The 55,689-nt window shown below is 65.3% G+C and carries 51 protein-coding genes and 1 tRNA gene (2 of these 52 only partly in view); 19 read left to right on the top strand and 33 right to left on the bottom strand.

The features are described 5' to 3' along the window. From ACSFCA_RS11275 to ACSFCA_RS11265, 3 genes are all read right to left on the bottom strand, one after another. Positions 1 to 1,696, bottom strand: the 5' portion of a protein-coding gene (locus ACSFCA_RS11275; RefSeq protein WP_435459834.1) for a propionate--CoA ligase. Its footprint begins 242 nt before the window's first position; the window shows 1,696 of its 1,938 coding nt (coding positions 1-1,696); it begins with the start codon at positions 1,694 to 1,696; the stop codon falls past the left edge of the window. Positions 1,697 to 1,817: 121 nt separating this feature from the next. Then, a complete protein-coding gene (locus tag ACSFCA_RS11270; protein WP_258349861.1) occupies positions 1,818 to 2,420 on the bottom strand; it encodes an isochorismatase family protein in 603 nt (200 codons plus the stop codon). Positions 2,421 to 2,432: 12 nt separating this feature from the next. Further along, positions 2,433 to 3,104 (bottom strand): TetR/AcrR family transcriptional regulator, encoded by a 672-nt coding sequence (locus ACSFCA_RS11265; RefSeq protein WP_435459571.1) that lies wholly within the window; start codon positions 3,102 to 3,104, stop codon positions 2,433 to 2,435. Between the two features lie 105 nt (positions 3,105 to 3,209). On the opposite strand from ACSFCA_RS11265, the gene ACSFCA_RS11260 reads away from it, so the two are divergent. Further along, positions 3,210 to 4,832, top strand: a complete 1,623-nt coding sequence (locus tag ACSFCA_RS11260; protein ID WP_435459570.1) for a 4-hydroxyphenylacetate 3-hydroxylase family protein — start codon at positions 3,210 to 3,212, stop codon at positions 4,830 to 4,832. Positions 4,833 to 4,842: 10 nt separating this feature from the next. After that, positions 4,843 to 5,640 (top strand): alpha/beta fold hydrolase, encoded by a 798-nt coding sequence (locus ACSFCA_RS11255; protein ID WP_435459569.1) that lies wholly within the window; start codon positions 4,843 to 4,845, stop codon positions 5,638 to 5,640. Between the two features lie 12 nt (positions 5,641 to 5,652). On the opposite strand, the gene ACSFCA_RS11250 is transcribed toward ACSFCA_RS11255, so the two are convergent. Beyond that, positions 5,653 to 6,783 carry a PQQ-dependent sugar dehydrogenase gene (locus ACSFCA_RS11250; protein ID WP_435459568.1) on the bottom strand — a complete coding sequence of 377 codons (1,131 nt, stop codon included), beginning with the start codon at positions 6,781 to 6,783 and terminating at the stop codon, positions 5,653 to 5,655. A gap of 241 nt (positions 6,784 to 7,024) precedes the next feature. On the opposite strand from ACSFCA_RS11250, the gene ACSFCA_RS11245 reads away from it, so the two are divergent. Beyond that, complete coding sequence (locus ACSFCA_RS11245; protein ID WP_093052277.1) at positions 7,025 to 7,600, top strand: C40 family peptidase; 576 nt, start codon at positions 7,025 to 7,027, stop codon at positions 7,598 to 7,600. A gap of 90 nt (positions 7,601 to 7,690) precedes the next feature. On the opposite strand, the gene lpdA is transcribed toward ACSFCA_RS11245, so the two are convergent. Genes lpdA through aceE form a run of 4 tightly spaced genes read right to left on the bottom strand, consistent with a single transcriptional unit; the run spans position 7,691 to position 14,508 of the window. Next, on the bottom strand, positions 7,691 to 9,502 hold the full coding sequence (lpdA, locus tag ACSFCA_RS11240) for a dihydrolipoyl dehydrogenase (protein WP_435459567.1): 1,812 nt from the start codon (positions 9,500 to 9,502) through the stop codon (positions 7,691 to 7,693). Beyond that, complete coding sequence (locus ACSFCA_RS11235; protein ID WP_093176630.1) at positions 9,499 to 10,092, bottom strand: Ntn hydrolase family protein; 594 nt, start codon at positions 10,090 to 10,092, stop codon at positions 9,499 to 9,501. Before ACSFCA_RS11235 ends, lpdA begins: the two co-directional genes overlap by 4 nt. Continuing rightward, positions 10,089 to 11,744 carry a dihydrolipoyllysine-residue acetyltransferase gene (aceF, locus tag ACSFCA_RS11230; protein WP_435459566.1) on the bottom strand — a complete coding sequence of 552 codons (1,656 nt, stop codon included), beginning with the start codon at positions 11,742 to 11,744 and terminating at the stop codon, positions 10,089 to 10,091. The genes ACSFCA_RS11235 and aceF overlap by 4 nt, the downstream gene beginning before the upstream one ends. Before the next feature lie 49 nt (positions 11,745 to 11,793). Beyond that, positions 11,794 to 14,508 (bottom strand): pyruvate dehydrogenase (acetyl-transferring), homodimeric type, encoded by a 2,715-nt coding sequence (gene aceE, locus ACSFCA_RS11225; protein WP_258349869.1) that lies wholly within the window; start codon positions 14,506 to 14,508, stop codon positions 11,794 to 11,796. A 228-nt stretch (positions 14,509 to 14,736) separates the two neighbouring features. Here aceE and ACSFCA_RS11220 point away from each other — a divergent pair, with 228 nt between their 5' ends. From ACSFCA_RS11220 to ACSFCA_RS11200, 5 genes are all read left to right on the top strand, one after another. After that, the gene (locus tag ACSFCA_RS11220) at positions 14,737 to 17,268 is read left to right on the top strand and encodes a PAS domain-containing sensor histidine kinase (protein ID WP_093052292.1); all 2,532 of its coding nucleotides are present in this window, start codon (positions 14,737 to 14,739) and stop codon (positions 17,266 to 17,268) included. Beyond that, positions 17,265 to 17,897 carry a response regulator transcription factor gene (locus tag ACSFCA_RS11215; RefSeq protein ID WP_012747279.1) on the top strand — a complete coding sequence of 211 codons (633 nt, stop codon included), beginning with the start codon at positions 17,265 to 17,267 and terminating at the stop codon, positions 17,895 to 17,897. Before ACSFCA_RS11220 ends, ACSFCA_RS11215 begins: the two co-directional genes overlap by 4 nt. Positions 17,898 to 17,973: 76 nt before the next feature. Continuing rightward, positions 17,974 to 18,825 carry a bifunctional methylenetetrahydrofolate dehydrogenase/methenyltetrahydrofolate cyclohydrolase FolD gene (folD, locus tag ACSFCA_RS11210; protein WP_093078070.1) on the top strand — a complete coding sequence of 284 codons (852 nt, stop codon included), beginning with the start codon at positions 17,974 to 17,976 and terminating at the stop codon, positions 18,823 to 18,825. A gap of 5 nt (positions 18,826 to 18,830) precedes the next feature. Further along, a complete protein-coding gene (locus ACSFCA_RS11205) occupies positions 18,831 to 20,888 on the top strand; it encodes a M3 family metallopeptidase (protein WP_258349871.1) in 2,058 nt (685 codons plus the stop codon). A 30-nt stretch (positions 20,889 to 20,918) separates the two neighbouring features. Continuing rightward, positions 20,919 to 21,560, top strand: coding sequence for a glutaredoxin family protein (locus ACSFCA_RS11200; RefSeq protein WP_258349872.1), 642 nt, complete (start codon positions 20,919 to 20,921; stop codon positions 21,558 to 21,560). Between the two features lie 28 nt (positions 21,561 to 21,588). Here ACSFCA_RS11200 and rpiA read toward each other — a convergent pair whose 3' ends face one another. After that, the gene (gene rpiA, locus ACSFCA_RS11195; protein ID WP_435459565.1) at positions 21,589 to 22,302 is read right to left on the bottom strand and encodes a ribose-5-phosphate isomerase RpiA; all 714 of its coding nucleotides are present in this window, start codon (positions 22,300 to 22,302) and stop codon (positions 21,589 to 21,591) included. A gap of 40 nt (positions 22,303 to 22,342) precedes the next feature. Between rpiA and ACSFCA_RS11190 the strand changes: the two genes are divergently transcribed. Next, positions 22,343 to 23,422, top strand: coding sequence for a quinone-dependent dihydroorotate dehydrogenase (locus ACSFCA_RS11190; protein WP_435459564.1), 1,080 nt, complete (start codon positions 22,343 to 22,345; stop codon positions 23,420 to 23,422). 16 nt (positions 23,423 to 23,438) lie between these two features. Here ACSFCA_RS11190 and ACSFCA_RS11185 read toward each other — a convergent pair whose 3' ends face one another. The 13 genes from ACSFCA_RS11185 to uvrB form a co-directional block, all read right to left on the bottom strand. Continuing rightward, positions 23,439 to 24,158 (bottom strand): phage holin family protein, encoded by a 720-nt coding sequence (locus tag ACSFCA_RS11185; protein WP_435459563.1) that lies wholly within the window; start codon positions 24,156 to 24,158, stop codon positions 23,439 to 23,441. A gap of 54 nt (positions 24,159 to 24,212) precedes the next feature. Continuing rightward, complete coding sequence (locus ACSFCA_RS11180; RefSeq protein WP_093052316.1) at positions 24,213 to 24,509, bottom strand: glycine zipper domain-containing protein; 297 nt, start codon at positions 24,507 to 24,509, stop codon at positions 24,213 to 24,215. A gap of 154 nt (positions 24,510 to 24,663) precedes the next feature. After that, positions 24,664 to 25,767 (bottom strand): NAD(P)/FAD-dependent oxidoreductase, encoded by a 1,104-nt coding sequence (locus ACSFCA_RS11175; protein WP_435459562.1) that lies wholly within the window; start codon positions 25,765 to 25,767, stop codon positions 24,664 to 24,666. A gap of 319 nt (positions 25,768 to 26,086) precedes the next feature. Further along, positions 26,087 to 26,161: transfer RNA gene (locus ACSFCA_RS11170), tRNA-Val, on the bottom strand. A 75-nt stretch (positions 26,162 to 26,236) separates the two neighbouring features. Further along, a complete protein-coding gene (gene dnaQ, locus ACSFCA_RS11165) occupies positions 26,237 to 26,944 on the bottom strand; it encodes a DNA polymerase III subunit epsilon (protein ID WP_258349877.1) in 708 nt (235 codons plus the stop codon). Beyond that, entirely contained in the window at positions 26,944 to 27,282 is a 339-nt protein-coding gene (gene fdx, locus ACSFCA_RS11160) for an ISC system 2Fe-2S type ferredoxin (protein ID WP_093176617.1), read from the bottom strand. The genes dnaQ and fdx overlap by 1 nt, the downstream gene beginning before the upstream one ends. Positions 27,283 to 27,291: 9 nt before the next feature. Next, positions 27,292 to 29,154, bottom strand: coding sequence for a Fe-S protein assembly chaperone HscA (gene hscA, locus ACSFCA_RS11155; RefSeq protein WP_435459561.1), 1,863 nt, complete (start codon positions 29,152 to 29,154; stop codon positions 27,292 to 27,294). Positions 29,155 to 29,244: 90 nt separating this feature from the next. Then, complete coding sequence (gene hscB / locus ACSFCA_RS11150; protein WP_093052332.1) at positions 29,245 to 29,763, bottom strand: Fe-S protein assembly co-chaperone HscB; 519 nt, start codon at positions 29,761 to 29,763, stop codon at positions 29,245 to 29,247. A 63-nt stretch (positions 29,764 to 29,826) separates the two neighbouring features. Continuing rightward, positions 29,827 to 30,150 carry an iron-sulfur cluster assembly protein IscA gene (gene iscA / locus ACSFCA_RS11145; RefSeq protein ID WP_007828190.1) on the bottom strand — a complete coding sequence of 108 codons (324 nt, stop codon included), beginning with the start codon at positions 30,148 to 30,150 and terminating at the stop codon, positions 29,827 to 29,829. Position 30,151: 1 nt separating this feature from the next. Then, positions 30,152 to 30,571: a Fe-S cluster assembly scaffold IscU gene (iscU, locus tag ACSFCA_RS11140; RefSeq protein ID WP_093052335.1), complete on the bottom strand. Its 420-nt coding sequence runs from the start codon at positions 30,569 to 30,571 to the stop codon at positions 30,152 to 30,154. Between the two features lie 50 nt (positions 30,572 to 30,621). Beyond that, positions 30,622 to 31,842: an IscS subfamily cysteine desulfurase gene (locus tag ACSFCA_RS11135; protein ID WP_435459560.1), complete on the bottom strand. Its 1,221-nt coding sequence runs from the start codon at positions 31,840 to 31,842 to the stop codon at positions 30,622 to 30,624. Positions 31,843 to 31,927: 85 nt separating this feature from the next. Further along, positions 31,928 to 32,464, bottom strand: a complete 537-nt coding sequence (gene iscR / locus ACSFCA_RS11130) for a Fe-S cluster assembly transcriptional regulator IscR (protein WP_007828186.1) — start codon at positions 32,462 to 32,464, stop codon at positions 31,928 to 31,930. Between the two features lie 233 nt (positions 32,465 to 32,697). Continuing rightward, positions 32,698 to 34,815, bottom strand: coding sequence for an excinuclease ABC subunit UvrB (gene uvrB / locus ACSFCA_RS11125; protein WP_258349879.1), 2,118 nt, complete (start codon positions 34,813 to 34,815; stop codon positions 32,698 to 32,700). Positions 34,816 to 34,920: 105 nt separating this feature from the next. On the opposite strand from uvrB, the gene ACSFCA_RS11120 reads away from it, so the two are divergent. From ACSFCA_RS11120 to ACSFCA_RS11105, 4 genes are all read left to right on the top strand, one after another. Then, positions 34,921 to 36,117, top strand: coding sequence for an amino acid aminotransferase (locus tag ACSFCA_RS11120; protein WP_258349880.1), 1,197 nt, complete (start codon positions 34,921 to 34,923; stop codon positions 36,115 to 36,117). 156 nt (positions 36,118 to 36,273) lie between these two features. Beyond that, positions 36,274 to 37,704 carry a polyhydroxyalkanoate depolymerase gene (locus tag ACSFCA_RS11115; RefSeq protein WP_435459559.1) on the top strand — a complete coding sequence of 477 codons (1,431 nt, stop codon included), beginning with the start codon at positions 36,274 to 36,276 and terminating at the stop codon, positions 37,702 to 37,704. Positions 37,705 to 37,731: 27 nt separating this feature from the next. Next, positions 37,732 to 38,364, top strand: a complete 633-nt coding sequence (locus tag ACSFCA_RS11110) for an RnfABCDGE type electron transport complex subunit B (RefSeq protein WP_435459558.1) — start codon at positions 37,732 to 37,734, stop codon at positions 38,362 to 38,364. After that, positions 38,361 to 38,999: a LysE family translocator gene (locus ACSFCA_RS11105; protein WP_435459557.1), complete on the top strand. Its 639-nt coding sequence runs from the start codon at positions 38,361 to 38,363 to the stop codon at positions 38,997 to 38,999. The genes ACSFCA_RS11110 and ACSFCA_RS11105 overlap by 4 nt, the downstream gene beginning before the upstream one ends. Here the strand turns inward: ACSFCA_RS11105 and yedA are convergent. After that, positions 38,965 to 39,894 carry a drug/metabolite exporter YedA gene (yedA, locus tag ACSFCA_RS11100; protein WP_435459556.1) on the bottom strand — a complete coding sequence of 310 codons (930 nt, stop codon included), beginning with the start codon at positions 39,892 to 39,894 and terminating at the stop codon, positions 38,965 to 38,967. The genes ACSFCA_RS11105 and yedA overlap by 35 nt on opposite strands. Before the next feature lie 117 nt (positions 39,895 to 40,011). Here yedA and ACSFCA_RS11095 point away from each other — a divergent pair, with 117 nt between their 5' ends. Further along, positions 40,012 to 40,509, top strand: a complete 498-nt coding sequence (locus ACSFCA_RS11095; RefSeq protein ID WP_435459555.1) for an Lrp/AsnC family transcriptional regulator — start codon at positions 40,012 to 40,014, stop codon at positions 40,507 to 40,509. Here ACSFCA_RS11095 and ACSFCA_RS11090 read toward each other — a convergent pair. The 7 genes from ACSFCA_RS11090 to scpA are packed head-to-tail and all read right to left on the bottom strand — an operon-like array spanning position 40,499 to position 49,350. Further along, complete coding sequence (locus ACSFCA_RS11090) at positions 40,499 to 40,990, bottom strand: VOC family protein (protein ID WP_435459554.1); 492 nt, start codon at positions 40,988 to 40,990, stop codon at positions 40,499 to 40,501. The two genes, ACSFCA_RS11095 and ACSFCA_RS11090, sit on opposite strands and share 11 nt — an antisense overlap. Next, a complete protein-coding gene (gene bioB, locus ACSFCA_RS11085; protein WP_435459553.1) occupies positions 40,987 to 42,015 on the bottom strand; it encodes a biotin synthase BioB in 1,029 nt (342 codons plus the stop codon). Before bioB ends, ACSFCA_RS11090 begins: the two co-directional genes overlap by 4 nt. Next, positions 42,015 to 44,063, bottom strand: a complete 2,049-nt coding sequence (gene accC, locus ACSFCA_RS11080; RefSeq protein WP_435459552.1) for an acetyl-CoA carboxylase biotin carboxylase subunit — start codon at positions 44,061 to 44,063, stop codon at positions 42,015 to 42,017. Before accC ends, bioB begins: the two co-directional genes overlap by 1 nt. Positions 44,064 to 44,080: 17 nt before the next feature. After that, positions 44,081 to 45,625, bottom strand: coding sequence for an acyl-CoA carboxylase subunit beta (locus ACSFCA_RS11075; protein WP_093052368.1), 1,545 nt, complete (start codon positions 45,623 to 45,625; stop codon positions 44,081 to 44,083). Between the two features lie 37 nt (positions 45,626 to 45,662). After that, positions 45,663 to 46,712, bottom strand: a complete 1,050-nt coding sequence (gene meaB / locus ACSFCA_RS11070) for a methylmalonyl Co-A mutase-associated GTPase MeaB (protein WP_435459551.1) — start codon at positions 46,710 to 46,712, stop codon at positions 45,663 to 45,665. Further along, positions 46,706 to 47,179 (bottom strand): GNAT family N-acetyltransferase, encoded by a 474-nt coding sequence (locus tag ACSFCA_RS11065; RefSeq protein WP_435459550.1) that lies wholly within the window; start codon positions 47,177 to 47,179, stop codon positions 46,706 to 46,708. Before ACSFCA_RS11065 ends, meaB begins: the two co-directional genes overlap by 7 nt. 8 nt (positions 47,180 to 47,187) lie before the next feature. After that, positions 47,188 to 49,350: a methylmalonyl-CoA mutase gene (scpA, locus tag ACSFCA_RS11060; protein WP_258349890.1), complete on the bottom strand. Its 2,163-nt coding sequence runs from the start codon at positions 49,348 to 49,350 to the stop codon at positions 47,188 to 47,190. Positions 49,351 to 49,478: 128 nt separating this feature from the next. Between scpA and ACSFCA_RS11055 the strand changes: the two genes are divergently transcribed. Then, entirely contained in the window at positions 49,479 to 50,120 is a 642-nt protein-coding gene (locus ACSFCA_RS11055; protein ID WP_435459549.1) for a GntR family transcriptional regulator, read from the top strand. A gap of 6 nt (positions 50,121 to 50,126) precedes the next feature. Here the strand turns inward: ACSFCA_RS11055 and ACSFCA_RS11050 are convergent, their stop codons facing one another. After that, complete coding sequence (locus ACSFCA_RS11050; protein WP_258349891.1) at positions 50,127 to 50,741, bottom strand: TetR/AcrR family transcriptional regulator; 615 nt, start codon at positions 50,739 to 50,741, stop codon at positions 50,127 to 50,129. A 153-nt stretch (positions 50,742 to 50,894) separates the two neighbouring features. Between ACSFCA_RS11050 and ACSFCA_RS11045 the strand changes: the two genes are divergently transcribed. The 4 genes from ACSFCA_RS11045 (at position 50,895) to ACSFCA_RS11030 (ending at position 53,911) form a co-directional block, all read left to right on the top strand. Then, positions 50,895 to 51,557, top strand: a complete 663-nt coding sequence (locus tag ACSFCA_RS11045) for a DUF3313 domain-containing protein (protein ID WP_435459548.1) — start codon at positions 50,895 to 50,897, stop codon at positions 51,555 to 51,557. Positions 51,558 to 51,689: 132 nt separating this feature from the next. Beyond that, positions 51,690 to 52,151, top strand: coding sequence for a hypothetical protein (locus ACSFCA_RS11040; RefSeq protein WP_435459547.1), 462 nt, complete (start codon positions 51,690 to 51,692; stop codon positions 52,149 to 52,151). After that, a complete protein-coding gene (locus ACSFCA_RS11035; RefSeq protein ID WP_375338480.1) occupies positions 52,151 to 53,056 on the top strand; it encodes a DUF2145 domain-containing protein in 906 nt (301 codons plus the stop codon). Before ACSFCA_RS11040 ends, ACSFCA_RS11035 begins: the two co-directional genes overlap by 1 nt. 180 nt (positions 53,057 to 53,236) lie before the next feature. Further along, complete coding sequence (locus ACSFCA_RS11030; protein ID WP_258349895.1) at positions 53,237 to 53,911, top strand: winged helix-turn-helix domain-containing protein; 675 nt, start codon at positions 53,237 to 53,239, stop codon at positions 53,909 to 53,911. A 19-nt stretch (positions 53,912 to 53,930) separates the two neighbouring features. Here the strand turns inward: ACSFCA_RS11030 and ACSFCA_RS11025 are convergent, their stop codons facing one another. Then, a complete protein-coding gene (locus ACSFCA_RS11025) occupies positions 53,931 to 54,710 on the bottom strand; it encodes an IclR family transcriptional regulator (protein ID WP_258349896.1) in 780 nt (259 codons plus the stop codon). Positions 54,711 to 54,876: 166 nt separating this feature from the next. Continuing rightward, a protein-coding gene (gene dusA, locus ACSFCA_RS11020) for a tRNA dihydrouridine(20/20a) synthase DusA (RefSeq protein WP_435459546.1) crosses the window boundary here: on the bottom strand, positions 54,877 to 55,689 show its 3' portion. Its footprint extends 189 nt past the window's final position; 813 of the gene's 1,002 nt are visible here — the last part of the coding sequence; its start codon lies off the right edge, out of view; its stop codon occupies positions 54,877 to 54,879.

The raw sequence follows: 55,689 nt of genomic DNA, 5'->3' as shown, positions 1-55,689 counted from the left end.
TCACGGCGCGGCTGTCCTTCGGCACGACGAAGGCCATGGCTACCTGCCCCTTGAGTGCGTCGGCCACGCCGACCACCGCCACTTCGGCCACGTTGGCGTGGCCCGAGATGCTCTCCTCGATCTCGCGCGTGCCCAGGCGGTGGCCCGCCACGTTGATCACGTCGTCGGTGCGCCCGAGGATGTAGAAATAGCCGTCCTCGTCGCGAATGCCCCAGTCGAAGGTCGAATAGACCATCTTGCCGGGCACGCTTTTCCAGTACGTGTTGACGAAGCGCGCGTCGTCCTTCCACACGGTCTGCATGAAGCCCGGCGGGGTCGGCCCCTCGACCACGACGACGCCCTTCTCGTTCGCGCCGGTCAACTCTTCACCGGTCGATTCGTGCAGGATCCTGACGCGGTAGCCATACATCGGCACGCCCGGGCTGCCGAACTTGCTGGCCTTGGCCTCCACGCCGTTGGCGATCGTGATCATCGGCCAGCCCGATTCGGTCTGCCAGTAGTTGTCGATGATCGGCACGCCCAGGCCTTCGCTGATCCAGCGGGCAGTCGGCTCATCGAGCGGCTCGCCGGCCAGGAACAGCGCGCGCAGCGTCGACAGGTCGTACTTTTTCAGCAGTGCCGGGTCCTGCCTCTTGAGCACGCGCACGGCCGTGGGCGCACTGAACATCACCGTGACCTTGTACTTCTCGACGAGGCGCCACCAGATGCCGCCGTCGGGCTGCCGGTCGATACCCTGCGTGGGCAGGCCCTCGTACATGATCGTCGCCATGCCGGCGATCAGCGGGCCGTAGACGATGTAGCTGTGGCCCACCACCCAGCCGATGTCGCTGGTGGAGAAGTAGGTTTCCCCGGGCCGGCCATCGAAGATGTGCTTCATGCTCGCAGCCAGCGCGACCGCATAGCCGCCCACGTCGCGCTGCACGCCCTTGGGCTTGCCGGTCGTGCCGCTCGTGTAGATGGTGTAGCTGATGTCGGTGGAGGCAAGCCATGTGCAGGTCACGCTGGCGTCGAGGTGTTTGCGGCGCAGCTCGGCGGCAAGATGGTCGCGGCCGGCCGTCAGTTCCATCGGCGCAAGGCCGCGGTCGGTCAGCAGCACCGCCGAAGGCTTGTGCTTCGACAGCCGGATCGCCTCGTCGAGCAACGGCTTGTATGCGATGACCTTGCCGCCGCGCGAGCCGGCATCGGCACTCACGATCACCTTGGGCTCGGCGTCCTCGATGCGCGTGGCCAGCGAGCCGCTCGCGAAGCCGCCGAACACCACGCAGTGGATCGCACCGATGCGCGCGCAGGCCAGCATGGCGAAGGCTGCCTCCGGAATCATCGGCATGTAGATGAGCACGCGGTCGCCCTTGCCCACACCCAGCTCGACCAGGCTGGCCGCGGTGCGCTGCACCTCGGCGTGCAGTTTGGTGAAGCTGTAGCTCTTCTCGACGCCGGTTTCGGTGGAAACGAAGATCAGTGCGGGCTGGTCGCCCCGTGCCGCCAGATGCCGGTCGACGGCGTTGTGGCAGAGGTTGGTCGTACCACCCACGAACCAGCGCGCAAACGGCGGCTGGCTGGCGTCGAGGATCTGTTGCGCGGGCGCCTGCCAGTCGATCAGCTTCGCCTGCTCGGCCCAGAAGGCCTCGGGCGCATCGACGGATTGGCGATAGAACTCTTCGTAGCGGCTCATCTTGATTTGTCTCCTGTTATTTATTCCGTTCCGGCGGCAGCGCCAAAACTGAATTCATAATTATGGAGACCGATCTTGCAGCAAGCTGACGGCCGGAACAATCCGGCCGAGCCCTGCCGCGCAGGCTGCAGGGCCTGCGGTCCGGTTACCGGACGAGCGAAAGCAATTCAGGAAATGCGGGGTGCTCCGCCGTACGCAGCCACTCGAAGCCGACCATCTCGGTCGTCACGAGCTCGGCGCCGGCGCCGGCCAGCCGGTCGAAGGCGGCATCGCGGTTGCGCTCGGTGCGCGAACTGCAGGCATCGGTGACGACCCAGACTTCGAATTCGTCTTCCAGCAGGTCGAGCGCGGTCTGCAGCAGGCAGACATGGGCTTCGCAGCCGGCGATCACGATGCTGTTGCGCTCCTCGGCCGCGGCAGCGGGCTTTTGCAGATGCTTGGGCAGACTGCGTGCGTTGCCCTGCGGCGCCTTGGCTGGCACGCGCAGCCACTCGCCCAGGCCCTCTTCCACGCCGCTGAAGTGCATCTTCGACAGGGTACGCTGGCACAGCGCGCGGATGTCGGGCAGGTTCTCGCCCAGGCTGGATGGGTTGTGCTCTGTGCCGAACACCGGCACCTGGAACAGCCGCGCCATCTTGCCGAGCCGCACTGCGTTCTGCGCGACCGCATCTCCCTCGAAGATCGCCGGCATCAGCCGCGCCTGGTAGTCGACCAGAACGAGTTGGGATTGCGAGGCGTCGAGCAGCATGAACAGTTTCTTTCAGGTATCGGTTGAATTGGGCTGAACCGTACCACCGAAAAGACCGGCTTGGCGCGGGCCGCCATCGACGCGCTGCACGAGTTGCGCAACGTAGGCTTTGAACAGCGCATCGGCCGACTGCCTGAACATGCGGATGCGCCCGGTGTGCTGCATCAGCAGCAGGCCGACGCCGTGCGCGAACAGCGAAGTGTTTTCCTGCAAGGCGGCGTCTGCGTCGAGCCCCATCGCCTGCAGCGCTTCTTCGCACGGGCGCAAGGCCTGGTAGAGGTGGTCGTTCAGTTCGTGGTCTAGCTCGCTGGTCAGGCCGCGCGGGCGCATGCCCTGCACCAGATAGAAGCCCAGGTCGAGTTCGCGCGGGTTCGCGGCGTAGAAGTCGAACCACGCCTGGGCCTTGGCGGCGAGCGTCTGGTCGGGGCTGTCCGGCGCCACGGGGGCATCGGCCACGGCCGCCTGCAAGCGCTGGATCGACTCGCCGAGCAAGGCCGCGTAGATCGCCTCCTTGCTCTCGAAGTACGAATAGATCGCGCCCGGCGTGTAGCCGGCCTTGCGGGCAATTTCGCGAATGCTCGCGCCCTCGATGCCGGCCTCCAGGAAGACCGCGCGAGCGGCGTCGAGCACGAGCGTGCGGCGGGCGTCGGTGAGCGCCTGGCGGCGTTGGAGCTTGGCGTGCATGGGCGGGACTATAGCCCCTGGATTGATCACAGCTCCAATTTTTTAATCGTTGATTGAAAAATTGAACGATGTTTAAATTTGGACAAAATCCAGGAGACAAACACGATGAACGCCCCGCTCCCCAGCGCCACCCTCATGTCCGGCAACGACTACCGCGAGTCGCTGCGTCGCTACAGCCCCAACGTCTTCGTCGATGGCCGCCGCGTCGACAGCGTGGCCGACGAACCGGCGTTCCAGCCCGGCATCAATGCCATCGCCCTCACCTACGACTACGCCCTGAAGAAGGAATACGAGCCACTGATGACCGCCGTGCAGCACACCAGCGGCAAGCGAGTCAACCGGCTGTCCCACATCAACACGGGCGCTGGCAACCTGCTCAACAAGCTCGAAGCCGTGCGGCTGGTGTGCCAGGAAACGGGCTGCGCCCAGCGCTACCTGACGCACGATGCGCTCAACGCCATCGCCCAGGTGTCGGCCCGCATCGACGACGCCCGCGGCAGCACCGAGCACACCGCCCGCTTCCACGACTACCTGCATCGCGTGCAGGACCAAGACCTGACGCTGGGCGTGGCCATGACCGACGCCAAGGGCGACCGCAGCCGCCGGCCGCACGAGCAGGCCAACATCGATAGCTACCTTCACGTGGTGGAGCGCAACGCGCGCGGCATCGTCATATCGGGCACAAAGGCCATCGTGACCGGCGCGCCCTATGTGCACGATCTGCTGGTCATGCCCTGCCGCAACATGGGCAAGGAGGATGCCGATTTCGCCGTCTGCTGCGCCGTGCCGCTGGACGCGCCCGGTCTCACCATCGTCGCCCGGCCAGCCGGCCGGCCCGGCGAAAAGCTCGAGCACGGCGACGCACTTTTCAGCCGCAAGTACGGCCAGAGCACCGGCGTGTGCATGTTCGACAGGGTCTTCGTGCCGTGGGAGCGCGTGTTCTACGCCGGCGAGTGGGAACATTCCGGCCACCTGACCTACAGCTACGCCACGCACCACCGCCACAGCTGCATCGGCGCGCGCGCCGGCTTCGGCGACCTGCTGATCGGCGCCGGCGCACTGATGTGCGAGGCCAACGGCTTCGACCCGGGCAAGGAAAGCCACCTGCGCGAGCAGATGGTCGAGCTCATCACCATCACCGAGAGTTTCTTCGCCTGCGGCGTGGCGGCCAGTGTCTACGGCAAGGCCGACGAGCACTGCGAAGTCTTCATGCCCGATGCGGTATTCAGCAACATCGGCAAGCTGCTGCTGGCCACCAAGATCTACGACATGCACCGCATCGCGCACTACGTGAGTGGCGGCCTGATCGTCACCCTCCCCGGCCCCGACGAAGACCACAACCCCGAGACCGCCGCCCGCCTTTCAGACGTGCTGCGGGCCAACCCGGCCATTCCCTACGAGCAGCGCATCGAAACAGCCCGCTTCATCGAAGACCTGACAGCTGGCTACCAAGGCGGCTGGTACAGCGTGATCAGCCTGCACGGCGGCGGCTCGCCCGCAGCCATGAAGCAAGAGATCTGGCGCAACTACCCGGTCGGCTCCAAGGTCGAGCTGGTAGAACGCATCCTCGAACGCGGCGTCGCGGCCGACGGCTCGGCCGCCGCCGCGCCGCACGACCCGGGCCGCGCCATCACCCGCAACCGCCAGCCCGGCAAATGCTGCGACACCGGCTGCACCACGCCCGGGCAACCCGTGATGGTCGATCTGCCGGCATCGCGGCGCGCCTAGACTCAGGCGGATGAAGATCTTCTCGAAGCGGCTGTGCCTCGCAGCGCTGGGCGTGGGTGCCGCACTGCTCGTCGTGGCCTGCGGCGGCGTGCGCAAGGCCACGGTGCCGATGGCGACCTCGCTCGAAAAAAGCAGCTGTGCGCGCAGCGATGTCGACACGTTGCTGGTGATGCTTCCCGGCGCGTACTCGACGCCCGACGAGTTCGAGCGCGAAGGCTTCGTCCGCGCCGTCCGCGAGAACCGCATCGCGGCGGACGTGATGCTGGTCGACGCGCATCTCGGCTACTACAACAGCAAGACCATCCTCGAGCGACTGAGCGCCGACGTGATGACTCCGGCGCGCAACCAGGGCTACAAGCACATCTGGTTCGTCGGAATTTCCCTCGGCGGCTTCGGCGGGATGCTCTATGCGCAGACGCACCCCGGCGAACTCGCGGGGCTGGTGACGCTCGCGCCCTACCTCGGCGAGCGCACGCTCGGCACCGACATCGCCAATGCCGGCGGCCTTGCCAAGTGGAACGGTCCGCTGGTCGATCCGGCCGAGAGCCCTCCCCGCACGCCCAACGAAACGCAGCTCTGGCAATGGCTGCGCGGCTACGCCGGCTTCACGAACACGGCGAGCGCCCGGCCGCCGCTCTACCTGGGCTATGGCGTCGACGACCGCTTTGCCTTCAGCAACCGGCTGCTCGCGAAAGTGCTGCCGGCCGAGCGCGCATTCACGACCGAGGGCGGCCACGACTGGCCCGAATGGACTCGCCTCTGGCGCCGCATGCTGCCGACCCTGCCTCTGCCGGGTTGCCCGGGCTGAAAGCGCCGCGCCCTAGTTCGGCCGCAAGCGCAGCAGCTTGCCGTCGGCCTCATCGGTCAGCACGTAGAGCAGTCCATCGGGCCCCTGCTTCACGTCGCGGATGCGAGCACGCCCCTCAGCCAGCAGCTTGTGCTCGGCCACTACCTTGCCGCCCTTCAATTCGATGCGGTCGAGATAGCCAAACTTGAGCGAACCCACGAACAGGTTGCCCTTCCAGCCCGCGCCGTACCGGTCGCTGATAAGAAACGCCATGCCGGACGGCGCGATCGACGGCACCCAGTAGTGCAGCGGCTGCTCCATGCCGTCTTTGGCGGTGATGCCGTCGCCGATCTTGCCGCCGCCGTAGTTCTCGCCATAGGTGATCACGGGCCAGCCGTAGTTGCGGCCGGCCTGCGGGATGTTGATTTCGTCGCCGCCCTGCGGGCCGTGCTCGGTCATCCAGAAGCGGCCGTCGGGCGCGAGCGCTGCGCCCTGGCCGTTGCGGTGGCCGTAGCTCCAGATCTCGGGCAACGCACCCGCCTTGCCGACGAAGGGGTTGTCCTTGGGCACTGTGCCGTCCTTGCCGATGCGCACGATCTTGCCAAGGTGGTTGTCGAGCTTCTGCGCATCTTCCTTGCGACTGAAACGGTCGCCGAGCGTAAGAAACAGCGTGCCGTCGCGCGCCTCGACGATGCGACAGCCGAAGTGGTTGCGGCTCGCCACCTTCGGCTGCTGGCTGAAGATGATCTTCAGGTCTTCGAGCTTCGTGCCGTCGGCAGACAGATTGGCGCGGGCCAGCGCCGTGCTGTTGGCCGAACCGCCGGCATCGGGTTCGGAAAAGCAAAAGTACAGCGTGCGGTTTTTCTCGAAGCCCGAATCGGCCAGCACGTCGAGCAGACCGCCCTGACCGCCTGCTGCGATGGGAGGCAAACCCGCAATGGGTGCGCCGATCTTTCCGTCGGCATCGATCAGCCGGAGGCGGCCGGGCCGCTCTGTCACCACGAATCGACCGCCCGGCAGAAAGGCGACGCCCCAAGGGTTTTCCAGGCCCGTAGCCACCGTTTCGGGGCGCATCTGTGCCATCGCATTGACACAAAGACCCAGCGCGGCAACCACTGCAAAGCGGCAAACAAGAGAAAAGGACGGCTGTATCTGCAAGTTCATGACTTTTCCGGGTAGTTGCGGCGATCTTGGCGAGAAATAGCAACCGAATCCAGCTTGACAGCCGGTTCACCCGAAGCCCAAAGGCCCATTCGCGGTCAACCACTTATGAGCAATAAACGTTCACCGTTACATTTTTTCTTCGACCGGATCAAAATTTTTCATGTAAATCAATAACTTACAGATGCATTCGCTAATTCTGATTAAATTGACATAACCGCGCGTCATCAATATCCTACGCGCCATGCGTTTTTTCGTCCTACCCGCGTCCCTCCTATTTGCCGTCGCTGTTCATGCGGCCCCTCAACAGGAAAAGACCGATGACGAGTTGGCACGAATGCTGGCCGACAAAGGCATCATCGGGCAGCTCAAGCAGGTTCGCCAAACCGTCACAGAGCGCACTTCCGATCTGGTGGTGACTGCCATCGGTTTCTTGGGCGTTCCCTATCGCCGCGGCGGCAACACCGCCGAATCGGGTTTCGATTGCAGCGGCTTCGTCCGCGCCATGTACAACCAGACGGTCGGCCACATGCTCCCGCGCCGTGCCGAAGAGCAAGCTGCCGCCACCGAGAAGATCGACGCCAGCCAGCTCAAGCCTGGCGACCTCGTGTTCTTCAACACCATGCGCCGCGCCTTCAGCCATGTCGGCATCTATGTCGGCGAAGGCAAGTTCATCCACTCGCCCCGCTCCGGCGCGCAGGTTCGCGTGGAAGACATGAACGGCAGCTACTGGCAGCGCCGCTTCGACGGCGCCCGCCGCGTGTTGGGTGGACCGACGGACGAAGTGAAGGCTGCAGCCGTCGCCAATACCGGCAACTGAGCCTTCCCCCGAATTCAGAACGAAAAAAATCCCGCCTCGGCGGGATTTTTCATGGGCGCTCGATCAGCAGCGCCCTTCTGTTCTGTCTTGTCAGCTCTTCTTCGCAGGCGGCAGATCGGTACAGGTGCCGTGCGCCACTTCCGCCGCCATGCCGATGCTTTCGCCCAGCGTCGGATGCGGATGGATGGTCTTGCCGATGTCGATCTCGTCCGCACCCATCTCGATGGCCAGCGCGATCTCTCCGATCATGTCGCCAGCGTGCGTGCCGACGATGCCGCCGCCGAGGATGCGATGCGTCTCTGCATCGAACAGCAGCTTGGTGAAGCCTTCGTCGCGGCCGTTGGCAATGGCACGGCCCGAGGCCGTCCACGGGAAGTGCCCCTTCTTGATCTTGATGCCTTCGGCCTTGGCCTGATCTTCGGTGAGGCCCACCCACGCCACTTCAGGGTCGGTGTAGGCCACGCTCGGGATCACGCGGGCATTGAAGGCGGCGCTGGAGAGCTCCTTGTCGCCCTTCTGCTCGCCGGCAATGACTTCAGCTGCCACGTGCGCCTCGTGCACCGCTTTGTGCGCCAGCATGGGCTGACCCACGATGTCGCCGATGGCGAAGATGTGGGGCACGTTGGTGCGCATCTGGATGTCGACCGGAATGAAGCCACGGTCGCTCACGGCCACGCCGGCCTTCTCGGCGCTGATCTTCTTGCCGTTGGGGCTGCGGCCCACGGCCTGCAGCACCAGGTCGTACACCTGCGGCTCCTTCGGTGCCTGCTCGCCCTCGAAGGTGACCTTGATGCCCTCCTTCGTGGCTTCGGCGCCGACCGTCTTGGTCTTGAGCATGATGTTGTCGAAACGCGGCGCGTTCATCTTCTGCCAGACCTTCACGAGGTCGCGGTCGGCGCCCTGCATGAGGCCGTCGAGCATTTCGACCACGTCCAGGCGCGCGCCCAGCGTGGAATACACCGTGCCCATTTCAAGGCCGATGATGCCGCCGCCCAGCACCAGCATGCGCTTGGGGTCGGTGCCCATCTCGAGCGCGCCGGTCGAGTCGACCACGCGCGGGTCTTTTGGCATGAAGGGCAGGCTCACCGACTGCGAACCGGCCGCGATGATCGCGTTACGGAACTTGACGGTCTGCTTGCTGCCCGTGGTGTCCCAGCTGGTACCGGAGGTTTCTTCGACCTCGATGTGGTACGGGTCGATGAAGTTGCCGACGCCGCGCAGCACCGTCACCTTGCGCATCTTGGCCATGGCCGTGAGGCCGCCGGTGAGCTTGCCCACCACCTTGTTCTTGTGGCCGAGCAGCTTGGCGCGGTCGACCGTGGGCGCGGCAAAGCTCACGCCGAGGTCGGCGAAGTGCTTGACCTCGTCCATGACGGAAGCCACGTGCAGCAGCGCCTTCGACGGGATGCAACCGACGTTCAGGCACACGCCACCGAGAGTGGCGTAGCGCTCGATCAGCACGACCTTCAAGCCGAGGTCGGCTGCACGGAAAGCGGCCGAATAACCGCCGGGGCCGGCGCCGAGCACGATCACGTCGCACTCGACATCGACCTTGCCGCCGTAGCTCGACACGGCCACGGCCGCCGAGGCGGGGGCCGCCTTGGGTGCCGGGGCTGCAGCCGCTGGCGCAGGCGCCGCCGCTGCGGGCGCGGGCGCCGCGGCGCCGCTCACCTCCAGCGTCAGCACGACCGAGCCTTCCTTGACCTTGTCGCCCACCTTCACGGCCAGCGCCTTCACCACGCCGGCGGCGGACGACGGAATCTCCATCGAGGCCTTGTCCGATTCGACCGTGATCAGCGACTGCTCGGCCTTGACCGTGTCTCCGACATTGACCAGCACCTCGATCACCGCGACTTCGTCGAAGTCGCCGATATCGGGCACCTTGATTTGTTGTTCGCTCATTTGGACACTTTCAGTTTGAGTGTGAGAACGTCGACCGGTGGGGCCGAATTGCGATCGAATTCGCAGGCGGCGGCAATGCCTGCCTCCGCCACGTCGCGCGAGGTGCGCGACTTGATGTCATAGGCCGCGTGCATGGCGCCGAGTGCAAAGCTGCGTCCCGAGCCTATGGCCCAGAACTCCTTGAACTCGAACACCTCGCGGTAGCTGTAGATGCCGTAGATGCCGCTCTGGTTGGCCATCAGCATCGTGAACTGGCTCGACTCGTAGGGCTCGTGCTCGTCTTCCTTGGTCTGCATGAAGAACGTGTCCTTCAGCACCGGATGCAGCATCGTGAAGGTGCGGAAGATCTCGTGCTTGCTGCCGAACAGCAGTTTCTCGCGCTCCTGCGCGGCCAGCGCGTGCTGCAGCACCAGGAAGTGCGCGGCGGCGCCGGCCACGGCGAACAAGCTCTGCCCCGCCGCGTCCTCGACGGTGAAGATCTTCTGGTTGGCTTCGGCGCGGTGCGAAAGCCGCGTGTCGCCGAAGGTCACCAGAGAATCGGCTGCCATCGTGACCTGGCCGCCTTTGCGGACGGCCACTACGGTGGTCATAGCAGGATTCGACGGTAGTCCGCGAGCACCTGGCCCAGGTAGGCGTTGAAACGCGCAGCCAGGGCGCCGTCGATCACGCGGTGGTCGTACGACAGCGACAGCGGCAGCGTGAGACGCGGCACGAACTGCTTGCCGTCCCACACCGGCTTCATCTGGCCCTTGGAGAGGCCGAGGATGGCCACTTCAGGAGCGTTGATGATGGGCGTGAAGTGCGTGCCACCGATGCCGCCGAGCGAGCTGATCGAGAAGCAGCCGCCCTGCATGTCGGCCGAGCCGAGCTTGCCGTCGCGCGCCTTCTTGGCGAGTTCGCCCATCTCGGCGCTGATCTGCAGGATGCCCTTCTTGTCGGCATCTTTCAGCACCGGCACCACGAGCCCGTTGGGCGTGTCGGCCGCGAAGCCGATGTGGAAGTACTGCTTGTAGACCAGTTGATCGCCGTCGAGGCTGGCGTTGAAGTCGGGGAACTTCTTCAGCGCCGAGACCACCGCCTTGATCACGAAGGCCAGCATCGTGACCTTGACGCCCGACTTCTCGTTCTCCTTGTTGGTGGAGACGCGGAAGGCTTCGAGCTCGGTGATGTCGGCTTCGTCGTTGTTGGTGACGTGCGGAATCATCACCCAGTTGCGATGCAGGTTCGCGCCGCTGAGCTTCTTGATGCGCGACAGGTCCTTGCGCTCGACAGTGCCGAACTTGGTGAAGTCGACCTTGGGCCACGGGATCAGGCCCAGCGCCGCGCCGTCGGCGCCGCCCCCTGCCGGCGCCTTGGCCGCCGAGGCCTTGGTGCTGGCCTGGCCGCTCATCACGGCCTTGGTGAAGCTCTGGACGTCTTCCTGCGTGATGCGACCCTTGGGACCGGAGCCCTTGACCTCTTCGAGCGGCACGCCGAGTTCGCGGGCGAACTTGCGTACCGAGGGCGAGGCGTGCGGCAGGCCGGCGCTGGGCGCGACCGTCGGCTGGTGGGCCGGAGCGGCTGCAGCAGGCGCCGATGCGGCGGCGGCCGCTGCGGGCGCGCTGGCAGTTGCGGTTGCCGGGGCGGCGGCCGCAGCCTGTGCAGGCGCCGGGGCAGCAGCGCCCGCAGTACCTTCGAGCACGGCAATCAGGTCACCGATGTTGACCGTGTCGCCGACCTTGACCTTGAGTTCCTTGAGCACGCCGGCAGCCGACGACGGAATCTCCATCGAGGCTTTGTCCGACTCCACCGTGATCAGCGACTGCTCGACCTTGATCGCGTCGCCCGGCTTCACGAGCACTTCAATGACGGCGACGTCCTTGAAATCGCCGATGTCCGGCACCTTGATCTCGACCGGACCCGAGGCTGCCGGGGCGGCAGCAGGAGCTGCGGCGGCCGGCGCAGGCGCGGCGGCTGCGGGAGCCGCTGCAGGCGCAGGGGCCGGCGCTGCTGCAGCACCCGCTCCCTCGGCCTCGAGCACGAGCACCACCGAGCCCTCCTTCACCTTGCTGCCGACTTCGACCTTCAGTTCCTTGACCACACCGGCCGTGGACGACGGGATTTCCATCGATGCCTTGTCCGATTCGACTGTGATGAGCGACTGCTCGGCCTTGACCGTGTCGCCCACCTTCACGAGCACCTCGATCACCGCGACTTCATCGAAATCGCCGATGTCCGGCACCTTCACTTCCACTGCTGCCATATCGTTGTCTCCCGCCGTAAGGCGCCGTTCGTTCGTTGGTTGTTGATGTTCAAGCGTAAAGCGGGTTGACCTTGTCGACATTGATGCCGTACTTCTTGATCGCTTCCACCACCTTGGCCACCGGCACGGTGCCATCTTCGCTCAGCGCCTTGAGCGCGGCCACCACGATGTAGTGGCGGTTGATCTCGAAGTGCTCGCGCAGCTTGTTGCGGAAGTCGCTTCGGCCGAAGCCGTCGGTGCCAAGCACCTTGTAGGTGCGGCCCTTCGGGATGAAGGGGCGGATCTGCTCGGCATAGGCCTTCATGTAGTCGGTCGATGCGACCACCGGGCCGGCCGAGGCGCCGAGCTGCTCGGCCACGAAGGGCACGCGCGGGGTCTGGTCGGGGTGCAGCAGATTCCAGCGGTCGGCATCCTGGCCGTCGCGGGTGAGCTCGTTGAAGCTCGGGCAGCTCCACACGGAAGCCGACACGCCCCAGTCCTTTTCGAGCAGCTCTTGCGCAGCGAAGCTTTCGCGCAGGATGGTGCCGCTACCCAGCAGTTGCACCGTGGGTGCCTTGGCCTTGAGCGCGGGCCCCTGCTTCGACAGGTACATGCCCTTGATGATCTGCTCTTCGGTACCGGGCTGCAGGCCAGGCATCGCGTAGTTCTCGTTGAGCAGCGTCAGGTAGTAGTAGACGTTGTCCTGCTTCTCGACCATGCGCTTGAGGCCATGGTGCAGGATGACGCCGACTTCGTGCGCGAAGGTCGGGTCGTAGCTCACGCAGTTCGGGATGGTGTTGGCCAGGATGTGGCTGTGACCGTCTTCGTGCTGCAGGCCTTCGCCGTTCAGCGTGGTGCGCCCCGAGGTGCCGCCGAGCAGGAAGCCGCGCGCCTGCATGTCGCCGGCCGCCCAGGCCAGGTCGCCGATGCGCTGGAAGCCGAACATCGAGTAGTACACGTAGAACGGCACCATGATGCGGTTGTTCGTGCTGTACGACGTGGCTGCCGCGATCCAGCTCGACATGCCGCCGGCTTCGTTGATGCCTTCCTGCAGGATCTGGCCGGCCTTGTCTTCCTTGTAGTACATGACCTGGTCTTTATCGACCGGGGTGTACTGCTGACCGTGCGGGTTGTAGATGCCGATCTGGCGGAACAGGCCTTCCATGCCGAAGGTGCGCGCCTCGTCCACCAGGATGGGAACCACGCGCGGGCCCAGCGCCTTGTCGCGCAGCAATTGCGTGAGGAAGCGCACGTAGGCCTGCGTGGTCGAGATCTCGCGGCCCTCGGCTGTGGGCTCCATCACCGCCTTGAAGGTGTCGAGCGACGGCACCGTGAAGCTCTCGTCGGCCTTGACGCGGCGGTGCGGCAGGTAACCGCCCAGGGCCTTGCGGCGCTCGTGCAGGTAACGCATTTCCGGCGTGTCGTCGGCCGGCTTGTAGAACGGCAGCTCGGCAATCTGGCTGTCGGGAATCGGGATGTTGAAGCGGTCGCGGAAGGCCTTGATGTCGTCGTCGCTCAGCTTCTTGGTCTGGTGGACCGTGTTCTTGCCCTCGCCGATCTTGCCCATGCCGAAGCCCTTGACGGTCTTGACGAGCAGCACCGTGGGCTGGCCGGTGTGGTTCTGGGCGGAGTGGAAGGCGGCAAACACCTTCTGCGAGTCGTGACCGCCGCGCTGGAGGTTCCAGACCTCGTCGTCGGTCAGGTGCTCGACCATCTTCAGCGTGCGAGGGTCGCGGCCGAAGAAGTTCTTGCGGACGTAGGCGCCGTCGTTGGCCTTGAACGACTGGTAGTCGCCGTCGTTGCACTCCATCATGATCTTGCGCAGCGCGCCGTCATGGTCCTTCTCGAGCAGAGCGTCCCAGCCCTTGCCCCAGATCAGCTTGACGACGTTCCAGTTGGCGCCGCGGAACTCGCCTTCGAGCTCCTGGATGATCTTGCCGTTGCCGCGCACCGGGCCGTCCAGGCGCTGCAGGTTGCAGTTGATGACGAAGATCAGGTTGTCGAGGTTCTCGCGCGCCGCGAGGCCGATGGCGCCCAGCGATTCGACCTCGTCCATTTCACCGTCGCCGCAGAAAACCCAGACCTTGCGGTTCTCGGTGTTGGCGATGCCGCGTGCATGCAGGTACTTGAGGAAGCGCGCCTGGTAGATCGCCATCAGCGGGCCAAGGCCCATCGAGACGGTGGGGAACTGCCAGAACTCCGGCATCAGCTTGGGATGCGGGTAGCTCGACAAACCCTTGCCGTCCACTTCCTGGCGGAAGTTGAGCAGTTGCTCTTCGGACAGGCGGCCTTCGAGGTAGGCGCGGGCATAGATGCCGGGCGAAACGTGGCCCTGGATGTAGAGCAGGTCGCCGCCGTGGTTTTCGCTCTCGGCGTGCCAGAAGTGGTTGAAACCGGCGCCGAACATGCTTGCCAGCGACGCGAAGGAGCCGATGTGGCCGCCCAGGTCGCCGCCTTCGGCCGGATGGTGGCGGTTGGCCTTGACCACCATCGCCATTGCGTTCCAGCGCATGTAGGCGCGCAGGCGCTGTTCGATCTCGAGATTGCCGGGGCTGCGAGCCTCCTGCGAAGGCTCGATGGTGTTGACATAGCCGGTGTTGGCCGAGAACGGCATGTCGACCGTGTTCTGGCGGGCATGTTCGAGCAGTTGCTCGAGAAGGAAGTGGGCCCGCTCCGGACCCTCGCTCTGGATGACGGAGGACAGTGCATCCATCCATTCACGGGTTTCCTGGGCGTCCGCATCGTTTGCGGCCGAGCCGAACAGGTTCTCGGGATTTGCCGACATGCTTGTCTCTCCTTTTAGGGCTGTGGCGGTAATTTAGTGCGCTATGGGATCAGCGCGGCGGAGTTTCTCATAGAAACATTGAGATTTCAAATAGTGCGTGACGATTTCTTAATGTGATATTTATGACAACGCACTGATCGGGACGACAACCATCCCGCAACCACCACCAAGCCCATCCCACGGCAGCGCCACATCGCTTCCGGGAGGGGCTTCACCTAAACTCGGGTGATGCCTCTTTCCTCCCCGCTGGCCGTTGCCCGCAGTGCCTCGCCCCTGTCCTGGTGGCGCAGGTGGTGGCGCCGGCAGACGCCGGTGCTGCAGGACGCGGTCGCCATGCTCGCGCCGATGGCAGCCGTGCTGTTGTTTCTTGCCGCCATCGTTTCCGCCTTCTGGTACCTGCGCACTGAAGAAGTCGAGCGCGAGCAGGAGTCGGTACGCCGCGACGTCGAATACGCACAGCAGCGCATGCGGCTGCGGCTGCTGGAACGGCAAGAGCAGTTGATGCGCATCGCGCGCGATGCGTCGAACCGCGAGATCGACCCGGTCGAATTCACCAGTCGCGCCGAGTCCCTTGTGAGCCAGTTCCCTGAACTGCAGACCATCACCTGGATCGACGACCGCCGCCGCTTCAAGGCCGGCTATGCAGCACCCAGCGTGCACCCCGCGCAGCAGCACCTGATCGGCGACGTGCTGCGTCCTGGCGACATCGAGAGCAACTATGCGCTGGCGCGCGAGTTGCGCCAGCCGGTGTACTCGCAGCCCGTGGCCGGAGGCGATCCTGCGGCGATGCTGCAGTTGCACATTCCCCTTTTCGACCAGGGCCTGTTCGCAGGCGTGGTGCTGGGCGAGTTCTCGGTCGACGGGCTGCTGCGCTACGGCATGCCGTCCGAGGTTCAGGCGCGCTACGCGGTGTCGCTGCTCGACGCCAAGGGCCATGTGATCGCCGGCAATACCACCAACCTGAAAGACAGCGGCACGCGCCTGCTGCCCTGGAGCGAGCGAACCAACGAGTACGAAGTGCCGGTGTCGCCCGTGGGCAATGCGCTGGTGCTGCGGGCGCAGGCCTATCGCACCTCGCAGGGCGTGGTCGGCAACGGCCTGTTCTGGCTGGTTTGCGCGCTCAGCGTGCTCACGAGCTGGATGCTGATCGGCACCTGGCGCCACACGCGACGACGGCTTCAGGCACAACAGCGGCTGGTGGCCGAGACCAATTTCCGCCGAGCAATGGAAAACTCCATGCTCACGGGCATGCGCGTGCTCGATCTGCAAGGGCGCATCACCTACGTCAACGCCGCCTTCTGCGCCATGACGGGTTGGAGCGAGGAAGAGCTGGTCGGCCAGACCCCGCCCTTTCCCTACTGGCTCGAATCCGACCGCGAGGTGATGAACGAGCGGCTTGAAGAAGAGCTGCACGGCCGCGCCCTCCCCGGCGGCTTCCAGGTGCGCGTGAAGCGCAAGAACGGCAGCGTGTTCAACGCGCGGCTGTACGTGTCACCGCTGATCGACGCTCGCGGCCACCAGACCGGCTGGATGACGTCGATGACCGACATCACCGAACCCACGCGCATCCGCGAGCAGTTGTCCGCCTCCTACGAGCGCTTCACCACCGTGCTGGAAGCGCTCGACGCAGCCGTGTCGGTCGCCCCCATCGGCAGCGAGGAGTTGCTGTTCGCCAACAAGCTGTACCGCCTGTGGTTCGGCTCGGACACCGTGGGGCACCTGGGCATGGTCGCGCAAGCAGGCGTGCCCGCATCGAATGCGCACGATGAAGGCCTCGACGACGTGGACCCGTATGCCGGCCTGCCCATCGACACGCTCACCGCGGCGCAGACCGCCAACAACGAAATCTTCGTGCCCCATCTCGGCAAGTGGCTCGAAGTGCGTTCGCGCTACCTGACCTGGGTCGACGGCCGCCTGGCGCAGCTCGTCATCGCCACCGACATCACGCCGCGCCGCGATGCTGAGGAACAAGCCGCCGCGCAGGCCGACAAGGCCCAGGCCGCCAGCCGCCTCATCACGATGGGCGAAATGGCGTCGAGCGTGGCACACGAGCTCAACCAGCCGCTGACCGCCATCACCAACTACTGCAACGGGATGATGTCGCGCATCAAGGGCCAGTCGATCGACACCGAGGCCCTGCTCGCCGCGCTCGAAAAAACGTCGAAGCAGGCGCAGCGTGCGGGCCAGATCATCCAGCGCATCCGCTCCTTCGTGAAGCGCAGCGAACCCAATCGCACGCCGGCCGACGTGGCCACCATGGTGAGCGAGGCGGTCGAGCTCGCCGGCATCGAGCTGCGCCGGCGCAATGTGCGCCTGAACCACTACGTGGCCGCGCGGCTGCCGGTGGTGCGCGTCGACCCGATCCTCATCGAGCAGGTGATGGTCAATCTGCTGAAGAACGCCGCCGAATCCATCGACATCGCCGACCGCCCGCTGGCACGCCGCAGCGTCGAACTGCGCGTGCTGCCCAAGGTGATCGAGGGCCACAACGCCATCGAGTTCTCGGTGCAGGACACGGGCAAGGGCCTGGCGCCAGAAGTGATGGACCGGCTCTACGAAGCCTTCTTCTCCACCAAGCCCGAGGGTATGGGCATCGGGCTGAATCTGTGCCGCACCATCGTCGAGTCGCATCGCGGCCGGATGCAGGCGGAGAACATCTACAATGGCCCGGATGTGATCGGATGCCGCTTTTCCTTCTGGATTCCGGTGTTGGACGCTATCAGTTCCGTAGCTAGCGACGAGGCAAAGGTACCTGCATGAGTTTGATTCCGAAGAAGGGCACGGTCTATGTCGTCGACGACGACGAAGCCGTACGCGATTCGCTGCAATGGCTGCTCGAAGGCAAGGACTACAGAGTCCGCTGTTTCGATTCCGCCGAATCCTTTCTCTCCCGATACGACCCACGCGAAGTCGCCTGTTTGATCGTCGACATCCGCATGGCCGGCATGACCGGCCTCGAATTGCAGGATCGGCTGATCGAACGGCGCTCCCCGCTGCCGATCGTGGTCATCACCGGTCACGGCGACGTGCCGATGGCGGTCGACAGCATGAAGAAGGGCGCGATGGATTTCATCCAGAAGCCCTTCAACGACGAAGAGCTGGTCACGCTGGTCGAGCGCATGCTCGAACATGCGCGCGGCGCCTTCACGCAGCACCAGCAGTCGGCCAGCCGCGACGCGCTGCTGTCCAAGCTCACGGGCCGCGAGGCTCAGGTGCTCGAACGCATCGTCGCCGGCCGCCTGAACAAGCAGATCGCCGACGACCTGGGCATCAGCATCAAGACGGTCGAGGCGCACCGCGCCAACATCATGGAAAAGCTCAACGCCAACACGGTGGCCGATCTGCTCAAGATCGCGCTCGGACAGGCGGCGCCCGCTGCCAAGGCCTAGAAGCTATCCGGCAGATAGCGACGAATGAATCCCACGCCTGCGCAAGCGGGCGTTTTTACTTGGAAAATCGAAACCGATGACCGCCCAACTGATCGACGGCAACGCCCTCGCCAAAACCATTCGCGCCGAAGTTGCCGGCCGCACCGCCGCACTCAAGGCCCGTGGCGTGAACCCGGCCCTTTCCATCATCCTCGTGGGCGAAGACCCGGCCAGCCAGGTCTACACGAAGCACAAGGTCAACGACAGCGCCCAGACTGGCCTGGAAGCCACGCTCGAGACCTACCCCGCCGACATGAGCGAGGCCGATCTGCTGGCCCGCATTCGCACGCTCAACGACGACCCGAAGGTGCACGGCATCCTGGTTCAGCTGCCGCTGCCCAAGCACATGGACAGCCAGAAGGTCATCGAGACGATTTCGCCCGCCAAAGATGTCGACGGCTTCCACGTCGCCAGCGCCGGCGCACTGATGACCGGCGCCCCCGGCTTCTGGCCCTGCACGCCGCACGGCTGCATGAAGATGCTCGAATCCATCGGCTACGACCTGCGCGGCAAGCACGCCGTGGTCATCGGCCGCAGCAACATCGTCGGCAAGCCGATGGCCATGATGCTGCTGGCCAAGAGCGCCACCGTGACCATCTGCCACAGCGCCACGCAAGACCTGGGCGCCATCACGCGCCAGGCCGACGTGATCGTCGCGGCGGTGGGCAAGCTCAACTTGCTGACCGCCGACATGGTGAAGCCGGGCGCAGTCGTCATAGACGTGGGCATGAACCGCAAGGAAGACGGCAAGCTGGCCGGCGACGTCGATTTCGACGGCGTGAAGGAAGTGGCCGGCTGGATCACGCCCGTGCCCGGTGGCGTCGGCCCCATGACGCGGGCCATGCTGCTCGCCAACACCCTTGAAGCGGCCGAACGCGCCGCCAAGTAACTTTCATGGCCATGACGAACAACCCCCTCCTCGATTTCAATGATCTCCCGCTGTTCGATCGCATCAGGCCCGAGCACGTCGCACCCGCTGTCGACGCGCTGCTGACCGATGCCGAGACCGCGCTGCAGACCGTGACGGCGCCCGGTTTTCCCGCTGACTGGAATGCGATCTCGAAGGTGCTCGACGTGGCCTCCGAACGTTTCAGCCGCGCCTGGAGCGCCGTCGGCCACCTCAACGCCGTGGCCGACACGCCCGAATTGCGCGCCGCCTACAACGAGGCCATGCCGCGCGTGACCGCCTTCTGGACCCGGCTGGGCTCCGACGAGCAGCTGTATGCCAAGTACAAGGCCATCGACGTCGCCACGCTCAACGCCGAGCAGCGCCAGGCGCATCGCAATGCCGTGCGCAACTTCGTGCTGGGCGGTGCCGAACTGCAGGGCGACGCCAAGAAGCGCTTCGCCGAGATCCAGGAGCGCCAGGCCGAGTTGAGCCAGAAGTTCAGCGAGAACGCACTCGACGCAACCGACGCCTTCGCCTACTACGCCGCGCTCGGCGAACTCGAAGGCGTGCCCGAAGACGTGGTGAGCGCAGCGCGCGCAGCCGCCGAAGCCGATGGCAAGGAAGGCTACAAGCTCACGCTGAAGATGCCGTGCTACCTGCCGGTGATGCAGTTCGCCAAGAGCAGCGCGCTGCGCGAGAAGCTCTACCGAGCCTACGTCACGCGCGCCAGCGAGTTCGGCGACGCCGCCTTCGACAACACCGCGCTCATCACCGAAATCCTCGCGCTGCGCGAGGAAGAAGCGAAGCTGCTGGGCTACAAGAACTACGGCGAGCTCTCGGTCGTGCCGAAGATGGCTGAATCACCCGAGCAGGTCGTCAAGTTCCTGCGCGATCTCGCAACCAAGGCCAAGCCCTACGGTGAACGCGACCTGGCCGACCTGCGGGTCTTCGCCGCGGAGCAGTTGAGCATCACCGATCCGCAGCCCTGGGACTGGAGCTACATCGGCGAGAAGCTCAAGGAAGCGCGCTACGCCTTCAGCGAGCAGGAGGTGAAGCAGTACTTCCCCGCTCCGAAGGTCATGGCCGGGCTGTTCAAGATCGTCGAGACGCTGTTCGAGGTGTCGATCCGCCGCGATTCGGCACCCACGTGGCACCCGAGCGTCGAGTTCTATCGCATCGAACGTGCTGGCCAGAAGGTCGGCCAGTTCTATCTCGACCCTTCTGCCCGTGCCGCCAAACGCGGTGGCGCCTGGATGGACGACGTGCGCGCCCGCTGGCTGCGCCCCGACAACGGCGTGCTGCAAACCCCCATCGCGCAACTGGTGTGCAACTTTGCCAGCGGCGTCGACGGCAAGCCGCCGCTGCTCACGCATGACGACGTGACCACCCTCTTCCACGAGTTCGGCCACGGCCTGCACCACATGCTCACACAGGTGAACGAGCGCGACGTCTCGGGCATCAGCGGCGTCGAGTGGGATGCAGTCGAGCTGCCGAGCCAGTTCATGGAAAACTTCTGCTGGGAGTGGGACGTGCTCAAGCACATGACCGCCCACGTCGACACCGGCGAACCGCTGCCCCGCGCGCTGTTCGACAAGATGACCGCTGCAAAGAACTTCCAGAGCGGCCTGCAAACGCTGCGCCAGATCGAGTTCTCGCTGTTCGACATGCTGCTGCACACCGAGTACCACGCGGCCGCCGCCAAGCCCGGCGACGTGATGGCGCTGCTCGGCAAGGTGCGCGCCGAGGTGGCGGTGATGCCCTCGCCGCCGTTCAGCCGCACACCGAATACTTTCAGCCACATCTTCTCGGGCGGCTACGCGGCCGGCTACTACAGCTACAAGTGGGCCGAGGTGCTGAGCGCTGATGCCTACGCGGCCTTCGAGGAAACCGTGGGCGCCGACGGCGAGCCGAACATCGAAACCGGCCGCAAGTACCGCCAGGCCATCCTGGAGGCTGGTGGCAGCCGCAGCGCCATGGATTCGTTCAAGGCTTTCCGGGGCCGCGAGCCCCAGCTTGATGCGCTGCTGCGACACCAGGGCATGGCGGAGCCCCAGCCCGCTTGATGCGGCGCTGAAGCTTGCGATACTCGGGCGATGCATCCGATTTACAAATTCTCACTGCATCGCCTGACCGGCCTGGCCCTTGTGCTCATCGCCACGGGCACCATGGCACAGCAGGTCTATCGCCAGGTCGACAAGAATGGCAAGGTCACTTTCTCGGACCGCGCCCCCACGGCCAGCACCGAGCCGGCCTCGGCCTCGCAAGGCGGCTCCACCACGCCGGCGAATGCGGGCCTGCCCTACGAGCTGCGGCAAGTGGCTCAGCGCTACCCCGTTACGCTGTACAGCAGCGACGAATGCGGGCCGTGCAGCACGGCTCGCTCGCTGCTCATCACGCGGGGCATTCCGTTCGAGGAACGCACCGTCAAGAGCAACGAGGAAATCGAGGCGCTGCAGCGCCTGAGCAGCCAGAGCTCGCTGCCATTGCTGACCATCGGGTCGCAGCAGCTCAAGGGCTTCTCGGATGTCGAATGGTCGCAGTACCTCGACGCAGCCGGCTACCCCAAGAGCAACAGCCTGCCTGCGGGCTACCGCAACGGCCCGGCGCGACCGCTGATCGCGCAGCAGGCAGCACCCGCGCCCCGTGCCGCCGCGGCACCGGCCGCACAGCCCGCGCCACCGCCCCCCGCATCGAGCGAGCCGAGCCCGAGCAACCCCGCCGGCATCAAGTTCTGAGCCAGGCCGCTCGCGCGGCCTTTCGTCTCTAGGCGCCGAACTGCAGCGTCTTCACACCAGTCGAGGTGCCCAGCAGGCACACGTCTGCCTTCTGGTGCGCGAAGACACCCACCGTCACCACGCCCGGCCATTGGCTCACTTCAGACTCGAAGGCCAGCGGATCGGTGATTCGCAGACCCGTCACGTCGACGATGTGCTGGCCGTTGTCCGTGACCAGTGGCAGGCCGTCCTTCTCGCGCACCTGGGCGATGCCGCCCATACCGGCGAACTGGCGCATCACGCGGCGCGCAGCCATCGGGATCACTTCCACCGGCAGCGGAAAGGCGCCCAGCGCCTCGACCAGCTTGGATGCGTCGGCAATGCAGACGAACTTGCGCGACTGGGCCGCGACGATCTTCTCGCGCGTGAGTGCGGCGCCGCCCCCCTTCACCATGAAACCGCGGTGGTCGATTTCGTCCGCGCCGTCGATGTAGACCGCCAGCTCTTCCACCTCGTTGCTGTCGAACACCGGAATGCCCAGGGCGCGCAGGCGTTCGGTCGAGGCGACCGAGCTGGAGACGGCGCCCTTGATCTCGTCCTTGATGCTGGCCAGCGCATCGATGAACTTGTTCACCGTCGAGCCGGTGCCGACGCCGACGATCTCGCCCTTGACCACATAGGCCAGCGCGGCAAGGCCGACCTGGGCCTTGAGTTCGTCCTGAGAAAGTGGGTTGGAGGGGGTTGGGGAGGCGGGTGCGGTCATCGCGGAGAATCCTTGGCTCATTGAAGTCCAGAATTATCCGATGCCCCTGCTGATGCCCTCCTCGCTCTACGGCCTGGCCCGCCCTTTCCTGTTCGGTTTCGACCCCGAGCATGCCCACGAAATCACGCTGGACGGGCTGGCGCGCACCCAGAACACGCCGCTGGCCTGCGCTTACTCGGCGCCGCGCGTCGACGACCCGGTCCAGCTCGCCGGGCTGACCTTTCCGAACCGCGTGGGCCTGGCGGCCGGGCTGGACAAGAACGCCCGCTGCATCGATGCCTTCGCCGCCATGGGCTTCGGCTCCGTCGAGGTCGGCACGGTGACGCCGAAGGCCCAGCCGGGCAATCCCAAGCCGCGCATGTTCCGCCTGCCGCAGCGCGACGCGCTGATCAACCGGCTCGGCTTCAACAACGAAGGGCTCGACGCCTTCCTGGCCAACGTGCAGAAGGCGCGCTTTCGCAAGGGCAGCGGCGGTGCGAAGCAGCCGATGCTGCTGGGCCTGAATATCGGCAAGAACGCCGCCACGCCGATCGAGCGTGCGGTGGACGACTACCTGATCTGCCTCGACGGCGTGTACCCGCATGCCGACTATGTGACGATCAACATCTCGAGCCCCAACACGGCCAACCTGCGCACGCTCCAGAGCGACGAAGCGCTCGATGCGCTGCTCGGCGCGGTGGCCGAGCGGCGCGAAGCTCTGGCCGCGCGCCACAACAAGCGCTCGCCGCTGTTCGTGAAGATCGCGCCCGATCTCGACGAAGCCCAGGTGGCGGTCATTGCCGCCACGCTGAAGCGCCATGGCATGGATGGCGTGATTGCCACCAACACCACGCTCTCGCGCGATGCGGTCAAAGGCCTGCTGCATGCCGAGGAAGCGGGTGGACTGTCGGGTGCACCGGTGCGCGAGGCAAGCAACCGTGTGATCGCTCAATTGCGCGCGGCACTGGGCGCGGGCTTTCCGATCATCGGGGTGGGCGGCATCCTCAGCGGTGCGGATGCCAAGGCCAAGATCGCCGCAGGTGCGGACGTGGTTCAGATCTACACCGGCCTGATCTATCGCGGACCGGCGCTGGTCCGCGAAGCCGCTCAGGCGCTGCTGCGCGATCACAGCAAGGCCTGAGCTTTTTCTTTCCTCTTCAGCGCATGCGCCAGAGTATTGGCGCGATGACCGCAGCCCAGCGCAGCAAGCGCCTCGGCTTGATCACCACCACGGCGGCCGCAGCAACGACGCCGGTGACCACGGGATGCGCACGGGCGATGCGCAGGGCAGCGGCAGCGGCGGATTCATTGGGCGGAGGCGCTTCGCCTTCGCCCGAACCGCCCGCAGGCTGTGCCTCGCGCCCACCCTGCAGCGTCGCGATGCGCTCGCGTTGACGCTCCATGCGCGCCAGCAGTTCTTCGCGCGTGGCCGGCCGCGGGGGGCGCGGCGCTTCTTCGTCCTGCTCCGGATCCTTGCCCAAGCCGAAACTGTCCTGGACCCAGGCCCAGTCGCGCTCGAACTCGTGGCGCGCCGGCACGAAGCTGTTGGACGCATTGCGCAGGGTCAGCAGCAAGCCGACGGCGGCCGCCAGCCAGAGCACGATCCATACGCCTGCCACCGACCACGCAGCGGTGATGCGGTACGGTGTTTCCCAGAAATGAACCACCACCGCCACGGACAGCAAGGCCACCGTGACCGTGGTCAGCCCCAGCACGGCCAGACTGAAGACGAGCATCAGCTTGAGACGCTGCTTCTCGTCCTCCCAGGCCATGCGCAGCAATTGCACCCGGTCTTCGGCCGCCAAGGCGCCTTCGGCCGCGGCAATGCGCAGCCGGCGAATCCGGGCGTTCAGCCCGAACATGGACAGCAGCCTCATGGGCTGGCTCCGGCCATGTCCGGATGAACGATCTTGCTGCCGTGTGCGCTCAGGTCAGCGGCGGCCAAGCAGCAGGCCCACCAGCACGCCGACGGCCAGTGCGGCACCGGCGATCTGCCATGGTTCGTCGTGGGCGTAGGCGTTGGCGGAGGTGGCCGCTTCACGGGCCTTCTTGGCGGCGAGCTTGCTCTTCTCGGCCGCGAGTTCGCGTGCGATGGCCAGCTTGGTGTCGATGCGCTGGCGCAGCGCCTTGATGTGGGGAACCGAATCCAGGTCCTTGCTTGCCAGCACGCCGCGCACGTCGCTTGCAATGTCTTCGGCTGCTGCTTCAAGATTTTGGGATGCACTCATTGGAAACTTTCCTCCGTGATGACACCGGCACCGCGCCGGCGGCTTCGCGCCAGCAAATGGCGTGCTGTCATGTTACAGGCTCAAAAGACCCTCAGGCGCTACAGATGTGCAGACTTTGACGCGAGATGCCACTTCGTGACGCTCAAAGCGAGCTTCACGCATCCGCCAGCAAGCCGGCCACATGGCGCCCGATGGCCAGGCTGCTCGTGAGGCCAGGCGACTCGATGCCGAAGAGATTGACCAGCCCCGGCACCCCGTGCGACGCAGGCCCGTCGATCATGAAGTCGGCCGCCGGCTCGCCCGGGCCCGAGATCTTCGGCCGCATGCCCGCGTAACCTGGAATCAGGGCGCCGTCGGGCAGCGCGGGCCAATACTTGCGCACCTCGGCATAGAAGCCCTCGCCGCGCTTCGGGTCCACCACCAGTTCGTCGGCCGAAGACACCCACTGCACGTCGGGCCCGAACTTGGCCTGGCCACCCAGGTCGATCGTGAGGTGCACGCCCAGCCCGCCCGGCTCGGGCACGGGATAGATCAGACGCCCGAACGGCGCCCGCCCCGACAGGGTGAAGTAGTTGCCCTTGGCGAAGTACTCCCTGGGCACCATCGAGGGCGGCAGGCCCTCGAAGCGCCGAGCCAGCGCAGGGGCGCCGAGACCCGCGGCATTGACCACGCTGCGGCAACGCAACGCAGTGCCATCCTCAGCCGTCAGGACGATGGCACCATCGCCGCATTCGGCACGCGTGATGGGCGATTTCAGTGCCAGCATGCCGCCCGCATTCTCGAGGTCGCCGAGCAGGCTCAGCATGAGCGAGTGGCTATCGACGATGCCGGTGCTCGGCGAATGGAGCGCCGCCACGCAATGCAGTTGCGGCTCCATCGCCATAGCCTGCTGTGCGGTGATCAACGTCAGATCGCCGACGCCGTTCGCAGCCGCCTTCATCCGGATGACTTCGAGCTGGTCTGCCTGCTCGGGCAAGGTCGCCACGATCAGCTTGCCGCAGCGCTGGTGCGGCACGCCACGTTCCGCCGCGTAGGCGTACAGCATTTCCTTTCCCTCGACGCAGAGCTTCGCCTTGAGCGAGCCCTGCGGGTAGTAGATGCCGGCGTGAATGACTTCGCTGTTGCGCGAACTCGTCCCCGTGCCAATGGCACCTTCGGATTCAAGCACCAGCACCTCCCGGCCCGCGAGCGCCAGGGCGCGCGCCACTGCCAGCCCCACCACACCAGCGCCGATGACGGCGCAATCTATTTCGTCCATCGCGCGAGCTTAGCGCGGCTCGCACGCGGATTTCCTTATTGCACGGAGGGCGGCGGCTCCGGATCGGTGGGTTCGTCGGGTGGCGTCTCGGCCCCTTCGTCAGGCTCGACGGGCAGGTTTGGAGTGACGGGGGTCGGAAGATCTGGATGAGTGGCCATGGCGGTGCTCCTTGCCCCTCTGTTCTAGGCCGCTACCACGGGAAGTTCAACAGCCCTTGGCTGCACTTGCCGTCGGTGCAGGCCGACAGTTCAGTCGATGAATGAAGTAGGCGCGACAAACGAAAACGGCACCCGAAGGTGCCGTAAGTCGTTGCTTTGAATGGTGGGCGGTGGAGGTTTCGAACCTCCGACCCCAGCAGTGTGAATGCTGTGCTCTACCCCTGAGCTAACCGCCCGAAACGCTGCTGATTGACTGCAGCGTTCTGAAAACGTATCGCGTTGTGCGAAGCCTCAGATTATGCCATAGCTTTTCAGCCGTTTTCGCGAAACAGCGTGCGACCACCGCTCGATTTGTCGAGTTGCCCCAACACCGCTTCGTGCGCGGTCAGTTCGTGCTCGGCGGCCAGAATCACCGGCAGCTCGAACTGGCTCAGGTCGATGGCCACCACCGTGGTACCCAGTTCAGGCTCGTTCGAAGCCACGTCGATCAACAGCGCATCCTGGCCGCGCGTGAGGTTGATGTAGACGTCGGCCAACAACTGCGCGTCGAGCTTGGCGCCGTGGAAGGTGCGGTTCGAACGGTCGACGCCGAAGCGGTCGCACAGCGCGTCCAGCGAATTGCGCTTGCCCGGGTACACCTGCTTGGCCATGGCCAGCGTGTCGGTCACTTCACTGACGAAGGTGCGCAGCGGCGGCAAGCCGGCACGCTCGAATTCCTTGTTGAGAAAGCCGACGTCGAAGGCCGCGTTGTGAATGATCAGCTCGGCATCGCGCAGGTACTCGACGATGTCGTTGGCCAGGGTGGCGAACTTCGGCTTGTCTCGCAGGAAGTCAGTCGTCAGGCCGTGGACCTTCAGCGCGTCCTCATGGCTCTCGCGCTCAGGGTTGAAGTAGATGTGCAGGTCGTTGCCGGTGAGCTTGCGAGCGAACAGCTCCACACAGCCAAGCTCGATGACCCGGTCGCCGTTCTCCGCGGAGAGGCCGGTGGTTTCGGTATCAAGAACGATCTGGCGCGACATCAGTGGTTTTCCTTGGCGTGATTGATCGAGTACTTCGGAATCTCGATGGTCACATTCTCCTGCGCCAGGATCGATTGGCAACTCAGGCGCGACTGCGGCTCCAGGCCCCAGGCGCGGTCGAGCAGGTCTTCTTCGCCTTCTTCCGCCTCGTTCAGCGAGTTGAAGCCCTCGCGCACGATGACGTGGCAGGTGGTGCAGGCGCAGCTCATCTCGCAGGCATGCTCGATGTTGATGTTGTTGTCGAGCAGCGCCTCGCAGATCGAAGTGCCGGCGGGCGCGGTGATTTCAGCGCCCTGCGGGCAGTACTCGGGATGCGGGTAGATCTTGATCGTGGGCATGTTGTTGTTCTAAAGAGATTCGACCTTGCGGCCGGCAAGTGCGCGCGCAATGCCCGCGTTCATGCGCTGTGCGGCAAAGGCCTCGGTGTCGTCGGCCAGTTTCTTGGTGGCGGCTTCGATGGCCGCGGCTTCGTTGCTGCCCTTGGCGGCTTCGCGCAGCTGCGCCATCGATGCGTCGATGACGGCGCGCTCTTCGTCGCTCAGCAGGTCGCCGTCGGCATCGAGCGCACTCTGCGTGGCCAGCAGCATGCGGTCGGCATCGACGCGCGCCTCGACCAGCGCACGGGCCTGCATGTCCTGCTGCGCCGTGGAAAAGCTCTCCTGCAGCATGGTCGCGATCTGGTCGTCCGACAGGCCGTATGACGGCTTGACCGCCACGCTGGCTTCGACGCCGCTGCCCTGCTCCTTCGCGCTTACGCTCAACAGGCCATCGGCATCGACCGTGAAGGTCACGCGGATGCGCGCCGCACCGGCTGCCATCGGCGGGATGCCGCGTAGCGTGAAGCGCGCAAGGCTGCGGCAGTCAGCCACGAGGTCACGTTCACCCTGCACCACGTGCAGCGCCAATGCGGTCTGCCCGTCCTGGTAGGTCGTGAAGTCCTGCGCCATCGCGGTGGGGATAGTCTGGTTGCGCGGCACGATGCGCTCGACCAAGCCGCCCATGGTCTCGATGCCGAGTGACAGCGGAATCACGTCGAGCAGCAGCAGTTCGCCCGCGCCGTTGTTGCCGGCAAGCTGGTTGGCCTGGATGGCTGCGCCGAGGGCCACGACTTCGTCGGGATTCAGGTTGACCAGCGGCTCGCGGCCGAAGAACTCGGCGACGGCGCCGCGGATCTGCGGCATGCGGGTGGAGCCGCCGACAAGCACGATGCCCTGCAGGTCGTCGGGCTTGAGCTTCGCGTCGCGCAGCGCCTTGCGGACGGCAGCAATGGTGCGATCGGTGAGCGGCCGCGTGGCGGTGTAAAACTGTTCGCGGGTCAGGTCGAACGAAGCGGTCTTGCCTGCCACATCGGCCTTGAACAGGGCCAATTTCGAATCGGTCAGCGCCTCTTTCGCGGCCCGTGCGGCGACCAGCAACGCGGCCTTGTCGGCATCGCTGCCGGCTTGCAGGCCCGTCTGCGCGAGCACGAAGTCGGCCAGCGCGTGGTCGTAGTCGTCGCCGCCAAGGGCTGAGTCGCCACCCGTGGCGATCACCTCGAACACGCCTTGCGTAAGCCGCAGGATCGAAATGTCGAAGGTGCCGCCGCCCAGGTCGTAGACCGCATAGACGCCTTCGCTCGCGTTGTCCAGGCCATACGCGATGGCGGCCGCCGTGGGCTCGCTGATCAGGCGCAGCACGTTGAGGCCGGCGAGTTGTGCGGCGTCCTTGGTTGCCTGGCGCTGGCCTTCATCGAAGTACGCCGGCACTGTGATGACGGCGCCGTAGAGCTCGTCGTCGAAGGTGTCCTCGGCACGAAAGCGCAGCGTGGCCAGGATCTCGGCGCTGATCTCGACTGGCGACTTCTCACCCGCCAGGGTCTGCACCTGCACCATGCCGCCATCGCTGCTGCCGATGCGGTACGACATCGCTTCACGGTTCGCGATGTCGGCCAGGCCGCGGCCCATGAGCCGCTTCACCGAAGTGATCGTGTTGGTCGGGTCCTGGGCGCGCGCCGCCAGTGCATCGAAGCCGATCTGGCGACGGTCGTTTTCAAGGTAGCGCACGGCCGAAGGCAGCAGCACGCGGCCCTGGTCGTCGGGCAGGCATTCGGCCACGCCGTTGCGCACCGCGGCCACCAGCGAATGGGTGGTGCCGAGGTCGATGCCCACGGCAATGCGGCGCTGATGCGGGTCGGGCGCCTGGCCGGGCTCGGAAATCTGAAGAAGAGCCATCAGGCCTCCCGCCGGGCCGCCCCAAGGGGGGCTTGCGCCCCCTCGGGGGGCAGCGAATACACGAAGTGATGAGCGTGGGGGTTCATGTCTCTATTGTCCCAACTGATCGAATTTGGCTTCGACGTCCTGTCCGAAGCGCTCAATGAACATGAGGGCTCTCACTTGCTGCGCCGCGGCGGGGTAGTCGCCTTTTTCGTCGATCAGCCAGTCGAGCGACGACAGCGCACGGGCGCGAGCGGCTTCAACCTCGGCCTGGAGTTTCTCGAGTGAAGCAGCATCTTCGACATCGTCGAGCGCCTCGCGCCACTCCATCTGCTGCATCAGGAATTCCGGCGGCATCGCCGTGTTGTTCTCGGCGTTCAGCGGCGCATCGTGCAGTTCGCAGATGTAGCTGGCGCGTCGGATCGGGTCTTTGAGCCGCTGGTAAGCCTCGTTGATGCGCACCGACCACTGCATGGCCACGCGCTGCGCGGCGGCGCCCTGCGCGGCAAAGCGGTCCGGGTGGGCTTCGCGCTGCAGCTCTTTCCAGCGCGCGTCGAGCACGGCACGGTCCTGCGCGAAAGTCGCCGGGACGGCGAACAGTTGAAAGTCGGTGTCGTTCAGGTTCATGGCAAGAAAAAACCGCCAGCACATGACATGGTGGCGGCTGTTGTCGCGGTCAGCGACGGCGCATCAGATGCGAAAACTTTCCCCGCAGCCGCAACGGTCGCGTTCGTTGGGGTTGATGAACTTGAAGCCCTCGTTCAGGCCCTCGCGCACGAAGTCGAGCTGCGTGCCGTCGATGTAGGCCAGGCTCTTCGGGTCGACCAGCACCTTCACGCCGTGGTCTTCGAACACCACGTCTTCAGGCGTGAACTCGTCCACGTACTCGAGCTTGTAGGCCAGGCCGGAGCAGCCCGTGGTCTTCACGCCCAGCCGCACGCCCACGCCCTTGCCCCTCTTGCCGAGGTAGCGGGTGACGTGTCGCGCAGCGGCTTCGGTCAGCGTGACGGCCATGTCAGTGGACAGCTTCCGCAGCAGCAGCTTCGGTCTTGACGCCGTGCTTGGCCTTGTAGTCGCTCACGGCGGCCTTGATCGCGTCTTCGGCCAGGATGGAGCAGTGGATCTTCACGGGCGGCAGCGCCAGTTCTTCGGCGATCTGAGCGTTCTTGAGCGCAGCCGCTTCGTCGAGCGTCTTGCCCTTGACCCATTCGGTCACGAGCGACGACGACGCAATGGCCGAGCCGCAGCCGTAGGTCTTGAAGCGTGCGTCTTCGATCACGCCGGTTTCGGGGTTGACCTTGATCTGCAGCTTCATCACGTCGCCGCAGGCCGGCGCACCGACCATGCCGGTGCCTACCGAGTCGTCGCCTTTTTCGAAGGAGCCGACGTTGCGTGGATTTTCGTAGTGGTCGATGACCTTGGAAGAATATGCCATGGTGTACCTCTCAAACTTTGTTCAATCGTGGAGCCTGGTGCGGGCCTGCGTCAGTGGGCCGACCACTGGATCGTGCTGATGTCGACGCCGTCCTGGAACATCTCCCACAGGGGGCTCAGCTCGCGCAGCTTGGCAACGTTGTGCTTGATGGTCGAAATGGCGTAGTCGATTTCTTCTTCGGTCGTGAAACGGCCGATGGTCATGCGAAGGCTGCTGTGAGCCAGTTCGTCGCTGCGGCCCAGGGCGCGCAGCACGTAGCTAGGCTCGAGGCTGGCCGAGGTGCAAGCCGAACCCGACGACACCGCCAGGCCCTTGATGCCCATGATCAGCGACTCGCCTTCGACGTAGTTGAAGCTCATGTTCAGGTTGTGCGGCACGCGGTGTTCGAGGTCGCCGTTGATGAACACCTGCTCGACATCCTTCAGGCCGTCGAGCAGACGCTTCTGCAGGCGCCGCGCATGGGCGATGTCGTCCTTCATTTCGAGCTTGGCGATGCGGTAGGCCTCGCCCATGCCGACGATCTGGTGCGTGGGCAGCGTGCCCGAACGCATGCCGCGCTCGTGACCGCCACCGTGCATTTGCGCCTCGAGCCGCACGCGCGGCTTGCGGCGCACGTACAGAGCACCGATGCCCTTGGGGCCGTAGGTCTTGTGCGAGGCGAGGCTCATCAGGTCGATGGGCAGCTTCGTGATGTCGATGTCGACCTTGCCGGTGGCCTGGGCCGAGTCGACGTGGAAGATGATGCCCTTTTCACGGCAGACGTTGCCGATCGCGACCACGTCCTGGACCACACCGATTTCGTTGTTCACGAACAGCACGCTGGCCAGGATGGTGTCGGGGCGGATCGCGGCCTTGAACTTCTCGAGGTCGACGAGGCCGTTTTCCTCGACGTCGAGGTAGGTGACTTCGAAGCCCTGTCGCTCGAGTTCGCGCATGGTGTCGAGCACGGCCTTGTGCTCGGTCTTCAGGGTAATCAGGTGCTTGCCCTTGCCCTTGTAGAACTGGGCTGCCCCCTTGAGCGCGAGGTTGATCGATTCGGTCGCACCCGACGTCCAGACGATTTCGCGGGGATCCGCATTGATCAGGTCAGCCACCTGGCCACGCGCCTTCTCGACCGCCTCTTCAGCCTCCCAGCCCCATGCGTGGCTGCGCGACGCCGGGTTGCCGAAGTGTTCGCGCAACCAGGGAATCATGGCGTCGACCACACGCGGGTCGACCGGCGTGGTCGCGCCGTAATCGAGATAGATCGGGAAATGAGGAGTTACGTCCATGGCTGGCTCGTGCTGGCGTGGGGGTTGTTTTTTGATCTGGGCTGCTCAGGGGTGGCGCCCGAAGGCGCCGCCGGGGACTCAGTACTCAGGACTTGGCGAAGGCGTTGCCGAGAGCGAACACCGAATTCGGTGCGTTCACGCGGATCGGCTTGACCACCGGCTGGGCCGAGATCGCACGCTTGACGACCGGCTTGTTCTCGATCTGCACGCCCTTGGCGATCTGGTCGTCGACCAGCTTCTGCAGCGTGACGGAGTCGAGGAACTCGACCATGCGCTGGTTCAGCGAGGCCCAGAGCTCGTGCGTCATGCAACGGCCAGCTTCGCCGAGACAGTTTTCCTTGCCGCCGCACTGGGTGGCATCGATGGGTTCATCGACGGAAACGATGATGTCGGCCACGGTGATGTCCGCAGCCTTGCGACCGAGGCTGTAGCCGCCGCCGGGGCCGCGGGTCGACTCGACCAGCTCGTGACGGCGCAGTTTGCCGAACAGCTGTTCGAGGTACGACAACGAAATCTGCTGCCGTTGGCTGATCGCAGCCAGCGTGACCGGACCGGTGTTCTGACGCAACGCCAGATCGATCATTGCTGTGACCGCAAAACGGCCTTTGGTAGTGAGACGCATCGCAAGCTCCTTCAAGTGCTTACCGTTGAAATGACACCGTGGTCCTGGACCGCGGTGACTTCGTCTCCGCCCTGCCCGACCCCTGACGCTGGTGAACCAGTCGGTAGGAGTCGGTCCTTCATCGCGAAGTTCTTTTCTTGTTGTTGACTGTTTCGCTCAAGTATAACAGAAGCCCCCGAGGTCTGCTGGGGTAAACCCCAGCGCGGTTCGCTTGAAGAATGCGAACGTCTGACCTATTGCGGCGGGATGGCGATGTTGTCGCCGCCCGACGCCCCGAACGCCTGCTCCCGCAGCAGCGCCAACTGGTCCCGCACCCGGGCTGCCTTCTCGAATTCGAGGTTGCGGGCGTGCTCCAGCATCTGCTTTTCCAGCCGCTTGATTTCCCGGGCGATGTCCTTTTCGCTCATGTCCTCGACCTTGGCGCGTTCCAGGTCGAGCTTGGCCATTTCCTTGCCCGTTTTCTCGCTGTAAACGCCATCGATCAGGTCGCGCACCTGCTTGACGATGCTGCGCGGCGTGATGCCGTTCGCCTCGTTGTGCGCGATCTGCCGGGCGCGACGGCGCTCGGTTTCGCCGATGGCCTTCTTCATCGACTCGGTCATCCGGTCGGCATAAAGAATGGCCTTGCCGTTCAGGTTCCGCGCTGCGCGGCCGATGGTCTGGATCAGCGAGCGCTCCGCGCGCAGGAAGCCCTCCTTGTCGGCGTCGAGGATCGCCACCAGCGACACCTCGGGAATATCCAGCCCCTCGCGCAGCAGGTTGATGCCCACCAGCACGTCGAAAGTGCCCAAGCGAAGGTCGCGCAGGATTTCCACCCGCTCGACCGTGTCGACGTCGCTGTGCAGGTAGCGCACCTTCACGCCGTTGTCGCCCAGGTAGTCGGTCAGCTGCTCGGCCATGCGCTTGGTCAGCGTGGTGATCAGCACCCGCTCGTTCTTGTCCACGCGGATGCGGATCTCCCCCAGCACATCGTCCACCTGGTGTGTGGCGGGTCGCACCTCGACCTCTGGGTCGATCAGGCCGGTCGGCCGCACCAGTTGCTCGACGACATTGCCGGAATGGTCTTTTTCGTACTGCGCCGGCGTCGCCGAAACGAAGATGCACTGGCGCATGCGCGCCTCGAACTCCTCGAACTTGAGCGGCCGGTTGTCCATCGCGCTCGGCAGGCGAAAGCCGTACTCGACCAGCGTTGTCTTTCGCGCCCGGTCGCCGCTGTACATGGCGTTGAGCTGGCCGATCATCTGGTGGCTCTCGTCGAGGAACATCAGCGCGTCCTTCGGCAGGTAGTCGGTCAGCGTGGCAGGCGGCTCGCCGGGCGCGGCGCCCGACAGGTGGCGCGTGTAGTTCTCGATGCCCTTGCAATGGCCGATCTCGGCGAGCATTTCAAGGTCGAAACGGCTGCGCTGCTCCAGCCGCTGCGCCTCGACCAGCTTGCCCGCGCTCACCAGTTCCTTGAGCCGTTCACCCAGCTCGATCTTGATGGTCTCCACAGCGGCCAGCACCTTGTCGCGCGGCGTGACGTAGTGGCTCGACGGATACACGGTAAAACGCGGCACCTTCTGCCGGACACGCCCGGTCAGCGGATCGAAGAGCTGCAGCGACTCGATCTCGTCGTCGAACAGCTCGAAGCGGATCGCCAGCTCGCTGTGCTCCGCCGGGAACACATCAATGGTGTCGCCCCGCACGCGAAAGGTGCCGCGGGCAAAGTCCTGCTCGTTGCGCAGGTACTGCATGCGAATCAGCCGCGAGATCAGGTCGCGCTGGCCGACCTTGTCGCCGACGCGGGCAATCAGCCGCATCTCCATGTAGTCCTCGGGCGTGCCGATGCCGTAGATGGCGCTCACCGTGGCCACGATGACCGTGTCGCGCCGCTCCAGCACGCTCTTGGTGGCCGACAGCCGCATCTGCTCGATGTGCTCGTTGATCGATGAATCTTTCTCGATGAACAAGTCGCGCTGCGGCACGTAGGCCTCGGGCTGGTAGTAGTCGTAGTAGCTCACGAAGTACTCGACGGCGTTCTTCGGGAAGAACTCGCGAAATTCGCTGTAGAGCTGCGCCGCCAGCGTCTTGTTGGGCGCAAACACGATGGCCGGGCGGCCCAGCCGGGCGATCACGTTGGCCATGGTGAAGGTCTTGCCCGAACCGGTCACGCCCAGCAGGGTTTGAAACACTTCGCCGTCGATCACGCCCTCCACCAGCCCCTCGATTGCTTTCGGCTGGTCGCCGGCCGGCGGATAGGGCTGGAAAAGCTCGAAAGGCGAGTCCGGATAGCGGATGAATTCCCCCTGTTTCGCCGGCCCGATCGGGTCCAGTTTCTTCAGGTCTGCTATGGCTTCGTTGTTCTCTGGCATGGCTGTTCCCGACAGGTGGCGCTCGCGCCGGTAAAATTCAAGGCAACCGGAAAGGATAAAGCCTCCTCCGGTTGCAGCGAAGCTTTCATCCCAAAGGACCTTTCCATGTCTATGTTCACCGCGGTCGAAATGGCACCGCGCGACCCGATCCTCGGCCTCAACGAGCAATTTGCAGCCGATACCAACCCCAACAAGGTCAATCTCGGCGTCGGCGTCTATTACGACGACAACGGCAAGCTGCCACTGCTGCAGTGCGTGCAGGCAGCCGAGCAGAACATGATGAAAGCGCCCACGGCGCGCGGCTACCTCCCCATCGACGGCATTGCCGCATACGACAACGCCGTCAAGGTGCTGGTCTTCGGCGCCGACAGCGAACCCGTTACATCAGGCCGCGTGGCCACCATCCAGGCCATCGGCGGCACCGGTGGCCTCAAGGTCGGCGCAGACTTCCTGAAGAAGCTCAACCCCAACGCCAAGGTGCTGATCAGCGACCCGAGCTGGGAAAACCACCGCGCGCTGTTCACCAACGCCGGCTTCGAAGTCGAAAGCTACCCCTACTACGACGCCGCAAAGCGCGGCATCGACTTCGACGGCATGCTGGCCGCGCTCAACGCAGCCCCTGCCGGCACCGTCGTCGTGCTGCACGCCTGCTGCCACAACCCGACCGGCTACGACATCACGTCGCAGCAGTGGGACCAGGTCGTCGCCACCGTCAAGGCCAAGGGCCTGGTGCCCTTCCTCGACATGGCCTACCAGGGCTTCGGCTACGGCCTGAAGGAAGACGGCGCCGCCGTCGCCAAGTTCGTCGATGCCGGCCTGACCTTCTTCGTGTCGACCTCGTTCTCCAAGAGCTTCAGCCTGTACGGCGAGCGCGTGGGCGCCCTGTCGGTGCTGTGCGAGAGCAAGGAAGAAGCCGGCCGCGTGCTGTCGCAGCTCAAGATCGCCATCCGTACCAACTACAGCAACCCGCCCACGCACGGCGGCGCCGTGGTGGCTGCGGTGCTCGGCAACCCCGAACTGCGCGCCCTGTGGGAAACGGAACTGGGCGAGATGCGCGTGCGCATCAAGGCCATGCGCCAGAAGCTGGTCGATGGCCTCAAGGCCGCCGGCGTGAAGGAAGACATGAGCTTCATCACCACGCAGATCGGCATGTTCAGCTACTCGGGCCTGAGCAAGGACCAGATGGTGCGCCTGCGCAGCGAATTCGGCGTGTATGGCACCGACACCGGCCGCATGTGCGTGGCCGCGCTCAACAGCAAGAACATCGAGTACGTCTGCGCCTCGATCGCCAAAGTCATCTAGGTGACAGCAAAGTGTGAGGGAATCGCCTTCGCGACGATTCCTTCACGCTCAATGAAGAAGGCTCCTCGCGGCGGGGCCGATGTAGGGGTAAGGCCCCCTGCAACGCAGCGAATGCGCTGATATATTGCACCGCAACATTCCACTCCAAGACCAGCGATGCTCTATCAACTCTACGAAGCCCAGCGTTCCCTGATGGAGCCGTTCTCGGACTTCGCGCAGGCGGCCTCCAAACTCTACGGCCAGGGCGCCGTGTGGGGCCAGCTGCCCATGGCCCAGCGCATGGCCGCAGGCTACGACCTGCTCTACCGCCTCGGCAAGGACTACGAGAAGCCCGAGTTCAACATCAAGTCCGTCAAGGTCGACGGCGAAGAGGTCGTGATCCAGGAGGCTGTCGAACTCGACAAGCCATTCTGCGAACTGCGCCGCTTCAAGCGCTTCACCGACGAGCCGCACATCCTCAAGACGCTCAAGAGCCAGCCCGTGGTGCTGATCGTGGCGCCCCTGTCGGGCCACTACGCCACGCTGCTGCGCGACACCGTGCGCACCATGCTGCAGGACCACAAGGTCTACATCACCGACTGGAAGAACGCACGCCTGGTGCCGCTGTCCGAAGGCGAGTTCCACCTCGACGACTACATCAACTACGTGCAGGAGTTCATCCGCCGCCTGCAGGCCGAATACGGCAACTGCCACGTGGTGAGCGTGTGCCAGCCGACGGTGCCGGTGCTCGCGGCCGTGTCGCTCATGGCCAGCCGCGGCGAACAGCTGCCGCTGACCATGACCATGATGGGCGGCCCCATCGACGCGCGCAAGTCGCCCACAGCGGTGAATAACCTTGCGATGAACAAGAGCTACGAGTGGTTCGAGAACAACGTGATCTACCGCGTGCCGCAGGGCTTTCCAGGCGCGGGCCGCAAGGTCTACCCTGGCTTCCTGCAGCACACCGGCTTCGTGGCAATGAACCCCGACCGCCACGCCAGCAGCCACTACGACTACTTCAAGGACCTGATCAAGGGCGATGACGCCAGCGCCGAGGCCCATCGCAAGTTCTACGACGAGTACAACGCCGTGCTCGACATGGACGCCGATTACTACCTCGAGACCATCCGCACCGTGTTCCAGGAGTTCGACCTGGTCAACGGCACCTGGGACGTGAAGAACCCACAGGGTCAGGTGGAGCGCGTGCACCCGCAAGACATTCACTCGACCGCCCTGCTCACGGTCGAAGGCGAACTCGACGACATCTCGGGCTCGGGCCAGACCGAAGCGGCGCACAGCCTGTGCACCGGCATCGCCGACGACAAGCGCGAGCACTATGAAGTCAAGGGCGCCGGCCACTACGGCATCTTCAGCGGCCGCCGCTGGCGCGAACTGGTCTACCCGAAGGTGCTGAAATTCATCGCGGCCAACGACCAGCCCCAGAGCCGCGCCGGCAACCGCGGCGGCCTGGCCGCCGAAGACACCATCAAGCCCGGCCGCAAGGTGCCCGCCGTCGCGGCCAAGAAGCTGCCGGCAAAGAAGGCCACGGCCGTGGCTGTGAAGAAGCCCGTCGCGCGCAAGAAGCCCGGCACCGGTGCGGCGCGCTGAAGAGCGCGCACGCAACCTCATCACCAAGTGAACGGGCTGGCCGCACGCATCAACGACGCACTGCCTCAAACTCAGTGCACACGGTGCGGCTACCCGGATTGCGCAGGCTACGCACAGGCCGTGGCCAGCGGCGAGGCCGGCATCAACCAGTGTCCGCCGGGCGGCGCGGAAGGCATCGAGCGGCTCGCACTGCTCACCGGCCGCGCATTGCTCCCCCTCGATCCTCAATTCGGCACCGAAGGCCCGCGCGCCATGGCAGTCATCGACGAGGCCTGGTGCATCGGCTGCACGCTGTGCCTCGACGCCTGCCCCACCGATGCCATCGTCGGCATCAACAAGCGCATGCACACGGTGATCGAAGCCCACTGCACGGGCTGCGAACTGTGCATTCCGGTCTGCCCCGTCGATTGCATCTCCCTCGAAGTCGAAACGCCAGGCCTCAGCGGCTGGCAGGCCTGGGCTGCCGAGCAGGCCGACAAGGCCCGGCGCCGCTACGAGGTGCATGGCAGGCACCGCAATACCGACGCCCGGCTGGCCGAAACGGCGCCCGAGCCCGAAGCCCCGCAAGACGCCGGCGCCCGCAAGCGCGCCATCGTCGAAGCCGCACTGGCGCGTGCCCGCGCCGCCTCGCAACAACGCCCACCGGCCACCAAACCATGACGCTCGACACGCTGCTCATCTACATCGTCGCTTCGCTCGCGCTGGCCCTGATCCCCGGGCCAACGATGCTGCTGGCGCTGTCCAACGGCATCGAGGGCGGCATGCGCCGCGCGAGCTGGGGTATTGCGGGTGCATCGCTCGGCAGCATCACACTGATCGCAGTCGTCGCGCTCGGACTGGGTTCGTTGCTGGCGGCCTCGGAGTGGCTCTTCAATGCGATCCGTGTCGCAGGCGTGGCCTACCTCGTATGGCTGGGCGTCAAGCTGTGGCGCAGCGAAACCACCGACCTGCGCACCGCGCTGGCCAAGTCGCCGCTCGAAGTCCGGCCGCAGGGCCGCGTCGCGCTGCTGCGCAGCCTGATGGTGGCGCTGTCGAATCCGAAGACGGTGCTGTTCTTCGCGGCATTCCTGCCGCAGTTCGTCGACATCGCGAGGCCGCAAGGCCCGCAGTACCTGCTGCTGGGTGCAGTGTTCGTCGTGCTCGATACCTGCGTGATGCTGGCCTATGCGTCGGCCGGCACGCAGGCCGTGCGCTTCCTCTCACAGCGCGGCCTCAAGGCAATGAACCGCGGTTGCGCGGCCGGCATGTGGCTGCTCGCCGCTACGCTTGCTGTGTGGCGCCGCCCCGGCGCTTGAAGAGCAACAGCAGCACACCCGCCAGCACCACGGCCACCGCGTACCACTCGAAGCGCGTGACAGCCTCGTTGGCGATCCAGACGCCCAGCAGCATCGCGATCACCGGGTTCACGAAGGTGTAGCTCGCCGCCAGCGCGGCCGGCGCCCTGGCCAGCAGCACCATGTAGGCGTTGAAGGCGATCAGCGAGCCGAACACCACCAGATAGATCCACGCAGCGACCGCCTCGGCCTGTGGCGGCCAGCTCATCGTTTCACCAGACACCGCGGCGAGCCCCATCAGCACCACGCCGCCGCAGAGCATTTCGCTCGCAAAGCCCATCGCACCGGACGCCAGCGGCAGGCTGCGCTGGCTCAGCACGCTGCCAAGCGACCAGCAGACGCAGGCGATGCAGATGGCAACCAGCCCCTCGGGCGAAGAGCGGAAGCCGCTGCCCTGCGTCAGCATCAGCACACCGACGAGGCCAAGCGCGATACCCGCGGCTTCGAGCCGGGACGGCTTCACGCCCCAGATCAGATTGAGCAACGCAATCAGCAGCGGGATCACCGCGATGAACGCCACCACCAGCCCCGAGCCGATCGACACCTCGGCGTTCGCCGTGCCGCCCATGCCACCACCCAGCATCAGCGCGCCGACGATGAAGGCGTTGCGCCATTGCACCAGCGACGGCCAAGGCGCGCCGCGCCAGCGCATCCACGCTGCCAGCAGCACACCCGCGACCAGGAAGCGCGAGCCCATCTGCAGGAACGGCGGAAAGCTGATCAGCGCGTACTTGATCGCGAGGTAGGTTGAGCCCCACACCACCCAGGTGGCGGCGAGGCAGAGCCACAGCAGCGGCGGCAATCCGGGGCGGCCCGCGGCTGGCGCGGCATGGGCGGGAGAAGCGAGGGTCGGCATATCGAGGGTGTCTCTTCTTGGTATTGAATGCCCGGTCATGGTATGAAAGCCATCCCTCGGCAGCCATGCAGATTTCATGGTTCTACCCCCACTACACCGTCGATTTGAAGGAGTTGCATGGACTTTTCCTTGAACCCCTCGCTGGATGCCCATGACACCCGCATCCTCGCCGAACTGCAGGCCGACGCGCGCCTGACCATGGCCGAGCTCGGCCGCCGCGTGCACCTGAGCCAGCCGGCCGTGACCGAGCGCGTGAAAAAGCTGGAGGCCGCTGGCGTCATCAGCGGCTACCGCGCCACCGTCAACCTCGGCAAGCTGGGCTACGGCATCCGCGCGATCATCCGCGTCGGCCGTGCCGACTACGACCTTGTCGTGAAGCTGGTGCAGGAGACGCCCGAATGCGTCAATGCCTACAACGTGACCGGCGAGGACAGCTGGATCCTCGAGATTGCGGTGATCGACGTGAGCCACCTCGACGCGGTACTCACCAAGTTCTGCATCCTCACCGAGACGGCGACCTCGATCATCCTGAACCCGGCGCGCGAGCACCAGGCGATGCTGCCGCCTCAGCGCTCCGACGTGAAGCCGCCGATCAGGAAGGTGCTCAACGCGTAGCTGCGAGCGCGCTGAACGCCGTCACCACCTCGGGCGGCGCCTGCACCATCTCGATGAGCACGCCCTCGCCCGCAATCGGAAACTCGTCGTTCGCCTTCGGGTGCAGGAAGCAGATGTCGAAGCCGGCCGCGCCCTTGCGGATGCCGCCGGGCGCAAAGCGCACGCCCTGCGCCGTAAGCCATTCGACGGCCTTGGGCAGGTCGTCGATCCACAGCCCCACGTGGTTCAGCGGCGTCGTGTGAACGGCAGGCTTCTTCTCCGGATCGAGCGGCTGCATCAGGTCGACCTCGACCTTGAACGGCCCCACGCCCATCGCGCAGATGTCCTCGTCGACGTTCTCTCGCTCGCTCTTGAACGTGCCCGTGACTTCGAGCCCCAGCATGTCGACCCACAGCTTCTGCAGCCGCAGCTTGTCGGGTCCGCCGATGGCGATCTGCTGGATGCCCAGCACCTTGAAGGGACGTGCGGTGGTGGTGGTCATGCGGCACAGCCTTCCGGCTGCTCCTGAACCTGCCGCGCATTGAGGCCGAGCTTGCGCAGCAGCACCGTGTCGGCCTCGACATCGGGATTGCCGGTAACGAGCAGCTTGTCGCCATAGAAGATCGAATTCGCGCCCGCCATGAAGCACAGCGCCTGCACCGCGTCGCCCATCTGCTGGCGGCCCGCCGACAGGCGCACGCGCGCGGTCGGCATCGTGATGCGCGCGACGGCGATCATGCGCACGAAGTCGAAGGGATCGACCGGGTCCGAGTCGGCCAGCGGCGTGCCGGGCACGCGCACCAGGCTGTTGATCGGTACCGATTCCGGGTACGGGTTCAGGTTGGCCAGTTGCGCGATCAGCCCCGCGCGGTGCACCGGTGCCTCACCCATGCCGACGATGCCGCCGCAGCACACGCTGATGCCCGCGCTGCGCACGTGGGCCAGCGTGTCGAGCCGGTCCTGGTAGGTGCGCGTGTCGACCACGTCGGTGTAGTACTCGGGCGCGGTGTCGAGGTTGTGGTTGTAGTAGTCGAGGCCGGCGGCCTTGAGCTGGTGCGCGTGGTGCGGCTCCAGCATGCCGAGCGTGGCGCAGGTCTGCATGCCCAGGCCCTTAACGGCCTCGACCAGCACGGCCACCTTCTCGACGTCGCGGTCCTTCGGCGCGCGCCATGCTGCGCCCATGCAGAAGCGCGTCGCTCCGGCGTCCTTGGCGGCCTGCGCGGCGCGCACCACCTCTTCGACCTCCATGAGTTTTTGCGCCTTAACGCCGGTATCGAACTCGGCCGATTGCGGGCAGTAGCCGCAGTTCTCGGGGCAGCCGCCGGTCTTCACCGACAGCAGCGTGGCCAGCTCGATGTCGCCTTCGGGGAAATGCTGGCGGTGCACGGTCTGCGCCTCGAACAGCAGGTCCATCAGCGGCTTGTCGAGCAGCGCCTGGATCGCCTCGACGGACCACGGGCCCTGCGGCGTTACAGCCTTGGCGGGCCGATGTAGCGTGATCGCCTGTTGCAAGTCGTTGGCACCCATCAGTTGAACTCCAGAATGATTTGATCGACGGCCAGCGATTCGCCCTTGCCCGCCGAAACCTTGCCGACCACGCCGTCTTGCGTGGCGAACAGCACGTTTTCCATCTTCATGGCCTCGATCACGGCCAGCTTCTCGCCCGCGCGCACCTGCTGGCCCGGCTGCACCGACACCTCGACCAGCAGCCCCGGCATCGGCGACATCAGGAACTTGCTCAGGTCCGGTGGCGCCTTGTAGGGCATCAGCTCGAGCAGGCGCGCGCCCAGCGGCGACAGCACCATCGCCTCGATCTGCGTGCCGTCGTGCGACACGCGCAGCGCCAGCGGGCTCTTGCCCGCGCCACGCTCCACCTGCGCGGTGAAGGGCTTGTCGTTGACCGTGCCCTGCACGCGGATCGCGCCCAGCGCCAGGCTGCTGTCGATCTTGTAGTTCTTGCCACCCACGGCCACCGCGCTCGCGCCGGTCTTGCCGTGGAAGTCGGTGACCGACACAGGGTGCTGCACGTGCTTGCCCTGCGGCCCCAGCTCCACCACCACGAACTTCTCGCCCACTTTCACGCCGTGGCCTTCGAGCTGCCCGCTGATGCCCGAGGCGCGCGCGCGATAGCGGCGGTGCACATAGGCCGCGAGCGCGATCAGGAACGACGGATCGGCGTGCGGCACGTCTTCCGCATGGAAGCCCTTGCCGTAGTGCTCGGCGATGAAGCCGGTGTTGAAATCGCCCGCCACGAACTTCGGATGCGCCAGCAGCGCCGCCTGGAACGGAATGTTGCTGCTGATGCCGCGGATCACGAAGCCGTTGAGCGCCTCGCGCATGCGGGCAATCGCATGCTGGCGGTCCTTGCCGTGCACGATGAGCTTGGCGATCATCGAGTCGTAGTACATCGGGATCTCGCCGCCGTCGTACACGCCCGTGTCCACGCGCACGCCCTGCAGATGCTCGGTGTCGCTCGCGAACATGGTCTCGCTGGGCGGCTGGAACTTCACCAGCCGGCCGGTCGAAGGCAGGAAGTTGCGGAACGGGTCTTCGGCGTTGATGCGGCACTCGATGGCCCAGCCGTCGCGCTTCACCTGCTCCTGCGTCAACGGCAGTTGCTCACCGGCGGCCACGCGGATCATCAGCTCGACCAGGTCGAGGCCGGTGATGCACTCCGTCACTGGGTGCTCCACCTGCAGGCGCGTGTTCATCTCGAGGAAGTAGAAGCTCTGGTCCTTGCCGACCACGAACTCCACCGTGCCCGCGCTCTGGTACTTCACCGCCTTGGCCAATTGCACCGCCTGCTCGCCCATCGCCTTGCGTGTGGCGTCGGAGATGAAGGGCGACGGCGCCTCCTCGATCACCTTCTGGTGGCGCCGCTGGATCGAGCATTCGCGCTCGTTCAGGTAGATCACGTTGCCGTGCGAATCGCCCAGCACCTGGATCTCGATGTGGCGCGGCTCCTCGACGAACTTCTCGATGAACACGCGGTCGTCACCGAAGCTGTTGCGCGCCTCGTTGCGGCACGAGGTGAAGCCCTCGAAGGCTTCCTTGTCGTTGAAGGCCACGCGCAGGCCCTTGCCGCCGCCGCCGGCCGAGGCCTTGATCATCACCGGGTAGCCGATGTCTTTCGCGATCTCGACCGCGCGCTCCGCCGTCTCGATGGCGTCGTTCCAGCCCGGAATGGTGTTGACCTGGGCTTCATTCGCGAGCTTCTTCGAGGCGATCTTGTCGCCCATCGCCGCAATCGAATAGTGCTTCGGCCCGATGAAGGCGATGCCCTCTTCCTCGACCTTGCGCGCGAAGGCTTCGTTCTCCGACAGGAAGCCGTAGCCCGGATGCACGGCCTCGGCGCCGGTCTTCTTGCAGGCCGCGATGATGCGGTCGGCCTGCAGATAGCTCTCGCGGCTGGGCGCGGCGCCGATGTGCACGGCCTCGTCGGCCAGTTCGACGTGGCGGGCTTCCTTGTCGGCGTCGGAATAGACAGCGACCGTGAGGATGCCCATCTTCTTGGCCGTTTGGATGACGCGGCAGGCGATTTCGCCGCGATTGGCGATCAGGATCTTCTTGAACATGTTGTCGTCCTGCGTCTTCAGAGGGGGATGTTCCCGTGCTTGCGCCACGGGTTCTCAAGCTTCTTCTCGCGCAGCATCACCAGCGAGCGGCAGATGCGCTTGCGCGTCTCATGCGGCAGGATCACGTCGTCGATGTAGCCGCGTGCGCTGGCCACATACGGATTGGCGAAGCGCGCCTTGTATTCAGCCTCGCGGGCAGCGAGCTTCTCGGGGTCGTTCTTGTCCTCGCGGAAGATGATTTCCACCGCACCCTTGGCGCCCATCACCGCGATCTCGGCGCGCGGCCATGCGAGGTTGACGTCGCCGCGCAGATGCTTGGAGGCCATCACGTCGTAGGCGCCGCCGTAGGCCTTGCGCGTGATGACGGTGATCTTCGGCACCGTGCACTCTGCGTATGCGTAAAGCAGCTTGGCGCCGTGCTTGATGATGCCGCCGTACTCCTGCCCCGTGCCGGGCATGAAGCCTGGCACATCGACGAAGGTGACGACCGGAATGTTGAAGGCATCGCAGAAGCGCACGAAACGCGCGGCCTTGATGCTGCTCTTGATGTCCAGGCAGCCCGCCAGCACCAGCGGCTGGTTGGCCACGATGCCGATGGTCTGGCCTTCCATGCGGGCGAAGCCGATCACGATGTTCTTCGCGTAGTCGGGCTGCAGCTCGAAGAAGTCGCCGTCGTCCACCACCTTCAGGATCAGCTCCTTGATGTCGTAGGGCTTGTTCGGGTTGTCGGGCACCAGCGTGTCGAGCGAATAGTCGGGCCGGTCGGCCGGGTCGCCCAGGCCATTGTTGCCCAAGCGCACCGGGGGCTTCTCGCGGTTGTTGAGCGGCAGGTAGTTGTACAGGCGGCGCAGCATCAGCAGCGCCTCGACGTCGTTCTCGAACGCCATGTCGGCCACGCCGCTGCGCGTGGTGTGAGTGATGGCGCCGCCGAGCTCTTCGGCCGTGACGCTTTCGTGCGTCACGGTCTTCACCACCTCAGGGCCGGTGACGAACATGTAGCTGCTGTCCTTCACCATGAAGATGAAGTCGGTCATGGCCGGCGAATACACCGCGCCGCCCGCGCAGGGGCCCATGATCATGCTGATCTGCGGCACCACGCCCGAGGCCATCACGTTGCGCTGGAACACGTCGGCATAGCCGCCGAGCGAGGCCACGCCTTCCTGGATGCGAGCGCCGCCCGAGTCGTTCAGGCCGATGACGGGCGCGCCGACCTTCATGGCCTGGTCCATCACCTTGCAGATTTTTTCGGCATGCGCTTCGCTGAGTGCGCCGCCGAAAACGGTGAAGTCCTGGCTGAACACGAACACCAGGCGGCCGTTGATCATGCCGTAGCCGGTGACCACGCCGTCGCCGGGGATCTTCTGCTCGGCCATGCCGAAATCGACCGAGCGGTGCTCGACGAACATGTCCCACTCTTCAAAAGTGTTGTCGTCGAGCAGCAGCTCGATGCGCTCGCGCGCCGTGAGCTTGCCCTTGGCGTGCTGCGCGTCGATGCGCTTCTGCCCGCCGCCGAGACGCGCCTGGGCGCGACGCTTTTCGAGTTGTTCGATCAGTTCTTGCATGGTGTGCTTCCGAAGCTGTGGTCCTGAATGTCGTGTCTCATGGTCTGGCCGTGATGGCGACTGCGGCGAGCAGATTGCGCGCCGCGGCCGATGCCGGCAGCGTGCCCTGCGCCACCTGCTGCGTGAGCTGCGGCAACAACTCGCGCACCTGCGGGTGATGCCTGAAGGCGTGCTTGAGGCCGGCGTCGATACGCTCCCACATCCACGCGGTCGCCTGCTTCTCGCGGCGCTTGGCCAGCTTTCCGTTGGCCGTCTGCAGTTGCCTGAATTGCGTGACGGCGTCCCAGAAGGTGTCGACGCCGGTGTTGGCGAGCGCGCTCAGCTGCAGCACCTTGGGGAGCCAGAAGCGCACTTCTGCGCCGCTGTGTGCGTCGTGCACCGCATGTGCGTGATCGGGGTTGCCCTGGTGGCCGAAAAGCCGCAGCGCCGAGGTGATCTGCGCCTGCGCGCGTGTTGCGGCGTCCTTGTCGAGGTCGGCCTTGTTGATGACGACGAGGTCGGCCAGCTCCATCACGCCCTTCTTGATGGCCTGGAGGTCATCGCCGGCATTGGGCAGTTGCATCAGCACGAACATGTCGGTCATGCCGGCCACGGCGGTTTCGCTTTGGCCCACGCCGACAGTCTCGACGATGACGATGTCGTAGCCGGCCGCCTCGCACACCAGCATCGCCTCGCGCGTCTTCTCGGCAACGCCGCCCAACGTGCCACTCGAAGGACTCGGGCGGATGTAGGCGCGTTCGTGCACCGAGAGCCGCTCCATGCGCGTCTTGTCGCCGAGGATGGAGCCGCCCGACACGGTGGACGACGGGTCGATGGTGAGCACCGCGACGCGGTGGCCCTTGCCGATCAGCAGCAAGCCCAGCGTTTCGATGAATGTCGACTTGCCGACGCCCGGCACGCCCGAGATGCCGAGGCGAAACGAGTTGCCCGTGCGCGGCAGCAGCGCGGTGAGCAGTTCGTCGGCCTGCGTGCGGTGGTCGGCGCGCGTCGATTCGAGCAGCGTGATGGCTTTAGCGATGGCGCGTCGCTGCGCCATGCCGTCGGTTTCGGCGACGGCGCGTTCGAGCGCCTGCGCCGTGTTCAGCACGCGGCCTCCGAAGCCACGCGCCAGCGGTAGTGCAGGTCGACGCCCTCTTCGCCTTCGAGCACGAAGCCGTGCCGCAGGTAGAAGCGGTTGGCGTCGCTCTTCACGAGCGCGGTGAGCTTGATGTCCAGCTGCTGCGCGCGCGCCTGCGACTTGGCCCATTCGAGCACCCATTCACCGATGCCCAGGCCCTGGAAGCCGGTGCGCAGGTAGAGGTGGTCGAGGCGCAGCGCATCGCTGTCCTCGGGCTTGAGCGTGACGAAGCCGATGCGCTGGTCGCCATCGAGCACGATGTGGTGCATGTACGGCACGAGAAAGCCCGCGCTCAGGCGCTCGCGCGAACGCGCTGCGTCGAAACGGCCCACGCGCTCCAGGCTCGGGCGCATCGCGTCGATGCGCAGGGCCAGCATGGCCTCGAAATCGCTGGAATCCACCGGCTGCAGCGACAGCCGCGACAAGAGATCGCCCACGTCGCGCCTCAGGCCGTGACCGCCGCGCGAATCTGCTCCAGCACGTCCTTGGCGCTGGCCGGAATGGGCGTGCCCGGTCCGTAGATGCCCTTGACGCCGGCCTCGTAGAGAAAGTCGTAGTCTTGCCGCGGAATCACGCCGCCGACGAACACGATGATGTCGTCCGCGCCCTGCTTCTTGAGTTCATTGATGATGGCTGGCACGAGGGTCTTGTGGCCGGCTGCGAGCGTGCTCACGCCCACTGCATGCACGTCGTTCTCGATGGCTTGCCGCGCGCATTCTTCGGGGGTCTGGAACAGTGGGCCCATGTCCACGTCGAAGCCCAGGTCGGCAAAAGCCGTAGCGACGACCTTGGCGCCGCGGTCATGGCCGTCCTGCCCGAGCTTGGAGATCATCACGCGTGGACGGCGGCCCTGCTCTTCGGCGAAGGCGTTGATTTCGGTCTTGAGGGCTTCCCAGCCTTCGGCGGAGTCATAGGCAGCTGCGTACACACCGGTCACCTTTTGCGTGTCGGCGCGATGGCGGCCGAATGATTTTTCGAGCGCGTCCGAAATCTCGCCCACCGTGGCGCGCAGGCGCACGGCGTCGATGCTCAGCGCCAGCAGGTTGCCGGTGTTGTTCTCGGCGGCTTCGGTGAGCGCGTCGAGCGCGGCCTGCACCTTGGCGGTATCGCGCGAGGCGCGGATGCTCTTGAGCCGCGCCACCTGCTGGTCGCGCACCTTCACGTTGTCGATCGAGAGGCTGTCGATCGCATCTTCGTTCTTGAGCTTGTACTTGTTGACGCCGACGATCACGTCCTTGCCGGAGTCGATGCGCGCCTGCTTCTCGGCGGCGGCCGCCTCGATCTTGAGCTTGGCCCAGCCGCTGTCCACGGCCTTGGTCATGCCGCCCATGGCCTCGACCTCTTCGATGATTGCCCAGGCCGCGTCGGCCATGTCCTGCGTGAGCTTCTCCATCATGTAGCTGCCGGCCCAGGGGTCGATCACGTTGGTGATGTGCGTCTCTTCCTGGATGATGAGCTGCGTGTTGCGCGCGATGCGGGCGCTGAACTCGGTGGGCAGCGCGATGGCTTCGTCGAGCGCGTTGGTGTGCAGGCTCTGCGTGCCGCCGAACACCGCGGCCATTGCCTCGATGGTGGTGCGCACCACGTTGTTGTACGGGTCCTGCTCGGTGAGCGACCAGCCCGAGGTCTGGCAGTGCGTGCGCAGCATCAGGCTCTTGGGGTTCTTGGGGTTGAACTCCTTCATGATGCGACACCACAGCAGGCGCGCCGCGCGCATCTTGGCAACCTCGAGATAGAAGTTCATGCCGATGGCCCAGAAGAAGCTCAGGCGTCCGGCGAAGCCGTCGACGTCGAGCCCCTTGGCCAGTGCGGTCTTCACGTATTCCTTGCCGTCGGCCAGCGTGAAGGCGAGCTCCAGCGCCTGGTTGGCGCCGGCTTCCTGCATGTGGTAGCCGCTGATCGAGATCGAGTTGAACTTGGGCATGTTCTGCGCCGTGTACTCGATGATGTCGCCGATGATCCGCATGCTCGGCGCTGGCGGAAAGATGTACGTGTTGCGGACCATGAACTCCTTGAGGATGTCGTTCTGGATGGTTCCGCTGAGTTGGTCCTGCGCCACGCCCTGCTCTTCGGCCGCGACCACGTAGCCCGCCAGCACCGGCAGCACGGCGCCGTTCATCGTCATGGACACGCTCACCTTGTCGAGCGGGATCTGGTCGAACAGGATCTTCATGTCCTCGACCGAGTCGATTGCCACGCCAGCCTTGCCGACGTCGCCAGTGACGCGCGGATGGTCGCTGTCGTAGCCGCGGTGGGTGGCGAGGTCGAAGGCCACGCTCACGCCCTGGCCGCCGGCGGCCAGCGCCTTGCGGTAGAAGGCGTTCGACTCTTCGGCGGTGGAGAAGCCGGCGTACTGGCGGATGGTCCAGGGGCGCACTGCGTACATGGTGGCCTGCGGGCCGCGCAAGTAGGGCTCGAAGCCGGGCAGCGTGTCGGTGTACTTCAGGCCCTGCAGGTCGGCGGCGGTGTACAGCGGCTTCACGGCGATGCCGTCGGGCGTGATCCAGTTCAGCGCGTTCACGTCGCCGCCGGGTGCGGACTTGGCAGCAGCCTTGGCCCAGGCTTCGAGGTCGGCGGGCTTGAAAGAGGGTTCGGGTGTGCTGCTCATGAAGGGGCCGTTCGCAGTGTCTTGCAGGGTATTCGCAAATTCGCCTGCACGGATTTGCAAGCCGGCCGCGAGTCTAACCGATCCATAATTATTAATTCAAACACCGTTTTTGAAGTACAGTCCGGCCCATGTCCGCCGTCACCCTCACCCCCCGCGCCCTCTATGAAGAGGTGGCCGAGCTGCTGCGCCAGCGGATCTTTCGCCGCGAACTGGAGCCCGGCAGCTGGATCGACGAACTCAAGCTGGCCGAGGAATACGGCATCAGCCGCACGCCGCTGCGCGAGGCGCTAAAGGTGCTGGCGGCCGAAGGCCTGGTGACGATGAAGGTGCGGCGCGGCGCCTATGTGACCGAGGTGTCGGAGCAGGACCTGACCGACGTGTACCACCTGCTCTCGCTGCTGGAGAGCGACGCCGCCGGCGTGGTGGCCGAGCGCGCCACCGACGCACAGCGCGCCGAGCTGAAGGCGCTGCACGCCGAACTGGAAACAGCGGCCTCCCCTGAGAACCGGGAGCATTTCTTCGCCCTGAACGAGCGCTTTCACATGCGGCTGCTGGCCATCGCCAACAACAAGTGGCGCGACCAGATGGTGGCCGACCTGCGCAAGGTGATGAAGCTCAACCGGCACAACTCGTTGCTGAAGGCCGGCCGGATCGCCGAGTCGCTGGCGGAGCACCGCTCGGTGATGGCCGCCATCGAGGCGCGGGACGCAGAAGCCGCCATGGCCCGCATGCGCGAGCACTTCCAGAACGGGCTCGAAGCCGCGAACTAGCGCCTGTCAGCGCGGCGCGGCGCCAGCGAGGAACATGTCGACGGCGCGCTGAACCAGCGCGTGAATCTGCTCTACCGACACGGGCTCGGGGTCGACCTGGAAGAGCCGCGCCTGGGTTTCCGCCGTGATCAACGTGGTGAACTGCAGCGCGGTCACGTGTGGGTCCCGGTGCCGTAGTTCGCCGCGCTTCATCGCCGCATCCATGAACCCCGCGAGGGTTCGGATGTATTCGGCAGGCCCCGACTCCTGGAACTGCTGCCCCACGTCGGAGCGCCCGGCTTCGGCAAGAACCATCCGGTAGACCGCCAGCGCGTCCGCGTCGTTGGTCAACACGAACAGCATCCGCTCGCCGAACCGCATCAATTGCGCCTCGAGCGTGGCGGTCTCGTTCGCCTCCTGCAACTCGGCCGCGGCCTCAGCCAGATGCGAGACGGCCACGGTTTGCACGACCGCCCTGAAGAGCTCCTCTTTCGAGGCGAAGTACCCGTACAGGGTGGCCTTCGACCCACCCAGGCGCTTTGCGAGCTCGTTCATCGACGTGCGCTCGTAACCCAGCTCCTTGAACAGCGCCACCGCCGCTTCAAGGATGGCGGTGCGCCGCGCTTCTGTCCTGACCTTCATCGCATTTCCCTTAAAAGAATACCCAACTGTACAGTTTTCTTGACATCGCCAAAATCCACCTCAATAATAAACCGTACCGTACAGTTTTAAATCTGGACACGGTCGTTGCCCTCTTCACTTGTCCATTCACTTCTTCCCAATTCAAGGAACGCGATGCGTGCTCTTTCCGATGCCCCCAAGGCCATCACCCTGGCGGTCTGCCTGATCCTCACGGCGTGCGCCAGCACACAGCCGGTGCCATATGCCGGCATCGCCTCCGCAACCCAGTTGCGACCGAGCCAGCATGACGACTCCGGTCGCATTCCCTTCGAATACAAGACCAACATCGACTGGCGGCGGTATTCGGATTTCGTCCTCGATCCGGTCGCCATCTATCGCGGCAACGATGGCCAGTTCGAAGACGTGTCGGAAGACGACAAAGTCTTCCTGGCGCGCTACATGCAAAACCAGTTCACCGACAAGCTGAATGCGCGCTTCCGGAACGCTCCTGGCAGAAACGCCAACGCCGTACGGATCAAGCTGACGCTCACCGGCGCCAAGACGAACACGGCCGTTCTCAGCACCTTCTCGCGCTTCGACCTGCTGGGCGGCCCCTACAACGCGGTGCAGGCCATCCGCGGCAAGGAAGGTGCGATGACGGGCTCGGTGAGCTTTGCCGTCGAAATCTACGACGCCTCGACCAACGAACTGCTCGGCGCCTACGTCACCAAGCAATACCCGAACGCATGGAATCTCAAGGCCGGCATCGGGGCCCGGAGCGCTTCCATCGCAGGCATTGAAAACGGAGCCGACCAGCTGGTCGCGTACCTGCAATGACGACGCCGCTCTGGAGACAACTGCGCAGGACCTGCATCAAGTTGCAGTGCGCCTTCGCACGGGCCCGCCGGTCCAGGCTCGGCATCTTCCACGCGAAATGACCTCCTCCCTCACACACAGCCGGAGCATTCCATGACCTTCCTCAATTTCTTCCGCCTCGCGGGTATCACAGCCGTACTCGCCACGGCCTTCAATGCCCATGCCGACAGCTTCACGTCGTCCGTGGCCTCCAGTGCCGGCTCGGCGTCCAGCGGCAGCGTGTCCGCGTCGCTGCGCGGCTCGAGCAAGAGTTCGTTCGACGGCGACAAGGTGGCCGAAGGCGACTACCGCATCACGGAAGTCGCGCAAGCCACAGGCCGCGAGGGCTTCACGCGCGTCGCGATGCAGAGCGACAGCGACGCGCAGCAGCGCATCGTGCTCGAACTGCCGCAAGCCACTTTCGCGAAGGAACGCCTGGGCCTCGGCGATCTCGTGCACGCGCAACAACGCACCTACGGCACCGCCTTTGCACGTGGCGACACGCGCGAGGCGTTCTACCTCGTGCTGGCCGACGACTGGTACGGGGGGCTCGCCGCGCGCCCCGTGAGCCTTTGATCGTCGCCCGCCGTCTGTTGCTGCTGGGACTCTCGGCCTTCCTCGCCTTGGCGGGTGGCGTTGTGCATGCGGCGTCTTCGCAGTTCTGCGATCGCGCGAAACCGCTCACCGCAAGCCAGCAGGATCGCCTGCTGCGTTTCACCGCCGTCGTGCAGGAAGCGCTTTCAGCCACAGGCAGCGACGCTGTGCTGATCAGCCGTTCCGGACTCGATCTCTCGCGCTTCCGCATCCGCTACTCCCACGCCGCCATCGCCTGGAAAGCCGCGGACGGCACCTGGTCCGCGCGGCAGCTGTACTACGCCTGCGACGAAGGGCATCCGCGCCTCTACGACCAGGGCCTGGCCGGCTTCGTCATGGGCATCGACGACTCCGCGCTGGGCTACGTCTCCATCGTCGCCCTGCCCTCCGAAGCGGCACAGGCGCTGCGCAGCGCGGCGCTCGACACGCCACGCGCCCTGCATCTGCTGGCCGCGCGCTACAGCGCCAATGCCTATCCGTTCAGCCTGCGCTACCAGAACTGCAACCAGTGGGTCATGGAGCTGCTCGCCGTGGCGTGGGGCGAGTTGCCCGACGGAGACGACCTGCGAGAGCGCGCTCAGCAATGGTTGCGCGAGGCGCCCTACAAGCCCGAGCCGGTCGATGTCGGCTCGCACGCGCTCGTCTTTGCGTCGAACTTCGTGCCGCTGCTGCATCTGGACGACCACCCGCAGGACGACATCTATGCGCTGAAGTTGCGCGTCAGCCTGCCCTCGACCGTGGAAGCCTTTGTGCGCGAACAACGCCCCGGGAGCGAGCGCATCGAGTTGTGCCACGACAGCAGGCAGGTCGTGGTGCACCGCGGCTGGGAGCCCGTCGTCGACGGCTGCCAGCCCGGCGCAAGCGATCGCGTCGTCCTTCTCGACTGAAACACTCAAAGGCAAACGACAGGAAATGAAATACCTCTCCAGCTTTGCAGTCGCTCACGCCGCGGTCCTCGCGATGGTGGTTGGCGTCTTTCTGATGGACGGCTGCGCGCACAGGCAACCCGACATGTCCCCGAATGCTCCAGCCGCGCTGGCTTCGACACCGGCAAGGGGTTCCAACCCATGAATGTCCTGTTTCTCAGATCCGGAAACGGAACGCGCGACGAACTTGGCGGCGTGCTCGGACGATGTGGCCTGGCTGTCGACGTGATCGACTCCCGCGATGCCGACGCATGGCTTTTCACAAGCAAGCCGTACGCACTGATTCTTCTCGACGCCGCGCAGCCAGCTGCCGCGCACGTGACGATACGTTCCGTTCGGCGCAGCAGCAGTGCCCCGCTGCTGGTGCTGACGCAACGAGACCAGGTGGCCGACCGTCTCGAAGGACTGGCGCAGGGCGCGACCGAGTACCTGGTCAAGCCTTGTGCACCCGCCGATCTGGTCGCGCGTGCCTGGGCGCTGGCGTCAGGCGGTCATGGTCCGGAGGCGGCCGTCCTGCGGCTGGCGGACCTGGCCATCGACCGCGCGAGCGGCAAGGCGTTTCGGCAAGGCGTGGATCTCGGCCTCAGTGCCACGCTGTTCGAGCTTCTGGACGCGCTGATGGCACGCAGGGGCCAGGTACTGTCGCGCGCCGAGCTGATCAAGGCCGTGTGGGGAGCGAGCAACGGCGAGCGGGACAACATGGTCACGGTCGGCATCCTCAGGCTTCGCCAGAAACTGGACGACCCCTTCGACCTGAAACTGCTCCACACCGTGCGCGGCGAGGGCTACGTGCTGGCGCTGCGCAACGACCACTAGGGCCGAAGACCCTTCAGTTCTAGGTCGACGTGCCGGTTTCCCCGACGAGACGCTGCGCCGTCTCCAGCAGCAGCGGCGCGATGCGCACCACCATCGTGTCCTTGGGCAGAAGGTAGGCGGGGCCGCCGCAACTCACGGAGTAGCGCTCGCCGCGCGGACCCTCCAGTGCGAAGCCGATGGCGTGGATATGCGGATTCCATTCGCCAAAAGAGCCGCAGTAGCCCAGCCGGTCGTACTCGTCGAGGCTGGCCATCAGGCCAGGCTCGATGGCGTTCCAGCTTTCCCCGCTTTCGGTCCGGATCTGCGCCAGCAATTCGGCTTTTTCCGGCGTGGGCAGCGCCGCCAGATAGGCGCGCCCGGCGGCCGAGGTGGCGATGGCCATGCGCGTGCCCACCTCGATGCGCGAGCTGATGACCACGGAGCGTGGCCGCAGCGAATCGATGACGAGCATGTCGAGCTCGTCGCGTACGCCCATGTGCACGCTCACGCCCGCAGACTCCGACAGCGCCGCCAGGTGCGGCCGTGCCACCGTGCGCAGGTCGAAATGGCGCAGGTAGCGGCTACTCATGTCCAGCAGCGCCGGGCCGAGGCTGAAGCGCTCGCTGTCCTGCGACTGTCGCAAATACCCCGCACTCACCAGCGTGGCGGTGAGCCGCGACACCGTGGCCTTGGGGATGCCCGTGGTGTCTGCCAGTTCGCGATTGCCTATCGGTGCCGATGCCATGCCGATGACCCGGAGAAGGGCCAATCCCCTGGCGAGCGCACTTACTTCTTCTTTGCCGCCAATCGCGTCATTCATGTATCCAAACCTTTTTATGTCCCTGATGCTCCTCATTTTTCAGCAAAAAACGGTTGACGCGCCACTTATCGTGAAGTAGCGATTTTTGGAACACCGTTTCAACTGAAAATTTGCGGGCCGTGACAGGCCCGCCTCCCGGGGAGAAAGCGCGCGATGCGCTTCGGGTTCAGGCGGCTTGCGCGACAGGCTCGCGCGCCATCGCCATCACCTCGTGCGCAGGCAGCGTCTTGAGCCGGTGATCGCTCCAGACCTGGCGCCAGCGGCGTGCGCCCGGCAGGCCGTTGCGCAGGCCCAGCATGTGCCGCGCGATCGACCACCACTGCGTGCCGTGCTCGGCCGCCTCGCGGGCCATGTAGTCGCACATCAGCGATTCGACCTCTTCGCGCGTCAGCGGCTGTGCTTCGGCGCCGAAGAACTCGGCGTCCCATTCGGCCAGCCACCAGGGGTTGTGATACGCCTCGCGCCCGACCATCACGCCGTCGAGCAGGCGCAGGTGTTCATGCACCTGCGCGTTGACCGAAATGCCGCCGTTGATGGCAAAGCACAACGCCGGAAACTCGTGCTTCAGCCGGTGCACCAGCTCGTAGCGCAGCGGCGGAATCTCGCGGTTCTGCTTCGGGCTCAGGCCCTGCAGCCACGCATTGCGCGCATGCACGATGAAAGTCTGGCAGCCGGCCTCGCTCACCTGGCCGACGAAGTCGCGCACGAATTCGTAGCTCTCGATCTTGTCGATGCCGATGCGGTGCTTGACCGTGACGGGCACGCCCACCACATCGACCATCGCCTTCACGCAGTCGGCCACCAGCTGTGGCTCGTTCATCAGGCAGGCGCCGAACGCGCCGCGCTGCACGCGCTCGCTCGGGCAGCCGCAGTTGAGGTTGATCTCGTCGTAGCCCCACTCTTCGCCAAGCTTCGAGCAATGCGCAAGGTCAGCCGGTTCGCTGCCGCCGAGCTGCAGTGCCACCGGATGCTCTTCAGC

Origin of the sequence: Variovorax multivorans (genome assembly GCF_051216835.1) — a bacterium.
GTDB lineage: Bacteria > Pseudomonadota > Gammaproteobacteria > Burkholderiales > Burkholderiaceae_C > Variovorax.
The sequence above is the reverse complement of the archived record's forward strand: the minus strand, read 5'-3'. Positions and strand labels throughout refer to the sequence as shown.

What these genes read in the sequence shown, in the direction of transcription:
- ACSFCA_RS11270 (WP_258349861.1), bottom strand. Translation starts at nt 2,420, where the DNA reads ATGCTGCTCGACGCCTCGCAATCCCAACTCGTTCTGGTCGACTACCAG.
- ACSFCA_RS11265 (WP_435459571.1), bottom strand. Translation starts at nt 3,104, where the DNA reads ATGCACGCCAAGCTCCAACGCCGCCAGGCGCTCACCGACGCCCGCCGC.
- ACSFCA_RS11260 (WP_435459570.1), top strand. Translation starts at nt 3,210, where the DNA reads ATGAACGCCCCGCTCCCCAGCGCCACCCTCATGTCCGGCAACGACTAC.
- ACSFCA_RS11255 (WP_435459569.1), top strand. Translation starts at nt 4,843, where the DNA reads ATGAAGATCTTCTCGAAGCGGCTGTGCCTCGCAGCGCTGGGCGTGGGT.
- ACSFCA_RS11250 (WP_435459568.1), bottom strand. Translation starts at nt 6,783, where the DNA reads ATGAACTTGCAGATACAGCCGTCCTTTTCTCTTGTTTGCCGCTTTGCA.
- ACSFCA_RS11245 (WP_093052277.1), top strand. Translation starts at nt 7,025, where the DNA reads ATGCGTTTTTTCGTCCTACCCGCGTCCCTCCTATTTGCCGTCGCTGTT.
- lpdA (WP_435459567.1), bottom strand. Translation starts at nt 9,502, where the DNA reads ATGAGCGAACAACAAATCAAGGTGCCCGATATCGGCGACTTCGACGAA.
- ACSFCA_RS11235 (WP_093176630.1), bottom strand. Translation starts at nt 10,092, where the DNA reads ATGACCACCGTAGTGGCCGTCCGCAAAGGCGGCCAGGTCACGATGGCA.
- aceF (WP_435459566.1), bottom strand. Translation starts at nt 11,744, where the DNA reads ATGGCAGCAGTGGAAGTGAAGGTGCCGGACATCGGCGATTTCGATGAA.
- aceE (WP_258349869.1), bottom strand. Translation starts at nt 14,508, where the DNA reads ATGTCGGCAAATCCCGAGAACCTGTTCGGCTCGGCCGCAAACGATGCG.
- ACSFCA_RS11220 (WP_093052292.1), top strand. Translation starts at nt 14,737, where the DNA reads ATGCCTCTTTCCTCCCCGCTGGCCGTTGCCCGCAGTGCCTCGCCCCTG.
- ACSFCA_RS11215 (WP_012747279.1), top strand. Translation starts at nt 17,265, where the DNA reads ATGAGTTTGATTCCGAAGAAGGGCACGGTCTATGTCGTCGACGACGAC.
- folD (WP_093078070.1), top strand. Translation starts at nt 17,974, where the DNA reads ATGACCGCCCAACTGATCGACGGCAACGCCCTCGCCAAAACCATTCGC.
- ACSFCA_RS11205 (WP_258349871.1), top strand. Translation starts at nt 18,831, where the DNA reads ATGGCCATGACGAACAACCCCCTCCTCGATTTCAATGATCTCCCGCTG.
- ACSFCA_RS11200 (WP_258349872.1), top strand. Translation starts at nt 20,919, where the DNA reads ATGCATCCGATTTACAAATTCTCACTGCATCGCCTGACCGGCCTGGCC.
- rpiA (WP_435459565.1), bottom strand. Translation starts at nt 22,302, where the DNA reads ATGACCGCACCCGCCTCCCCAACCCCCTCCAACCCACTTTCTCAGGAC.
- ACSFCA_RS11190 (WP_435459564.1), top strand. Translation starts at nt 22,343, where the DNA reads ATGCCCCTGCTGATGCCCTCCTCGCTCTACGGCCTGGCCCGCCCTTTC.
- ACSFCA_RS11185 (WP_435459563.1), bottom strand. Translation starts at nt 24,158, where the DNA reads ATGAGGCTGCTGTCCATGTTCGGGCTGAACGCCCGGATTCGCCGGCTG.
- ACSFCA_RS11180 (WP_093052316.1), bottom strand. Translation starts at nt 24,509, where the DNA reads ATGAGTGCATCCCAAAATCTTGAAGCAGCAGCCGAAGACATTGCAAGC.
- ACSFCA_RS11175 (WP_435459562.1), bottom strand. Translation starts at nt 25,767, where the DNA reads ATGGACGAAATAGATTGCGCCGTCATCGGCGCTGGTGTGGTGGGGCTG.
- dnaQ (WP_258349877.1), bottom strand. Translation starts at nt 26,944, where the DNA reads ATGTCGCGCCAGATCGTTCTTGATACCGAAACCACCGGCCTCTCCGCG.
- fdx (WP_093176617.1), bottom strand. Translation starts at nt 27,282, where the DNA reads ATGCCCACGATCAAGATCTACCCGCATCCCGAGTACTGCCCGCAGGGC.
- hscA (WP_435459561.1), bottom strand. Translation starts at nt 29,154, where the DNA reads ATGGCTCTTCTTCAGATTTCCGAGCCCGGCCAGGCGCCCGACCCGCAT.
- hscB (WP_093052332.1), bottom strand. Translation starts at nt 29,763, where the DNA reads ATGAACCTGAACGACACCGACTTTCAACTGTTCGCCGTCCCGGCGACT.
- iscA (WP_007828190.1), bottom strand. Translation starts at nt 30,150, where the DNA reads ATGGCCGTCACGCTGACCGAAGCCGCTGCGCGACACGTCACCCGCTAC.
- iscU (WP_093052335.1), bottom strand. Translation starts at nt 30,571, where the DNA reads ATGGCATATTCTTCCAAGGTCATCGACCACTACGAAAATCCACGCAAC.
- ACSFCA_RS11135 (WP_435459560.1), bottom strand. Translation starts at nt 31,842, where the DNA reads ATGGACGTAACTCCTCATTTCCCGATCTATCTCGATTACGGCGCGACC.
- iscR (WP_007828186.1), bottom strand. Translation starts at nt 32,464, where the DNA reads ATGCGTCTCACTACCAAAGGCCGTTTTGCGGTCACAGCAATGATCGAT.
- uvrB (WP_258349879.1), bottom strand. Translation starts at nt 34,815, where the DNA reads ATGCCAGAGAACAACGAAGCCATAGCAGACCTGAAGAAACTGGACCCG.
- ACSFCA_RS11120 (WP_258349880.1), top strand. Translation starts at nt 34,921, where the DNA reads ATGTCTATGTTCACCGCGGTCGAAATGGCACCGCGCGACCCGATCCTC.
- ACSFCA_RS11115 (WP_435459559.1), top strand. Translation starts at nt 36,274, where the DNA reads ATGCTCTATCAACTCTACGAAGCCCAGCGTTCCCTGATGGAGCCGTTC.
- ACSFCA_RS11105 (WP_435459557.1), top strand. Translation starts at nt 38,361, where the DNA reads ATGACGCTCGACACGCTGCTCATCTACATCGTCGCTTCGCTCGCGCTG.
- yedA (WP_435459556.1), bottom strand. Translation starts at nt 39,894, where the DNA reads ATGCCGACCCTCGCTTCTCCCGCCCATGCCGCGCCAGCCGCGGGCCGC.
- ACSFCA_RS11095 (WP_435459555.1), top strand. Translation starts at nt 40,012, where the DNA reads ATGGACTTTTCCTTGAACCCCTCGCTGGATGCCCATGACACCCGCATC.
- ACSFCA_RS11090 (WP_435459554.1), bottom strand. Translation starts at nt 40,990, where the DNA reads ATGACCACCACCACCGCACGTCCCTTCAAGGTGCTGGGCATCCAGCAG.
- bioB (WP_435459553.1), bottom strand. Translation starts at nt 42,015, where the DNA reads ATGGGTGCCAACGACTTGCAACAGGCGATCACGCTACATCGGCCCGCC.
- accC (WP_435459552.1), bottom strand. Translation starts at nt 44,063, where the DNA reads ATGTTCAAGAAGATCCTGATCGCCAATCGCGGCGAAATCGCCTGCCGC.
- ACSFCA_RS11075 (WP_093052368.1), bottom strand. Translation starts at nt 45,625, where the DNA reads ATGCAAGAACTGATCGAACAACTCGAAAAGCGTCGCGCCCAGGCGCGT.
- scpA (WP_258349890.1), bottom strand. Translation starts at nt 49,350, where the DNA reads ATGAGCAGCACACCCGAACCCTCTTTCAAGCCCGCCGACCTCGAAGCC.
- ACSFCA_RS11055 (WP_435459549.1), top strand. Translation starts at nt 49,479, where the DNA reads ATGTCCGCCGTCACCCTCACCCCCCGCGCCCTCTATGAAGAGGTGGCC.
- ACSFCA_RS11050 (WP_258349891.1), bottom strand. Translation starts at nt 50,741, where the DNA reads ATGAAGGTCAGGACAGAAGCGCGGCGCACCGCCATCCTTGAAGCGGCG.
- ACSFCA_RS11045 (WP_435459548.1), top strand. Translation starts at nt 50,895, where the DNA reads ATGCGTGCTCTTTCCGATGCCCCCAAGGCCATCACCCTGGCGGTCTGC.
- ACSFCA_RS11040 (WP_435459547.1), top strand. Translation starts at nt 51,690, where the DNA reads ATGACCTTCCTCAATTTCTTCCGCCTCGCGGGTATCACAGCCGTACTC.
- ACSFCA_RS11030 (WP_258349895.1), top strand. Translation starts at nt 53,237, where the DNA reads ATGAATGTCCTGTTTCTCAGATCCGGAAACGGAACGCGCGACGAACTT.
- ACSFCA_RS11025 (WP_258349896.1), bottom strand. Translation starts at nt 54,710, where the DNA reads ATGAATGACGCGATTGGCGGCAAAGAAGAAGTAAGTGCGCTCGCCAGG.